Below are 57052 nucleotides of genomic sequence, written 5' to 3'. Positions count from 1 at the left end.
GCACGTAGATCATCGGGCCACCTCGGCGTAGGCCGCGCGCAGCAACTCCTCGCTCGGCCCGGCCAGGATGCCGGGCTTCGCCAGGCCGTCCAGAACCACGAACCGCAAGGTCGCGGCCCGCGCCTTCTTGTCGACGCGCATCGCGCTCAGGAGATCGGTCCAGGCCCCCTCGCCGTACGCGGTGGGCAGCCCGACCAGCTCGAGCACCGCCCGATGCCGCTCGCGCGTGCCGGAGTCGAGCCGGCCGGAGAGCTCGGACAGCGCCGCCGCGAAGATCAGCCCCACCGAGACCGCGTGGCCGTGCTTCCACGTGTATTTCTCACGCTTCTCGATCGCGTGACCGAGCGTGTGCCCGTAGTTGAGGATCTCGCGCGGGCCCGACTCCTTGAGGTCGATCCCGACCACGTCGGCCTTGACCTGGATGGCCCGCTCGACCAGCTCCCGCAGCACCGCGCTCGACGGGTCGGCGGCCGCCCGCGGGTCGTCCTCGACCAGGTCGAGGATGCGCGGGTCGGCGATGAACCCGCACTTGATCACTTCGGCCAGGCCGGCGGTGAGGTCGTCGGCCGGCAGCGTCGTCAGCGCGTCGAGGTCGCAGAGCACCCCGGCGGGCGGATGGAACGCGCCCACCAGATTCTTGCCGGCCTCGATGTTGACCCCGGTCTTGCCCCCCACCGACGCGTCGACCATGCCGAGCAGCGAGGTGGACACCGGCACCCAGCGCACCCCGCGCAACCAGCCGGCGGCCACGAACCCGGCCAGGTCGGTGACCGCTCCGCCGCCGACGCCGACCACCACGTCGGTGCGGGTGAAGCCGGCCCGGCCGAGCTCGTCCCAGCACCGGGCGGCCACCGCCACCGACTTGCCGCGCTCGGCGTCGGGCACCTCGATCGGGGTCACCTGCGGCAGGGCCGCCGCGATCCGCTCGGCACGCTCCCGAAGCGGCGCCGAGTAGAGCACCGCCACCCGGGCCGCGCCGTCGATCAGCCCCGGCAGCTCACCACCGAGATCATTGCCGACCAGTACGTCGTACGGCCGGTTGCCGCCCACCTGAATGCGTGTAACCACGGCCGTCAGCCTAGTTCCGCGTTGTGGGGTTATATCTTTATGCCCCCACAGGGGTTACAACTAGTGCATGCCCAAAGTCAACGTATACCTGCCCGACGACCTCGCCGACGCCGTCCGAGACTCGGGTGTGCCGGTTTCGGCCATCTGCCAGCGGGCCCTGGAGCAGGCCATCCGCCGCATGCAGGCGATCCGCGAGGTGAGCCTGAGCAACCTCGAGCCGGCGTCCTTCTCGGACCGTCTCCCGTCCTTCACCGGCCGCCTGACGATGGCGCTGAGCCTAGCCGCCGAGCGCGCCAAGGCGGCCGGCGCCACCGTGGTCACCACCAGCGACCTGCTGGCCGGCATGCTCACCGAGGGCGGCAACCTGGCCCTGCAGATCCTCACCGCGATGGACGTGGCCCCCGCCTCGCTGGCCATCCCGTCCACCCCGGAACCCGGTCCGGCCGAGCCGGGCCTGCGGTTCAGCACCCCGGCCGCGGTGGCCCTGGAGCTGGCGGTCGGCGAGGCGGTCGGTTTCGGTCACAACTACGTCGGCTGTGAACACCTGATCGTCGCCCTGTCCGGCGAACCCGAAGGCGCCGCCGGCGAACTGCTGCGCTCCCGCGGAGCCGACGCCCGCTCCACCCGCCGGGCGGTCGCCGCCGCCCTGGCCGGCTATGTCCACTTGCGCGCCAACGCGACCCAGGCCCCGCCCTCGGCCGCCCTGCTGGCCGCCTTCCACGCCGAACTGGTGCCGCTCATCGAGCGCATCGAACAGCTGGAGGCCCGCGTCAACTGATCGACAAGTCTATGGTGTCCGCGTGTCGCTCGCGATCATCATCAAACGACTTGCTGTCGCGCTCACCATCGGTGGCCTGTTCGCGGCCGCCGGGTCGTGGGGCCTGGCATTCGGCGAGCCGGCCGCCCACCGACGCCGAGATGCGAGCGATTGTCGCGGTCATCTATCCGAACCTGACGGCCGGCGACCCGGGCCTGGTGGACGACGAGCGGGGCCTCGCCGAAGTCGGGACGAACGTGATCGACGGCGTCGTCATCACTCGGGCCGACGTGTTGGCCGGGCCGCGATTTCCGCAGGCCACCGGGACCGACAACGCCATTTTCGGCACTGTCGACGGAGTTGTTCCAGGCTTTGTGCAGGCTGAGGTCGGCGAGCAGGACACCGACCTCGCCGCGGCGGGCCGGGCGCTGGCGGCGGACGGCTGGCGCACCGGAGCGGCGGACAGCCGGTCGGTGACGGCGGCCCGCGACGGCTGGCGGCTCCGCCTGGACAACGGCGGCGACTTCAGCTACGGCGACCACGACAAGCCGGTCTCCACTTTGCGCGTGGAGCGCCGCCCGACGGACGCGGCCGTGGCCGTGGCGGCGCTCGGGTGGCTGCTGGGCTGCGTCGCCGGTTGGTTCAAGCCGGACCGCGTCTCGATCGGCCACACCGGGCCGGCCCTCCTCACGATCAATACCGTCATCGCCGCCGTCGGCGTGCTCCGCGGCGTGGTGGCGATCTTCGGAACCGGCTCGTTCCCGGTGCCCTGGGCGGCGTTCGAGCTCTTCCTGGTGCGTCCGCTGACCCTGATCGGCCTCCTCATGACGGCCGCCTACCTGGTCACCACGCGCCGGTTCCACGAAGCCATGAACCGGCGGGCGAAGGCGCTGCGCGGCCGGTGAGGGTCAGCCCTTGAGGAGAGCCGCGACCTCGGCGGCGATCTCCGCGGGGTCCCGGTGGTCGGTGACGACGGTGTGGGTGGCGACCGAGAGGTAGAGCGGGCGGCGCTGGTCCAGCAGGTATTTCAGCGTGGCCCGGGGGTTGATCGCCAGCAGCGGCCGGCCCCCGCCGAGGCCGACCCGCTTCACCGCGTCGGACAACTCGACCGACAGGTAGACGACCGTCTGAGCGCCGAGCAGCTCCCGGGTGCCCTCGTGGAGGATGGCGCCGCCACCCAGGGCCAGGACGCCGTCGAAATCCGCCAGCGCGGACGCGATCGTCGTACGCTCCAGGGCCCGGAACGCGTCCTCGCCGTCGTCGAAGAAGATCTCGGGAATCGGCTTGCCGGCCGTCGCCTCGATCAGGTTGTCGGTGTCCGAGAACGGGACGCCGAGCAGCTCCGCCACCATCTCGCCGATGGTGGTCTTGCCGGCGCCCGGGGCGCCGACGAGGACGGCGACCGGGGCCATCAGCGGATCACCAGGTTTTCCAGGTAGCTCGCCAGGTTGCGGCGGATCTCGGCGACCGAGTCGCCGCCGAACTTCTCCACCGCGGCCTCGGCCAGCACCAGCGCGACCATCGCTTCGGCCACCACGGCGCCGGCCGGGACCGCGCAGACGTCGGAACGCTGGTTGATGGCCGTGGCGGGCTCGCCGGTCACGATGTCGATCGTCTGCAGCGCCCGGTTGAGCGACGAGATCGGCTTCAGGGCCGCGCGGACCCGCAGCGGCTCGCCGTTGGTGATGCCGCCCTCGAGGCCACCGGCGCGATCGGTGATCCGCTTGACGCCGTCGGCGGTGGGCACGATCTCGTCGTGGGCCACCGACCCGCGCGACCGGGCCTGGGTGAACCCGTCGCCGATCTCCACACCCTTCACCGACTGGATGGACATCAGGGCGGCGGCGAGCTTGGCGTCCAATTTGCGGTCCCACTGCACATGAGATCCAAGGCCGGGGGGTACGCCGTAAGCCAGCACCTCGACGATGCCACCGAGCGTGTCGGCGTCCTTCTTGGCCGCGTCGACCTCGGCCACCATGCGCGCGCTGGCCTCGGGGTCGAGGCAACGCAACGGGTCGGCGTCGATCCGGTCGAAGTCGTCGGGGGTCGGCACGAGGCCCGTCTTGGCGGCCACCGAACCGAGCTCGATCACGTGCGAGACGATGTCGATGCCCAGCGCCTGCTTGATCAGCTCCTTCGCGACCACGCCCACCGCGACCCGGGCAGCGGTCTCGCGAGCACTGGCGCGCTCCAGGATCGGGCGCGCGTCGGTGTGCCCGTACTTCTGCATGCCGGCCAGGTCGGCGTGACCGGGACGGGGCCGGGTCAGCGGCTCGTTCCGGGCCTGGGCGGCGAGCTCGGCCGGGTCGACCGGGTCGGCCGCCATGACCGTCTGCCACTTGGGCCACTCCGTGTTGCCCACCCGGATCGCCACCGGGCTGCCCTGCGTCACCCCGTGCCGGATGCCCCCGATGATCTCGATCTCGTCCTGCTCGAACTTCATCCGCGCCCCCCGGCCGTAGCCGAGCCGACGGCGCGCGAGATCGCGCCCGATCAGTGCACTCGTCACTTCCACCCCGGCGGGAACGCCTTCGAGGAGCGCAACGAGCGCCGGGCCATGGGATTCACCTGCGGTCAGCCAGCGCAACACGGGTCACAGTCTGGCACGCCGCCGCCCCGGGTCGCCGCAGCCCCGGCCCCATCCCGCTCAGCGGAATGAAAACACCGGTCCCCCAAGCTCAGCGCCCCGCCCGGCCCGGCATCACCCAGACCGGGCTCACCGACAACGCAGCGACCCGAAGTCACGCACTTCCCTTGAAGAAGGGGCCTCCCCGGCACTCCGACACCCCACCTTCCCGGAAATAGGGTCTCACCGCGCCCGATCCCGCAGCCGCCGTCCGATATGCCCGGCCACCGCGGCGCACGCAGCGACCCGGAGCCGCGCCCAAGCGCCAGGAAGGGGGCGGGAAGAACCGGGAGCGGCTCTACCGGCGGCTGGCGGCCTCGAACAGGGCCGCGCGCATGGCGGCTCGGGGGGCGGGAGTTACGCCGGTGAACTGTTCGAACTGGCTCAAGGCCTGGGCCAGGAGCAGGTCCAGACCGGACACGACGGAGATCTCGGCGGCGGTGGCGGCGGCGGCCAGCGGGGTGGGCCAGGGGTCGTAGATGGCGTCGAAGAGCACCGTTCCGGGCCGCCAACGGACCGCGGGGGCGAGGTGGTCGGCGGCGCCCTTGGGGACGGTGGAGATGACGGCGTCGGCGGCGAAGAAGTCCGCGGCGGCGGCCCACTCGGCGCCCTGGATCTCGAGGCCGAGCGCCGCGGCGGCGGGCCGCAGGTCGTCGCGGGCGGCGGGGCGGCGGGTCACCACGGTCACGGTGGCGGCGCCTAGTTCGGCTGCCGCGCCGAGGGCGGCCCGGGCGGTGCCGCCGCCGCCGAGCACGGTCACCGACGGGGACGGCCGCAGGCCCGCTTCGCGGAGCACGTGGACCATTCCGTACACGTCGGTGTTGTCCGCGTGCCAGGTGCCGTCGGCACGCCGTACCAAAGTGTTGGCCGCACCGGTCGCTCGGGCGACCGCCGAAGCGCTCGCCGCCAGGCGGAGCGCCTCCTCCTTGAGCGGCATGGTCAGCGAAAGCCCGGCCCATTCGGGGCCGAGCCCGCTGATCAGCGCGGCCAGTTCCGCCTCGGCGCACTCGATCGCCACGTAGCTCCAGCCGTCGAGGCCGGCGGCGGTGAACCCGGAATTGTGAATCACCGGGGAGAGCGAGTGGTTTATCGGTTTGCCGAGGACGGCGGCTTTGGTGGGCATCAGCAGAGCGGGATCCCGTTGCGGCAGGCGATCTGGATGTTCTTGTCGTGCTGCGCGAGGCTGTCGGTGAATGCCGAGTTGCCCTTTTTGTCGATGGCCACGAAGTACAACCAGTTGCCGGCGGCCGGGGTCATCGCGCCTTCGAGCGCGGACTGGCCGGGGCTGTCGATCGGGCCGAGCGGCAGGCCCAGCTTGCTCTTGGTGTTGTACGGGTTCTTCGGGTCGTCGAGCTCCTGCGGGGTGAGCTTGCCGGAATGCTTGGCGTCCTTGCCGTTGAGCTCGAGCCAGTAGTTGGCGGTCACGTCGAACTGCAGCGGCATCTTCGCCTTGTAGGCCCGGTTGTAGGCGACCCGCGACACCTTCGGCAGGTCGGCTTTCGTGCCCGACTCGGCCTGCGCCAGCGACGCCACGATCAGGGCTTCGTAGGGCGAGACGGCGAGGTTGTTCTGCACGTTGTCGGCGAACGTCAGGTCACCGGTGACGGTGAGGAACCGTTTCACCATCACGCTGAGGATCTGCTTGGCGTCGAGCTTGGGGTCGAACTCGTACGTGTCGGGGAACAGGAACCCCTCGATGCTGGTCTTCGCCGCCGGTTTGCCGTCGCGGCGGTTGAACCAGTAATCGGGTACGCCCAGGGCGATCGGGTCCTTGGCGGCGGCCTTGAAGTCGTTTACCGGGATCTTCGTGGCCTTCGACAGGATCGCGTACGCCTGCAGGGACGTGCTGCCCTCGGGAATCGTCACCCCGGCGGTGATGCGCGCTTTCGGGTCGAGCAGCAGGGTCACGGCATTGGCCGCCGACATCTGCTTCTTCATGTTGTACGTGCCCGATTGGATGTTCTTGCCACGCGGATTCTCGCCGGCCGCGTTGGTGAACGCCTTTGTGCTCTTCACCACATCGGAGTCGACCAGGGTGTTGCCGATGTCGGTGAGGGTCGCGTCCTTGGCGATGGTCACCTGAATCGGATCGGTGCCGGGCCCGTCGTAGTCGGCCGCGGTGAAGTAACCCTTCACCTTGGTGTATCCGAAAAAGACACCGCCGCCCAAAAGCGCCAACAGAATAAAAGCCATCAAAAAGGCGATGCCGGACTTACCCGAGCCCTTTTTGCCCGCGCGGGCGCCCCGCCGGTGGCGAGGTCTCCCATGTTCGGCGTGCTCGTCGAACGCCAAATCCAGCTCGTCGATCATTTCTGCCTCCGCTGCGCGTCCAGCCAGCTCTGCAGGATCTCCACCGCGGCCGCCTGATCGACGACCGCCCGCTGCCGCTTCCCCCGGACGCCACGTTCGGCGAGCCGTCGGGTCGCGACCACGGTCGACATCCGCTCGTCAGCGAGGCTGATCGGCACCTCGCCGACCGCCTCCGCCAGTCGCCCGGCGTACGAACGAATGTCGATGGCGGCAGGGCCTTCGGCACCGTTGAGGCGCACCGGCAGCCCTACCACGATCCCGACCGCCTCATGTTCCCCCACGAGTCGGACGAGCTCGGCAATGTCGCCAGGCACGGCATCTGGTGCCGCACCCATGTCACGGGGCACCGTGACCAGGGGGGTGGCCAGGATCCCGTCAGGGTCGCTTATGGCAACCCCGACGCGCACCTTACCGACATCCACGCCCAGTCGCCTACCCCGCGACAGTGCGCTCATTCGGCCACCCTCCCCACAAAAACCGCCCTTAAGACGGACCAAAGGTAGCCTTCATCCGCCGTCAGCCCGCCGCTTCCCCGACCGCCTTCTCGACCGCGGCGAGAAGCGTCGGGACCTGATCAGCCGGGACACCGCCGCCCTGGGCGAGGTCGGCGTTGCCGCCACCCCGGCCGGACAGGGCACCCTTTACCAGATCCGCCGCCGACAGTCCGCGGCTCCGGGCCGCGCCGTTCACCGCGACGATCAGCGAGGCCTTGCCGTTCGACCGGGCCGCGACCGCGACCACCGCCGGACGGGCCTGATCGATCTTCCCGCGGATCTCCTGAGCCAGCGTACGCACATCGTTGCCGGCCGCACCCTCCGGTGCCTCGGCTCCGACGTAGGCGACGCCCCCCAGGTCACGGGCCTGCTCAGCGAGCGCACCGGCACCACCGAGCACCATCTGGGCGCGCAGCTTCTCCAGTTCCTTCTCGGCGTCGCGCAGCGCCGTGACGGTCTGCTCGACCCGGTCCGCGACCTGCTCGCCGGGCACCCGGAAGAGGTCGGCGAGGCGGGCCACCAGCAGGTGCTCCTTGGCCAGGAAGCCGAACGCGTCGATGCCCACGAGCGCCTCGACCCGGCGCACACCGGAGCCGATCGACGACTCGTTGAGGATCTTCACGAGGCCCAGCTGACCGGACCGGGCGACATGGGTGCCACCACAAAGTTCACGTGCGTAGTCGCCGACTTCAACCACCCGGACCTCATCGCCGTACTTCTCACCGAAGAGGGCCATCGCGCCGAGCCGCCGCGCTTCCGCCTGGGAGGTGATGAACGCGTGCACTTCGAGGTCACGCAGCAACACCTCGTTGACCTGCTGCTCGACGTCGTTCAGCACCGCGGGCGAGACGGCCCCGGGCGTGTTGAAGTCGAAGCGCAGCCGGCCCGGCGCGTTGAGCGAACCCGCCTGGGTCGCCGACTCGCCGAGGAAGTGCCGCATTGTCTGGTGGATCAAGTGGGTCGCGGTGTGCGACCGCGAGATCGCCTTGCGCCGGGTGATGTCGATCTCGGCCTCGGCCGACTCGCCCGCGCGCACCTCGCCCCGGATGACCCGCGCCTTGTGCACGATCAGGCCGGGGAGCGGCTGCTGGACGTCGACGACCTCCAGGTGCCCGCCGCCGACCTTGATCACGCCGGTGTCGGCCTGCTGGCCACCGCCCTCGGCGTAGAACGGGGTGGTGTCGAGCACCAGCTCGACGTAGTCACCCTCGCCCGCCACCTCGAGCCGGCCGCCGTCGCCGATCAGCGCGCGGACCCGCGACTCCCGGGAGATCTCCTGGTAGCCGGTGAACTCCACCGGGCCGCCGTTGTCGAGCGCACCGCGATAGGCGGACAGGTCGGCGTGGCCGGTCTTGCGCGCGGCCGCGTCCGCCTTCGCGCGGGCCCGCTGGTCGGCCATCAACCGGCGGAAGCCCTCCTGGTCGACCTCCAGGCCCTGCTCCTGTGCGATCTCCAGGGTCAGGTCGATCGGGAAGCCGTACGTGTCGTGCAGCTGGAACGCCTTGTCACCCGACAGAGCGGATTTCCCGGCCTTCTTCGAGTCGTCGATCGCGGTGTCGAGGATCGTCGTGCCCGCCCGCAGCGTGGACAGGAACGAGTCCTCCTCCGCGTACGCGTAATCGGAGATCCGCTGGAATTCCTCGGCCAACTCCGGGTAGGACGGCGCCATGCAGTCCCGCGCCACCGGCAACAGCTCCGGCAGCGCCCGCTCCTGCCAGCCGAGCAACCGGATCGACCGGATCGCCCGGCGCATGATCCGGCGCAGCACGTAGCCACGGCCCTCGTTGGACGGGGTGACCCCATCACCGATCAACATCAACGAGGTACGTACGTGGTCGGCGATCACCCGCAGGCGTACGTCGTCCGGGTGACTCTGGTTGGCCGCGTGACCGGAACGTACGCCGTACTGCTTGCCGGTCATCTCGGCCGCCCGCGCGAGGATCGGCCGGACCTCGTCGATCTCGTAGAGGTTGTCGACGCCCTGCAGGATCGACGCGATGCGCTCCAGCCCCATGCCGGTGTCGATGTTCTGCTTGGGCAGGTCACCGACGATCCTGAAGTCCTCCTTCGACTTCACGTCGGTGATCTCGTGCTGCATGAAGACCAGGTTCCAGAACTCCAGGTAACGGTCCTCGTCGACCTCCGGGCCGCCCTCGGGGCCGTAGGAGGGACCACGGTCGTAGTAGAGCTCCGAGCACGGGCCGGCCGGGCCGGGGATGCCCATCGACCAGAAGTTGTCCTTCTTGCCCCGGCGCACGATCCGCTCGGCCGGCATGCCGGTCTTCTTCCAGATCTCGATGGCCTCGTCGTCGTCGAGGTAGACGGTCGCCCAGATGCGTTCCGGGTCGAGCCCGAAACCACCCTCCGAGACCGGCTTGGTGGACAGCTCCCAGGCCAGCGGGATCGCCCCGGCCTTGAAGTAGTCGCCGAACGAGAAGTTGCCGTTCATCTGGAAGAACGTGCCGTGCCGCGAGGTCTTGCCGACCTCGTCGATGTCCGGCGTCCGGATGCACTTCTGCACGCTCGCCGCCCGCGCGTAGGGCGGGGTGCGCTGGCCCAGGAAGAACGGCACGAACTGCACCATGCCGGCATTGATGAACAGCAGGTTGGGGTCGTCGATAGCCGGCAGCGGGGCACTCGGCACGACCGTGTGCCCGTTGGCCTCGAAATGCGCCAGAAAGCGCCGCTTGACTTCCGCCGTCTTCATCGTCGGTTGCCCTCCTGAGCATCCTGCTCATCGTCTTCGTACAGCTCACCCTCGGCGAACGCCTGCTGGATCTGCTGTTCCCGCTCCGTCATGCCGTCGCGGACGTCATCCACGAAGCTACGCATCGACTCGACCAGGCCGCCAGCGGATTGTGAGAGAGAGGTGGCGATGCCGGTCGGGGTGAACTCGTTCGCCTTACGGGTGAGCTTGCGAACGACGAGTGCGCCGACGGCCAAGCCGACGCCCAGCCAAAGCAGGCGCTTCATGAGATGCCTTCCTTAAGATCAGCGGGCCGACTTGCGGCGCTGCTTGATGGTGGAGCGAACCTCGCGGTCCTCGTCGGCGCGGCGCCGGTTGTGCACGGCCTTACGCAGGCCGTAGCCCAGCGAAGCGACCTTGACCAGCGGGTTCGCCGCCGCGGCGGCCACGACGGTGGACAGGTTGGCCACGTTCGCGGACACGTGCGCCGCGTGCTCGGTGATCGTGTCGACCTTGGCCAGCTGAATGTTCACACCGTCCAAAGAGACCTGCACCTGGCCGAGCGCGGTGTTCACATTCTCCACCGTCTCGTTGACGTTGCCGAGCAGCGGCCCCGTCCGGTCGGTGATGTCATTGATCGCCCGGGTGGCGGCATCCACGGTGCGGCCCAGCTTGAGCAGCGGTACGGCCAGCACGATGACGAGCATCAGGAAGGCGCCCGCCGCGATCAGACCTGCGATTTCTCCGGCGTCCATGTGGCGCTTCTCCTCTACGGGTGGCGGGTCAACGTGCAGACCCTACCGTCCGTGACCTTCGCCCGCTTCACGACGCCGCGGGTGTCGGCTCCAAGAGGGGGTCGTTGGACAGAACCGGATCCGGCGTCTCGCCGACCAGTCCCGGACTCTGCGCCGGTTCGCCCTTGCCACGGGTGTCGGCGACCGCGCTCTGCACCTGGATCTTGACCGTCGACCCCACACACTTCTTGGTTGGCCCGGTCGTCGCCGGCGCCGACTGCACGGTGTTCGGATCCTGCGCCGCCACCTGGTCGATGGCGCAGTCCGGCAGCCGCACGAACAGGTCCAGAGTGAACTCGTCCCGCGTCCAGCACGTGTAGGTGCCCTGGTCCGCGGCGATCGGCGACTCCGGGCAGTCGGCCACCCTCCAGGGCTTCCACCCGGCCCGTTCCAGCGCCGCCGTGTAGACCTTGGTGGTCTGCTTGAACTCCCGGTCCGAGTCGATCCGCCGCTCCCGGAACCGGCAGTCCAGGAAGCACCACCGGCTCCCACTGCCGTTGTCCTCGACATGGGTGGCCGCCCACGACGGCACCGCCAGCGCGTCCAGCGAACTGAACACCGGGTCCTTGCTTGCCGACCGCAGCCCGAAGACCGCCGGCAGAACCACGAGCGCCACCACCGCGAGCGACAACAAAATCACCAAGCGCAACCGGCGCTGCGTGCGTACCCGGCTGCGAAGCTCGCTGCCGGCACCCCGAAGCCCGGTCATGGTCTCCGGGTTGGCGTCGGATCCGGCTTCACCCCTTGGAGGTACGGGCTGAGCACCCGTTCGCGGCTTCGCGCCGGCCGGGTCCCGCACCGGCGCAACCTTCACAGCCGCCGACGCCGCCCGTCCCGAGGCCCCCACCGAGGCCGCCCCGACGGACGCCGCACCTACCGCCGCCGCACCCACCGCCGCCGCGCCCGTGGCGACTGTGCCCACCGACGCGGCACCTACGGATGCGGCCCCCACCGAGGCCGCGCCTACTGAAGCAGTGCCTGCCTGAGGACCGCCTGCCTGAGGACCGCCGGTTTGAGGACTGCCTGCCTGAGGACCGCCTGCCTGAGGACCGCCTGCCTGAGGACCACCTGCTTGTGGAGCGCCTGTCTGAGGACCGCCCGCTTGCGGAGCACCCGCCGATGCGGCGCCCACCGAGGCGGCCCCCACCGAGGCAGCGCCCACGGAAGCGGCACCCCGGGAAGCCGCACCCGCCGCGGGGAGGCCTCTCGGCGGTGCACCGGCCGAGGCGGCGCCTCTCGGGGCCGCACTCGCTGCGGCGGCCCCGGAAGCTCCACCTGGCCCGGCGGGACCCCGGGAAGCCGCACCTGCCGCGGCAGCTCTTGAGGCCGCACCCGTCGCGGCACCCCTTGAGGCCGCACCCGTCGCGGCACCCCGCGAAGCCGCGTCCGCTGCAGCGGCACCCCTTGGAGCTGCACCCGTCGCCGCCGCATCCCTTGGAGCCGCACCCGTCGCGGCGCCTCGTGCGGTCGCACCCGTCGCGGCGGCGCCCCTTGGGGCTCCATCTGCCGCGACGGCGCCTGCGGAGGCCGCGCCCTTGGAAGCTGCTGAGGCGGCGCCCCTTGCGGCTGCCCCTGCCACGGCTGCCCCTGCCGCGGCGGCACCTGATGACGCGGCGCCGGCTGCGGGTCCGCCGGCCGGAGCCGGGCCCACCGAGGCCGAGCCGACCGGAGGAGCACCGACCGAGGCGGAGCCTACCGGGGTGGCGCCGGCCGCGGCCGAACCGAACGAGGGGCTGCCGGGGGCGGCGGCGGCCGAGCCCGTACCGCCTGAAGGCGCCCCGGCCGTGGCTGCTCCCGCCGGAGCTGCACCGGCCGTACCCTTGGCCATCGCGGCGCCCATCGCGCCGGCACCCATGGCCGCCGCACCGAGCGCGCCTGCGCCACCCGGTCCGCCCTTGCGCCCGGCCGCCGGTCCGCGATCGCCGGTCGCCCGTCCGTTGGCGCCGGCCGGTCCACGCCGGCCGCCCTGGGGGGCTTGCGGCGCCGAGTCGGGGCGGGCTCGTTTGCCGGTACCGGTCGGCCCGTCCGGCGTGCCGAAAGCTTGACTTTGATCTCCGGACCCGGTCTGTCCCGCGAAGCGCGGCCCCGCATCCGGCCGGCCGCGTGCCGGCGACACCGGCTGACTGCCGAAACCGCCACGCGCCTCGAAGCCCTGACTCTGTTCCGGACCGGCGGAGCGCGGCTCTTCCGGTCGAGCATGCGCGGGCGAAACCGGCTGGCTGCCGAAGCGCTCGCCGATTTCCGGACGATCACCCTGAGCCGGGAAACCCGGCCCCGGCAGCGACGGCCGGCCCGGCGAAACCGGACCAGCCGGAACCATGCCGGCCGCCGCGGCCATCGCGCCGGCCGGGCCGGTACGAGGACCGGTCCGGGGTCCACGGCCACCACGCTGACCCGGCTGCGACCCAGGTCCGCCACGCTGGTCGCCGCGCGGACCGTCGCCGGGCTGCCCAGCACGGACGCCGGCACCGGTCGGTTGGCTGCCGCGCGGGCCTATTGGGCCGGGAAGCTCCCGCGGGTGCACCGGACCGGAAAGCTCACCACGCAGGTTGACCGGCCCGGTGCCGTCACCGGGCTGCTGAGATCCCGGGACGTCGCCGGGCTGCCGCGGTCCGCCGCGCCCGGTGACCGGGCCGGTGGCCTCGCCGGGCTGCCGTTGGCCGCGACCGGTGATCGGACCGGAGATCGCGCCCGTGTTGCCGGCCATCGCACCGGCCCGACCGGGTACGGCCGGGGCGCGTGCACCCTGCCGCCCGGGAACCACCGGCGGCATGACCTTGGCCGACGCCCGTGCCTGACCCGGCGCGCCGGGAACGACTACCGGTCCCGTGCCAGGCCCCTGACCCGTCGGCCCCATACCGGGACCTTGCGCGGCTGAGCCCACCCCGGGACCCTGGCCGCCCCCACCGGGACCTGGGCTGCCGACAGCGCCTTGCGGGCCACCCGCGACCGGGCCACCGATCGCGCCGTGACCGCCGGCTCCTTCCGGACCGCCGGCCGCCGGTGCACCGGCGGCACGGCGCCCGCCTGCTCGGGTGGGACCCCCGGTGCCGCCGGGATCGTTCATGCCATCGGGGCCGAGCGGCCGCCCGCCGGCTGCCGGGCTGGCGGGACCCACTGGTCGGCCGCCGGCTGCCGGGCTGGCGGTGCCTACCGGTCGGCCGCCGGCTGCGGGGCCGGCGGGGTCGGGTACAGCGCGGCCGCGGGAACTGTTCCCCGGGCCGCCGGCGACTGGGAAGTCCTGCTGTTCATCGCGGCCACGCGCGCCGGTGCCGCGGCCGCCACCCGGAAAATTTGGCTGTCCATGCCGTCCGGCGCTCTCGTCGTCGTCCGGGGCGCCGTGCCGGCCGGTGCTTTCGCCCGGGTAGCCCGCGCTTTCGCCCGGGTAACCGGTGCGCTCACCCGGGTAGCCCGCGCTCTCAGCCGGGTAGCCGGGACTTTCCGCCGGGTAGCCGTGGCTCCCGGTTGGATAGCCAGGGCTGCCGGTCGGATAGTCGGGGCTGCCGGGTGGATAGTCGGGGCTGCCGGGTGGATAGTCGGGGCTGCCGGGTGGATAGGAGTCGCCGCTGAATCGGCCGCCGGGCGGTGGTCCCGCCGGTGAGGCCGGCATGGCGGCACCGCGCCCGCCTGGACCGGGTGGTGGTCCGTCGGTTCGGAAACGGTCGCGTGGGCCGGCCGACGAAACCGGCCGGGAAGCCGGCGAGACCGGACGGGCGGACGGGGAGACCGGACGGGACATCGGGACATCGGGGGCGTTTCCCGACAACGGAACCACCGCGTCGGCGACGCCGTGCCGGCCGGACTGGGTGAAGGCGCCTGGCTCGGTCGCCCGGGCGCGACCCTGCCCGGGAACCGGCGCGGCGCCACGTCGCGGACCGTCGACCGACGGCGGCCCGGCGGCCGGGCCCATCGGCGCGGGCGGCGGAGTCTGCCGCGGGCGCCCGGTGGGTCCGCTCATCTGACCGGGTACGGGCGGCGAGTCGTCCCGCCGGCCACCGGCCTGATGTGCACCGCTGGCCCGCTGCCACGGCGGCTGAGCCCCGGTGCCGGTCTGCCACGAGGGCCCGGTCGCGGGATGCGAACCACTGCCGTCCTGCCATGCCGGCGCCACCCGCCCACCGGCCGGACTGACCGGACCGGAAGCCGGTCGACCAGTCACTCCACCGGACGTATGCCCCGGAGCCACCCGTCCGGTCGCGCCGGCCTGCTGACCACGCGCACCGGACTGCTGGCCGGGCCTACCGAACTGCTGGCCGGGCTCGTCGGCCCGCGGGTCACGCCCGCCGAATTGATGGCCGGGCCCGCCGGACTGCTGACCAGGTCCACGGAACTGCTGGCCGGGCCCACCGGACTGCGGGTCACGCCCGCCGAACTGCTGACCAGGCCCGCCGGACTGCTGACCAGGTCCACGGAACTGCTGAGCAGGGCCGCCGGACTGCGGGTCAGACCCGCCGAACTGCTGGCCGGGCCCACCGAACTGCTGGCCGGGAGCCACACGGCCGGGAGCCGCGCCCGGTGCCACACGTCCGGAAGCACCGCCGGGCGCCACCCGCCCGGAAGCATCAGGCCCGCCGCGACCGGAAGCATCAGGCGCACCGCGACCGGCGGGACCACCAGGCGCGACTCGACCGGACACACCACCAGGCGCGATGCGACCGGAAACGCCGCCGGGGGCGACACGGCCGGAGGGACCGCCGGGTACGCCGCCGGACTGGCGGCCCAGGTCCAGGTCGGCGCCGGGAGTCGGGCGGCCGGGAGTGGGCCGGCCCGGGGCGGCCCCGGGGGGTGGGCCGGTGACGGGGCGTGCCGAAGGGGGGCCGGCGGGGTCGGCCATGGCCTGGTGGGCGCCGCTGGCGCTGGTCCAGCCGGGGGCGCCGCCACCGAAGGGCAGGTCGTCGGCGGGGGGCTGGTCGTCGGGGCCGGGAGCCATCCGGCCGGACTTGCTGGGACGGGTCTCGCCGGCGAGGGTGCCGGGGCCGATGGCGCCGCGCTGCTGCTTGGCGGAGCGCAGGTCGTCGAGCCAGCCGGTCTCCTCCTGCGGGATCTCCTCGGGCGGCAAGGGCTCCGCCGGACGGCCTCGACCGAACCGGCCGCGGCCCTTGCGGGCTCCGGTCTCGTTGCGCAGGTCGGCCTCGTCGTCGGGCCCTCCGGCACCGCGGGGTGTCACGGCTGTTCCTCTCCGGCGGCTGTGCCGCTGTCGACTTCCGTTGTCCCGTCGTCCGCCGGTGGCGTGGCCGGCGGTTCGCTGTTCGCCGGAGGCGTTACCGGCGGTTCGCTGTTCGCGGACGAGCGTGACGCATCTCCGGCCGATCCACCACCCGCCGCGCGGTCGGGCGTGGGCGCCGAAGCGCTCGTGGCGACCCCCACGCGCGAAACCGGGCCGAGTCCGCGGACGATGCGTCGCAGGCGCGGGACCCGCTCGTTTACTGCGCGTTCGGCCCCGTGATCAGTGGGGCGGTAGTAGTCGGAGCCGACAAGGTCGTCCGGAATGTACTGCTGCGTGACGACTCCCTTAGGGTCATCGTGCGGATACTTGTAGCCACGACCGTGACCTAGGCCACGTGCGCCGGGATAGTGCGCGTCGCGCAGGGCGGACGGGACCGCTCCGCCCCGGCCGGCGCGCACGTCGGCGATGGCGGCGCCGATCGCCGTCGTGACGCTGTTGGACTTGGGCGCGGTGGCCAGGTGCACGACGGCCTGGGCGAGGTTGAGCTGGCATTCGGGCAGGCCGATGAGCTGCACGGCCTGCGCGGCGGCGGTGGCCACGAGCAGAGCCTGCGGATCGGCCATGCCGACGTCCTCGCTGGCGAAGATGACGATGCGGCGGGCGATGAAGCGCGGGTCCTCGCCGGCCACGAGCATGCGGGCCAGCCAGTGCAGCGCGGCGTCGGGGTCACTGCCGCGCATGCTCTTGATGAACGCGCTGGTCACGTCGTAGTGCGCGTCGCCGTCCCGGTCGTAGCGCACGGCCGCGACGTCGACCGCCTTCTCGGCGGTCGCGAGGTCGATCTCGGCGGCGCCCTGGGCGGCGGCCGACGAGGCCGCCGCTTCCAGAGCGGTCAGAGCTTTGCGTACGTCACCGGCCGCGAGCCGGACCAGATGATCCTCAGCGTCGGTGGACAGCGTGACCGCCCCGCCGAGCCCGCGCTCGTCGGCGACCGCGCGGCGCACGAGGCCGCGGACGTCGTCGTCGCCGAGCGCCTGCAGGGTGAGAAGCACACAACGCGAGAGCAAGGGCGAGATGACCGAGAAGTACGGATTTTCGGTGGTCGCCGCCAGCAGCGTGACCGTGCGGTCCTCCACCGCCGCCAGCAGCGAATCCTGCTGGGTCTTGGAGAACCGGTGCACCTCGTCGATGAACAGCACCGTCGGCGGCCCGCCGGACCGGCGCTCCCGGCGCGCGGTGTCGATCACCGCCCGGACGTCCTTGACGCCCGCGGTCAGCGCGGACAGCGCCACGAACTTGCGGTCGGTGGCCCCCGCGACGAGGTGGGCGATGGTGGTCTTGCCGGTGCCGGGCGGACCCCAGAGGATCACCGACATCGGGCTCACCCCCGTGACGAGCTGCCGCAACGGGCTGCCCGGGGCGAGCAGGTGCTCCTGGCCGACCAGCTCTTCGATGCGGGCCGGCCGCATGCGCACCGGCAGCGGCGAGTCAGCCGACACCGGGTTGAAAGCCGGCGCGGAAACCTGCACGCCCGCTGCGAAGAGTCCATCCATTTCCATCGGGACCGACAGTACCGGCCCGCCGCACGATGCCCGAAATGCACCGTGCGAGCGGGCCGGACCGCGAACGCGGAGATCAGCCCCGGCCCGGACGACGGCCGTAGAAGCGGCGGCCGCTGCTGCCACTGGAGTTGCGCGGGCCGCTGCCGACGCCGGCCAGGTAGAGGGCCAGCAGGAAGAACCCGAGCATGGCCAGGGTCTGGAAGTTGAACAGGTCGGGGGCACCGAAGTTGGTGTTGAGGAAGTCGAGAAGAAGCGCGAAACCGAAAACAACCGCCGCAGCGATGGCGAGCATCAGATCCTCCGAGGGGTGAGAGCCTTGTGGCGGGCGAATACCCACGCCTCGATGTCCGTCAAACTCCACCCTGGATCTCCTCGTCGGCGGAGACCGGCCGAAGCCGGGACCGGCGGAGAATTCCCAGCGCACGGGTGATGTCGAGTTTGACGTCGGAGGCCCGCGGCCCCAGCTTCGCGTCGGCGGTCAGCCCGGTCGGCACCCGCCGCGGATCGATGCCGGCCCGGCGCGCCACCAGCCGGCCCAGCTCGGCGCGCGAGATCGCTTCCGGTCCGGCCACGTTGAGCACGCCCGCGTGCTCGCCCTCGGCCAGCTCGACGAGCGCGTCGGCCAGGTCGTCGACGTGCACCGGGCAGCGGATCTCGTCCTCGAACAGGAACCCGCTGCGCCGCCCGGCCAGCAGGTCGTGCACGAGGCGGATGTGCTGGCTGTCGTCGGTCCCGACGATCAGCGAGGTGCGCACGATCGCGGCCCGCGGCGCGATGGCCGCCACGGCGGTCTCGGCGGCGGCTTTGGCCGCGCCGTACCGACTCTTCGGGTCCGGCGGATCATCCTCGGTGTACGGCGTGGACCGGCCCCCGTGCACCACGTCGGACGAGACGTGTACGAGCCGGGTGTCGCCCGCCCCGACAGCCACGTGGGCGGCACCGTCCGCGGTCACCGCCCAGTCGTCCATCTTCGCCGCCAGGTTGAGCACGGCTTCCGCCCGTACGTCAGCAAGCAGCGCGAGCACCGCCTCGCGGGACCGGACGTCGAGCACCCGGTGACCGGAAGCCGCCGTCGTCGCCGTGCCCACCACCTCGTGGCCGCGGGCCGTGGCCCGGCGGACCACCTGGCGACCCAGGTAGCCGCCGGCGCCGACGACGAGAATTCTCAGTTGGAGTGTTCCACGGGGGCGGCCTGACCACCGGTGCCGGCCGCGGCGGCCGGCGCCTTGGGCTTGGCGTCGATGCCGGCCTCGAGCCGCTGCTGCGCGGTGATCGGGGTCGGCGCGGTGGTCAGCGGGTCGTAACCGCCGCGGGTCTTGGGGAACGCGATGACCTCGCGGATCGACTCGTTGCCGGAGAGCAGCATGCAGGTTCGGTCCCAGCCGAGGGCGATGCCGGCGTGCGGCGGAGGGCCGTACTTGAACGCCTCGAGCAGGAAGCCGAACTTGTCCTGCGCCTCTTCCGGGGTGATGCCGAGCAGGTCGAAGACCCGGCTCTGCACGTCGGCCCGGTGGATACGAACGCTGCCGCCGCCGATCTCGTTGCCGTTCACCACGATGTCGTAGGCATAGGCGAGAGCGCGGTCGGGCGCCTCCTCGAAGTTGCCGATCCACTCGTCGTTCGGCGAGGTGAAGGGGTGGTGGACGGCGGTCCAGCCGCCGTCGTCGGTCTTCTCGAACATGGGGGCGTCGACGACCCAGCAGAACGCCCAGGCGCTCTCGTCGATCAGCTTGGCGCGCTTGGCGATCTCGATGCGGGCCGCGCCGAGCAGTTCCTGGGCCTCGCGGCGCTCGTTGGCCGCGGCGAAGAAGATCGCGTCGCCCGGCTTCGCGCCGACCTCGTCGGCCAGCCCGCTCAGGTGCTCGGCCGACAGGTTCTTGGCGACCGGGCCACGCGGCTCGCCGGTCTCCGCGTCGAGCACCACGTAGGCCAGGCCGCGGGCGCCGCGGGCCTTGGCCCAGTCCTGCCAGCCGTCCAGCTCCTTGCGGGTCTGCGACGCGCCGCCCGGCATCACCACGGCGCCGACGTAACCACCGGCCGCGATCGCCCCGGCGAAGACGCGGAACTCGGTGCCCTGCAGGTAGGACGTGAGCTCGCGGAGCTCCACGCCGTAGCGCAGGTCGGGCTTGTCGGAGCCGTAGCGGTTCATCGCGTCGGTCCAGGTGATCCGCGGGATCGGCAGCTGCACCTGGTAGCCGGCGAGCTCGCTCCACAGCTTGCTGACGATCTGTTCGCCGAGCTCGATGATGTCGTCCTGGGTCACGAACGACATCTCGATGTCGAGCTGGGTGAACTCGGGCTGCCGGTCGGCCCGGAAGTCCTCGTCGCGGTAGCAGCGGGCGATCTGGTAGTACCGCTCCAGGCCGGCCACCATCAGCAGCTGCTTGAACAGCTGCGGGGACTGGGGCAGGGCATACCACGTGCCGGGCTGCAGGCGGACCGGGACCAGGAAGTCGCGGGCGCCCTCGGGGGTGGACCGGGTCAGCGTCGGGGTCTCGATCTCGTTGAAGTCGCGGGCGTGCAGCACCTCGCGGGCGATCTGGTTGGCCCGGCTGCGCAGGCGCAGGGCGGCCGACGGGCCGGAGCGGCGCAGGTCGAGGTAACGGTATTTGAGGCGGAGGTCGTCGGCCGAGGAGGTCGCGTCGTCGACCGGCAGCGGCAGCGGCGCGGCCTCGGACAGCACGGTCAGCTCGCTGGCGACGACCTCGATGGCGCCGGTGGCCAGGTCGGGGTTCTCGTTGCCGCCGGGCCGGGCGTTGACCTCGCCGACGACCTTCACGCAGTACTCGTTGCGCAGGGCGTGGGCGTCTTCCTCGCGGAAGACCACCTGCACGACGCCGGAGGCGTCCCGGAGGTCGACGAAGATGACCCCGCCGTGGTCGCGCCGGCGGGCCACCCACCCGGCGAGCGTCACCGTCTGACCGGCGTCGCTCGCGCGCAGGCTGCCGGCGTTATGGGTACGGATCACGGGAACTCGTCTCCTTCAGATCAACACGGGGCGCTCCCACATTCTGTCAGGAGCGCCCCGCGCGACCGCCGCCAACCCTTCCTCAGCCCGCGACCTTCCAGGAGGTGGCCCGCATGCCGGCGGTGCCGGTCCGCCCCACGTCGGTCACCTCCACCAGGGCCATCGCGGCTGGATCGGCGGCAGTCAGCACACACAGCACGGCACCCTTGCGAACCTGGACGCTGCCACCCGGCCCGATCGGGCTGGTGCGGATGGCCCGCTCGCAGCCGGCCGCGTCCAGGTCGAGGTCCTTCACCTCGGCCCCGGCGGCGGCGCCGGGGCCGAGGCTCAGGCGCGGCGCGTCGGTGCCGCACCGGCTGTCGTAACGCATGTCGCTCACCCGCTCATCGGCATTCGAGCGGGGTTCGTCAAGATCCATGAACAGTACGGCGGAGCAGCCCACCTGCACTTTCAACGGCTCCTGGGCGTACGTGACGTGGTAGCCGGTGCCCGCGTCCGCGTGCCCGCCGGCCGCGGCCGGCACCCGGGTCATCGCCACCAGCCGGGAGACTTTCATCGCCTGCCACGCCGCCAGTCCCGAGATCGACGATGTGACGAGAGCGAACAGCGCGACGAGCAGGCCGAGCCAGACCAGCCGGTCGCGGCGGCGGGGACGGTCCACGATCCGCACGGCGGGTCCTTCCGTCGCTCTGATCGACCGGTTGATCGGGTAGGGGCCCTCGTTCGTACCGGAGGGCTTGTTGACGTTGTTCGCGGCGCGGAACAAGGACATGCGGCGACTCCGGTTTTGGCGCTTTTTATCCGGTTTATCGGACACTAGACGTGTCAATCGTTCGATCCCATCCCCCGCCACGGCGACTCACCTCTCCGGGGGATGCCGCCGTACGCTGATCCCATGCCGACCGAATCCAGCACGCTCGACGCTCTGGATCGACAGATCCTCCACACACTTCAGCTCGCCCCGCGTGCGCCGTTCGCCCGCATCGCCACCGTGCTCGAGGTGTCCGAGCAGACGGTCGCCCGCCGATTTCAGCGCATGCGCACCGCCCGCTACGTCCGGATCGTCGCCCGGCCCGAGGCCACCCACCGCACCGGCGGGAGCTACTGGACGCTGCGCATCGGCTGCCGGCCCGGCACCGCCCCGACCCTCGCCCACGCCCTCGCCCAGCGCGGCGACACGTCCTGGGTGAGCATCGGCGCCGGCGGGGCCGAGGTCACCTGCCAGGCCGAGGTCGGCGATCCGCAGTCCGGCCTGCTGCACCACCTGCCCCGGGCGTCGAGTGTGCTGGCCTTCAGCGCGCACCAGATGCTGCACCGCTTCGCCGGGCGGGGGGAGGCCGACTGGGTGGCCCCCGACCACGACCTGTCCCCGGCCCAGCAGGCCTTCCTCCGGGACGGCACGCCGGAACAGGCCCCGCATCCGACCGGCGCGACCCAGGTCGAGGACGCGGACCGCCCACTGCTGGCCGCCCTGAGCCGCGACGGCCGGTCCAGCTGGGCCGCGATCGCCGCCGCCACCGGCTGGAGCCAGCGCCAGGCGGCCCACCGGGTCAACGAACTGACCGCCGCCGGGGCGATCTATTTCCACGTGGACGTGGCGACCGTGGCGGTCGGCATGCACGCGGTGGCCAACCTGTGGTTCACCGTGGCACCGGCCCACCTGGCCGCCACCGGCGCCCGGCTGGCCGACCACCCGCAGCTGGCCTTCGTGGGCGCGGTGACCGGCACCGCCAACCTGATGGCGTCGGCGATCGCGACCGACGCCGAGGCGCTCTACCACTACCTGACGACGAAGGTCGCCGAGATCGACAGCATCCAGCGGGTCGAGATAGTGCCGCAGATGGTGCGGCTCAAACACTCGCACTCGCTCGTCGACAACGGCCTGATCCGCGAGCCGCCCCCTCAGTGACGCCGCGCGTACACCTCGATCTCGATCCGCATCCGCGGGTCGGCCAGCCCGCACACCATCATCGTGGCCGCCGGCCGCGTCGCGCCGAAGGCCCGGCGCAGGGCCGGCCAGCAGGGCTCGAAATCGGCCCGCTCCGGCAGCAGATAGCGCACCCGCAGGACGTCGGCGAACGTACAGCCGGCCTCGGTCAGGGCCGCCTCGATGTTGCGCAGGCACTGCTCGACCTGCTCGACGACGTCGGCCGAGATCGTCATGGTGCGGTAGTCGAACCCGGTGGTCCCGGAGACGTGCACGTCGTCCCCGTCGACGACAGCCCGCGCATAACCGATCTGCTCCTCGAAGGTCGACCCACTCAGAATCACCCGTCGCTCGCTCACCACCGGACGCTAACCCGGACGCAGCCCACGGCGCCTCACCACCCCGCGCGCGCCTCGGCCACCCCGCCGCCCTGCGGCCCCAGGGCGGCGGCGCGCTCCGGGCCCGCCACATTGCCCGCGATGCCGCGTTCCCCCGCACGTTCCGGGAAAGTGGGGCCTCGGCGTGCTTGAGAGGCCCCACTTTCTCTGGGAAAAAGGGGTCACGAGCAGCTTCCGCAGCCCGAAATCGCCGGTCGACGCGGCGGCCCGACAGGGGTGGTCAGCGGAGGACTCGGGGGTCGGCGTCGAGGGAGCGGGGCAGCTCGATGGTGATCCATTCGTTGTTGTCGGCCGCGGTGGCGGAGCGGCCGGTGGAGAACGGGAAGTTGTTGTCGTTGAGGACAGCGATCTTGTGGTTGTCGAGGATCACGATGTCCTCGATGGTCTGGAACGGGAAGGTGAACTTGTCGCCGAAGCCGCCGAGGTGACGGGGGTTGGCGATGTTCATCAGGTCGACCAGGAGGGTCTTGTCCAGCACGCCGTCGCGGTTCCGGTCGCGTTTGTCGGCCAGGTAGACGCGCTTGACCACGGCAGTGGCGCCCTGGCCGCCGTCGCGTTCGATCACCAGGAAGCGGTTGTTGTCGACGGCGATCGCGTCGCCGATGGCCAGCGACGGGTCGCCCAGCTGGTAGAGGTAGCGCTTGCCGGTGTAGGTCCGGGTGCGCAGATCGAACTCGTTGAAGCGCAGCCGGCCGGGGGTGTCGCCGTTGACCGTGCCTTCGAGCAGCCCGTAGAGGTGCCGCCCGTCGGGGGTGGCGGCCAGGCCCTCGTAACCCTTGCTGCTGATCGTGGTGGCCGGCACCCCGGTACGGGCCGCGGTCTCCGGGGCGACGACGCCGGCGACCGGGACGGGTGCGGCGAGGAGCCGGCCGGCGCGGTCGAAGTGCAGGAGGTACGGGCCGAACTCGTCGCCGATCCAGTAGGTGCCGTCGGCCGTCCGCTGGATCGACTCGACGTCGAAGTCGGCGCCGGTGAGGACCCGGTCGGGCCGGGTCAGCGGCCACGGAACGAGCTTCGCCGGGTCGCTGAGCGTGATGCCGCCGACCACGTCGACCGTGCCGGTGGCGAAGGACGGCGCCAGGCGCTGGATGCGCAGCAGGAAGTCGGCGGAGTTGGCCTGGTTGCCGTAGCCGTTGTCGGAGAGCACGTCGAAGGAGCCGTCCCGGTTCTTGACGATGCCGGAGAACCCCTGAACGGGCTGGTCGGCGAAGGGCACCGGCCAGCCGTTGGTGGTGCCGGTGATCTTGCTGCCGGACGGCTCGCTGCCGAGCACGAAGGTGCCGGCCGGCAGCGCGGCCCAGCCGGTCAGGGTGGGGGTGGCGACGGGGCCGTGGCCGCCGGCCACCGAAGCGGTGCCGCCCAGGGTCAGGGAGAGCACGAGGGCCCCGGCGACGGCGGGTGCCAGTGGATTGATCTTCATCATGGGGGCCGACGTTAGGGATAGCGGGTGAAGCCCGGTTGATCTGCACACGAACAGCCCGGGTCCGCAGTGGACCCGGGCTGTGAAGGATCAGGCGGCCATGGCCGGGGCCCTTTCCGGGCCGGGTGCGGGCGTCGGCCGGACGAGAAGGAAGACCACAAGCGCGCCGACCAGACCGACCGCCCCGGCGGTGTAGAAGCCGGCGTCGAGGCCGGCCGCCGCGGCGCCCCGGATCGCCTGCTCGCCGAACGTCCCGATGAGCCGGCCGGACTGGCCGGCCGCCACCGCGTGGGCGGCGTCCGAGTCGCCCAGGTGGTCGGTGGCGCGGGAGGCGAACAGGGTGCCCAGGATCGCGATGCCGATCGCGTGGCCGAGCTGGCGGGCCGTGGTGAGCGAGCCGGCCGCCATGCCGCCGCGCGAGTGCGGCACCGCGGTCATCGCCGACGACGACAGGACCGGCAGCATCAGTCCGACGCCCAGACCGATCACCGCGTACCCGGGCAGCAGCGCGGGCCAGCTCGAGTCGGCGCCGAGGAGCAGGCCGCAGAGCCCGCTGCCGGCGGCGATCAGCAGCATGCCGCCGCCGATGAGCAGGCGCGGCGAGGTGCCCTGCAGGCGGGCCCCGGCGAATCCGGAGGCCAGGATCGAGAACAGCGACATCGGCAGGCCGATCAGGCCGGCCCGCAGCGGGGACAGGCCCACCACCGACTGCAGCCAGATCGAGGTGAAGGTCAGCGCGGCGAACGCGGCGAAGTTGACCAGCAGGCCGGCGGTCAGGATGCCGGCGAACGACCGGTTGCGCAGCAGGGCCAGATCGAACATCGGGTGCTCGCGGTACTTCTCGACCAGGACGAACGCGCCGAGCGCAAGGCCGGCGACGATCAGCAGACCCCAGGTTCTGGGCGACGACCAGCCCTCGTCATTGGCGCGGATCACCGCGTACGTCGAGGTGCCGGCGGCGATCGTGAAGGTGACCGTGCCCCACAGGTCGAACGTGCCGGGCCGGCGGGCACCGTCGGGGCGCAGCGCGGTGAAGCACATGACCACGGCGGCGACGCAGATCGGCAGGTTCACCAGGAAGATCCAGCGCCAGCTGAAGCCCTCGGTGAGCAGGCCACCGAGGACCGGGCCGACGGCGGTGGCGGCGCCCGAGACACCACCCCAGACGCCGTACGCGACCCCGCGCTCACGTCCGTGATAGGAGCTGTTGAGCAGGGCGAACGTGGTGGTGAACATGGCCGCGGCGCCGATGCCCTGGACCACCCGGGCGGCGATCAGCAGGGCCGAGTCGGCGGCCAGGCCACAGGCCAGCGAGGCGGCGGCGAACAGGATGAGGCCACCGACGTAGAAGCGGCGATGCCCGTACATGTCGCTGAGGGCGCCGGCACCGAGCAGCAGCACCCCGAGGGACAGGGCGTAGCCGTCGATCACCCACTGGAGGGAGCTGAACGACGTGTTCAGGTCGGTGGACATCGGCGGCAGGGCGACGTTCACGATGGTCACGTCGATGAGCAGCATGAAGGTGCCGAGACAAACAGTCACCAGCGGTAACCACTTACGCATGGGGGTTGTCCTTTCTTGGTCGCCCCCAACGATCGGCCCCGGGCTCTCAGATCACCCACCCATGCCGTCGAAGTCGCCCCTTTCCGCCGCCACCGTCCCCCCTGAGGCAGGATCCGTCGCCCGATGGGAGGACTACGTCAAGATCCGCCATCGACGAACCAGCCGTCCGTCAGCACCGGCACGACCTCGCTCACGCCCACCGCGGACGCCACCGCCACATCGCCGCCGAACCCGAGGGCCCGCAGCTCACGGCCGCTGACCGACGCACTCAGGGCGTCGGTCAGGGTGGGCGAGACGCCGCGGTACGCCCACAGCGCCGCGCCCGCCTCCGGCGAGAAGTCCTTCACGTCCGCACCCCCGGCCAGCCCGTCGAGGAAAGCACCGGCACCCCACAGGTCCTCCACCGCCGGCCGCAGCGAGCCGTCCGGCCAGCGCTCCCCCGACGCCACCACCCCGACCGGGCGGTCGCCGGCCCGCTCGCGCACCCATTCGGCGGCGGCCGCCGCGTTGCGCAGCGACACCCCGACCACGGTCACGCCCAGGTCGGCGAGGCGCACCGAGATGGCCGAGCCGTTCGGGGACGGCAGCACCAGCCGGTCGATGCCGTTGTCGCGCAGGTCGGCGTTCATGATGCTCGCCGGCGACAGGGTGATCTGGCCGGGACCGGTCTGGTTACGCAGCACCGCCAGCATCGCGCCGTGCCGCCGGGCCACGTCGACTGCCGAGTCGTCGCGCCAGCGGTACGGCAGGACGCTCAGCCCCTGCTCCACCGCCACGGTCAAGGTCGTGGTGAACGACAGCACGTCGACCACCGCGACGAACGCGGCCCCGGGCGCCACCACGTCGGCGCCGACCGGACCCCAGTCGAAGCGAACCCGGTAGCCACCCTGACCGTCCGCCAGGTTCACCGGGCGCAGCCCCGCAGATAGACCGTCACAGATGCAGTCTGCCAGCTCACCCTCCGTCAGGAGGTCGAGGCCGGATCGAACACGCTCAGAAGTAGGTCTGGAGCACGTCCACCACCCGATGGTCGTCGTCGACCACCGGGATGCAACGCCACTTGTCGAACGCCGTACACGGATGCGAGATCCCGAATCGGACCAGGTCACCCGGCCGCAGGTCATCCGCCCGCAGATAGGTGTGGTGGTCGTTCAACTTGGTCACCTCGCCGGCCGTCCGGTCGCTCCCCCGGACCTCCAACGGCACCGGCAGACCCTCGTCGAACGGGGCGTCACGCTTGCCCATGCCGACGATCGCGAGGCCCGGTTCCGGCACCGACAGGACCTGCGCCCACAGTTCCAGGGCCGCGGTCAGGGGTCCCTCCTCGGCGACGCGCCGGAACGGCGTACGCAAGGCATAGAAACCATCGTCGTGGGTGACCGACGCACCGCTGCGCAGAATCAGGCGCAGGTCGCGCGGCAGCGCGGCGAGCCGCGCCACCACCCGGTCGAACCAGGCGCTCCCACCAGCGGAAACACGTGCGCCCGGGGGCATCAGGGCGGCGGCTTTCAGCCGCTGCACCCCGGCCACGAGCAGGTCCAGGAAGTCGTCGACCGCACGCTCCGTGAGCAACTGACCCTCGTACGCGGTGACGCCGGCGAACTCGAGCCGCTCCGCCCCGTCCACCGCGCGGGCGACTTCCTCCAGTTCGTCGAGGGTGCGCACACCGGTGCGTCCACCCGGGTGCCCGAGCTCGACGAAGACCTTCAGCGGCCCGCCCGCCCGCCGGGCCGCCGCCACTGCCTCGATCGAGTCGACCTGGAAGTAGATGTCGTCCTGCCCGGTGAGCCAGCGCAGGGCCGTGGGGTCGAGGACCTGGTTGGCGATCTGGATGCGTCGCACCCCGAGGCGCCGCAACACCAGCGCCTGGTTCGGGGTCGCCACCGTCATCCCCCAGGCCCCCGCCGCGAACTGGGCGGCAAGCAGGCCCGGCGCCATCGTGGTCTTGGCGTGCGGCGCAAAATCAAGGTCGTGCCGAGCGGCGTACGCGGCCATCGTGGCGATGTTCGCCTCCGCCTTGCGCCCGTTCAACGTCAGCACCGGCCACGTGAACCCGCCGCCGAACAGGCTCGGCTTCTCCCGCGCGTAATCGCCGGCCGACTTCTCCCCGTCCGGCAGGAAGAACCCTTTGCTGCGCCAGTCGACCCTCGGCTCCGGCACGTCCATGCCGCTACCCCCTGATCTCGTTCAGCACCTCGACCAGGCGTTTCTCCTCACCCCGGAAATGCGTCTCCATCACCGCCGCGAGCGCGCTCAACGCCTCCGGATCATCCTGCCGCACCCCCCGCACCAGCCCCGCGATGACCGCGTGGTCCTGCCGAAGCCGCCCCAGAAACTCCCGAAGCTCCGGATGGCGCGCCTCCAGCATCGGAAACACGTTCACGTCCTCATCCGTGTGATGCTCAGTAAGCGCCGTACAGAACGCGAGACAGTGAATCCCCAGGTCGACACCCCCTTCCACGCCACCCTCAAGCAGATCCTCGAGCATGTCCCGAAGCCGAGCATGAGTCATGACCATCTGAGTGCCGTACGCCGCAAACCGCTCATATTCATCCATGCGACCTCACATCGTAGTAGCCACCCCCCACCCACGCCGCCCTCCTCCCCAGCCGCCCTGCCCTCACCCCTCCCCACCCTCAGCCGCCGCGCGCCGCCCTCGCCGCCCTCGCCCCCTCCTCAGCCGCCCCGCCCTGCCCTCACCTCTCCCAGCCCTCAGCCGCCGCGCGCCGCCCTCGCCGCCCCGCCTTCAGCCGCCCCCCTCCTCAGCCGCCCGCCCCTCAGCCCTCAGCCGCCCCGCCTTTGACTTGCCCAGCGCCGCCCTTGGACGCGGCACCCCGCTCGCGGGCACTCAGCACCGCGATCCCTTCGGCTCCGCGCTGCCCCAGATGGCGACATTGCCCGGCATTCAGCACGGGGTGAGCCGCAACCCACGTTGATGGGCCGTCTCGCGCCTACCCGAGGCCGACCTAGGCCCACGCCTTCAGGCCAGCGACAACGCCAACACTCACTCGCCCGCTACCCGCTGACCCAGGACGGCAACCTGTGGCTGGTCCGCGCCTGCTGATGCCTAGAAAACATCCCGCTATTGCCCCTCCCCCTCAGATAGCACAATGCCCCGATTTTCTCCCTTCCGACCCCGAGCCGCTATTCCCATGCAGCACCCACATGATTCGCAACCCATTCTCATAATCGAGTGATACGCAGCCTCAGAACGCCCAGCTCGAACGGGCTTCGACTACTAGTTCAGAACGCTTATCACCGTCCACCTCCACGATGACGGCGACTGTTTCTTGAAACCGCGCGCCAGACTCAGGTAAGGAGGCGATCGAGCGCGACCTGAATGCCGGCATCGCTCGTTCGGTGATGCTCGTCCTCCACACTCAGCCGATGCCACCCGGCAGCCCCGGTCTCGCCCCGCCAACTGAACCCGCCGCGCACCGAGAGCCGCAGACCCAGACCGGGTCACGTACCCAGCCCAAGTCACGTACCCAGCCCAGGTCACGTACCCAGCCCAGGTCACGCACCCAGCCCGCGTCATGCACCCAGCCCAGGTCACGCACCCAGCCCGCGTCATGCACCCAGCCCGCGTCATGCACTCAGCCCAGGTCACGCACTCAGACCGCGTCACGCACTCAGACCGCGTCACGCACACAGACCGAGTCACGCACACAGGTCCGGAAGTGGACCTGGCCGCGAGCACGGGCCAGAACACAGGCCCGAGCCGTGCCATGGGCGCGGACTCTGATGTGGACTCAAAGCGGATTGCGGGCTGGTGCCAGACCTGGTCTCCGGACCCAGCTGAGAACTTTGACCGGCCCGCGGACTCAGACAGGGAAGCAGGCTCAGACCGAGAGGTCGGCGCGGACCGAGGAGCCGGCTCAATCGAGAGCGCGGGCTCCCCTGAAGGTGCAGGCGGCGCCAGGTCAGCAACAACATCAGGCCCGCCATCCCCGCCCAGCGGCGTGGAGGGCAGATCGCGCACAGGTGGGACATCACCGCTCGGGGTCGGCGCCGGCGAAGGTGGCCGGCTCGTCAAGGTCGCGTCGGCCGGCCAGATCAGCGGCGGGACCGCCTCGGCCTGATCATGCAGGCCCAGCTCGCCGCACTCCCTCGAGCAGCCGTGCGACCGGCACAGCTTCCCCGCATGGCGGCGGGCGAGCCCCCACTGTCGACAACGCGCATGCTCACGACGGAATTCGTCCATCTCCGGGGACCAATTACGTGCTTTGGTGCGATCGCGCATAGCAGTAGTCGCTGCCCGGGTGAATAGCGAAAGCTGCTGGTGCTGCATACAAAAATTATCTCGCACCCAGAATGCGCCGCGCCAACAATGGATCATGCCAATTCGAGAAATACACCTGGAGCCGAAAAGAAGATATCGGGACATTACTCAAAACGGCCGAGATCGAGCTGTGGGGTTGCGGCGCCGGGTCCATAATGGCTTCAGGACGGGTGGGGCGGAAAGCCGTTCAGGAGTAAGGGGGTGGCGTTTTGGAACGCTTTGATACAGGCAGCCGTGTACGGCACCGTGTCGGGTGGAAGGTCGGTGGGGGCAAACCAGGCGATACCGCCACATTTGTGCGGTTCGGCGTTGACGGGGGTGCCGTGGCGGGGCGGGTCGAGCGGGGTGGCGAAGACCAGCCCGATTCGGGTGGTGCCGGTCGGGTTGCGGTGATGCACGGTTGCTGCCAGGCGTAGATCGGCGGGGAGCAGGTGTAGGCCGATCTCCTCGCGAGTCTCGCGGATCATGCCGGTCAGGGCGTCCTCGCCGGGTTCGAGTTTTCCGGACGGCAGATTCCACTGCCCATCGGCATAGCCGGTGTTCTCTCGCAGGGCCAACAGGATCTGGTTGCCGGAGGTGAGCACCAGCAGCAGGTCAACGGGATGCATGGGGGCCACGGCGATTGAGGCTAACTCGTGCGCGGGGCAGAGACAGCGCCGCTCGAGGCGACGCGCCGCGCGGGGGTGAAGCGGGGCACGGGCGAGGCAGCGCAAGGACGAGGCAGCGCAAGGACGAGACAGCGCAAGGACGAGACAGCGCAAGGACGAGACAGCGCAGGGGGTGAAGCGGGACGCGTGCAAGGCGAGGCAGAGCGAGGCAGGGCGAGGCAGGGCGAGGCAAAGCATCGCGAAGTTGGACAAAGCCCTGCTAGGCGAAGCAGAAGGGTGCGGTGCCGAGCGACAGAAACCGCGCGAGGCGCAGAAAACTGGGACGGACCAGGTGCAAGGCCAGAGGAACGCCGCGGAGTCGGCGGCTCCCACGGTGACGTCAGCGCTACGCAAGACAGGCCGGCAATGCGCAGGGGCCGGCGGTTCGAAACAGCGCAGAGTATGACGAAAGCGACGCGGCGAGAAAGCAAAGACGCGGCGAGTAGACAAAGCGGTGCGAAAAAGGCGCAGCACGAGGACAGACCGGAAGCGGCGCGACACAAGACAGGCCGGAAAGCGGCGCGGCGCAAGAGGGACGGAAGCGGCGCGACACAAGAGGGACGGAAGCGGCGCGACACAAGAGGGACGAAAGCGGCGGGTCGGATGCGGCAGCGTGGTGGAAGCGGCGCGGGCAGGACAGGACGGACGGGGCGCCGGTGGGCGGTGGAACGGAACGGCTGGGCGGCGGACCGGGGAGGGGGTCAGCGGAGGAAGGCGGTTACCGTTTCGCGGAACCACGTTGGCTGGTCGACGAAGGCTGAGTGGGCGGTGTCCGGGGCTACCGCGAGGGTGGCGTCGGGGAACAGGGCTGCGTAGTCGGCGGCTCGGTGTGGCGGGATCTGTGGGTCGTAGTCGCCGGTGATCAGCAGGACCGGGGCTTTGACCGCCGAGGGTGCGGCCGGGGCGCCGGCGTAGTAGTGGGGCAGCGCCTCCTCGTTTCGTCCGAGGGCCGCGTCGGCCTGGGCTTCGGCGTCCCAGCGGCCGTAGTTCAGCGGGGCGATCCGGGTGAAGTCTTCGTCGGTGGCGTCGCCGGCCCACAGGCGTTGCAGGGCGGCGTAGGCCGCTGGGAACCACGGTTCGCCGCGGCGTTTTTCGACGGCCTGCAGGCGGTCGTCGTCGGAGATCTCCAGGTCGACCACGCGGGGGCTGGGGTTGATCAGGACCAGGTGGGAGACGCGGTCGGGGTCGGCGGCGGCATGGTGTACGGCGATCGCCGCCCCGGCCGAGTGGGCCGCCACGGCGACCCGGTCGAGGCCGAGGTGGGTGCGCAGGGCCTCGACGTCGGCGAGTTGCCGGTCGGCGCGGTAGGTCTGCGGGTCGACGGGCGGCTGCGAGTCACCGGTGCCGCGCAAGTCCAGCAGCAGCAGTTCGTGGTGGTCGGCGAGACCACCGAGCGTGCCCAGGTAGGCGGAGGCACGCATGGGTCCGCCCGGAACGCAGATCAGCGGTGACCCTTCGCCCACTCGGTGGAACGCCAGCCGGGTGCCGTCGAAGCTCTCGAAGTTCTCCACCGGGGAGATTTTAGCGGCGCCCGGGGGAACCGTGCGACCCGAAACGAACCAGGTTCGCATATAGTTCGTTGAACGGCGGCGACACTCGACGGAGCTGGGCATGCGGATCGGACTGGTGGTGCACGGCGTGCATCGGCAACGCTTCGCCGATGCCGCGCGCACCGTCGACGGGGTCGAGCTCGCCTGGGCGGTCTACGACCGCGACGAAGAGATCCGCGAGCTGGTCGGTGGGTTGCTGCGGGACGGGCGGCTCGACGGACTGCTGCTGGGTCTCCTGCCGTACGCCCACAGCCGTGATCTCCTCCCCCCGTCCCTGCCGGTCGCCGTCACCCGCCAGGTCGCCCTCGACCTGGCGCTCGCCTGGGCGAAAGCCCGCGGCAACGGCTGGCCGGCCACGCCCGTCGCGATCGACACGTTCGACCAGGAGATCGTCGACGAGGTGGCCCGTGCCCTCGAGCTCGACCCGGCGCTGATCGCGACATTGCCGTTCGACGCCGAGCAGCCGATCGACGAGATCGTCGCCTTCCACCGGCGCCGGCTCGCGCAGACCGGGGCGGGCTACCTGATCACCGGGCGCACGGCAGTTGCCGCCACCTTGGGCGCCGAGACCTCCGTGCTGCACGCCGCGCCCACGGCGGAGACCATCCGGGCCGGGCTCCATGAGCTCGTGCTACGGGCGCGGGAGCGGCAACGGTTCGCCACCGCGCTGTTCCTGCTCGCCGCGCCGGCCGGCGACCGCGCGCGGGTCGGACTTCAGCATCTGCTGCTGCACACGCCCGAGTTCGCCGACGCCTGGATCGACCAGCGAGGGCATCGGGCGCTGCTCGCGTTCGCCCCGGCGGCCCTGTTCGAGGCGGCCACCCGGCAGTGGGTCGGGCTCCCGGTGCTTGCCGAGGCCCGCGCCCAACTGGGCGTACGAGTAGTGGCGGGTTTCGGCATCGGCGCGTCGGCGCGGCTCAGTGTCGAACTGGCCGAGCAGGCGGCGGCCCGCGCCGAGCGGGACCCGGGTCCGGTGGCCTACCTGTTCACCGACGACGGCGTGACGATCGGCCCGATGGGCGCGAGCGACGCGGCGCCGCCGCTGATCTGGAAGCATCGCGAGTACGGGGAGCTGACGAAACTGGCCACCCGCGCGGGCCTGAGCCCGGAGACCCTGTCCCGGCTGGCCGCGGTCGAGCGCGGTCTCGGCGGGCGCCTGGTCTCGCCGAGCGAGCTGGCCAAGGCCCTGGGGATCACCGATCCGAGTGGCCGCCGGCTGATCCGCAAACTCACCGAGGCCGGTCTGGTGATCGAGGGCGGGAGCACGCAGACAACCCGCAAAGGCCGGCCCGCCCGGCTCTACCGGCTCGCCGTCACGAGCGCCCTGGCGGCCGCCGAATGAGCTGGGACCTGCTGCTCGCCGGGGGTGAGCCGGTCGACGTGGCGGTCCGGGACGGCCGGATCGCGGCCACCGGCAAGAACCTCGCACGCGAGCGGGCGGCGGTCGTCGAGGACGTCGCCGGGCTGCTGGTCACCCCCGGGCTGATCGACCTGCACACCCACGTCGGCCCCGGCTACTGGGGGATCGAGCCCGATCCGATCGCCTGGCATACCGGGGTGACGACCTGGGTCGACGCCGGCACCGCGGGCGCTTTCACGGCGGACGGGCTGCTGCGCAGAGACTTCGACGTACGGGTTGCCGGGCTGCTCAACATCTCCGGGATCGGCCTGACCGGACGCACCGGGGAAAGCCGGGACCTGGTCAACTGCGACGTCGCGCTGGCTGTCGACACGGTTCAGCGGCACCGTGACCGGTTCTTCGGGATCAAGGTGCGGATCGACCGGGAAACCGTCGGCGACAACGGGGTCGAGCCGCTGCGGCGGGCCCTGCGGGTGGGCGAGACGTGCGGGGTGCCGGTCATGGTGCACGTCGGAGCCGCTCCCCCGGCCGTCGACGAGGTGCTCGACCTGTTGCGCCCGGGGGACATCGTCACGCACTGCGCCAGCGGCCTCGCGGCGCCGATCGGCCCGCGGGCGGTGGCGGCCGGCGAGCGGGGCGTGCTGTTCGACCTCGGGCACGGGTCCGGCGGGTTCGCGTTCGACGTTCTGGAACGACAACTCGAGCTCGGGCTCCGGCCGTACACGATCTCGACCGATCTGCACGCCCGTTCGGTCCACGGTCCCGCTTTCGACCTGCCCACCACGATGGCCAAGATGCTGGCGGTCGGCCTGCCGATGAGCGAGGTGCTCGACGCGGTCACCGTTGCGCCGGCGCGGGCGCTGGGGCTCGACGGGGGCACGTTCGACGTCGGGGCGACGGCCGACATAGCGGTCTTTGCCCTCGAGTACGGCGCATTCGAGGTCACCGACGCCCATCTGCAGACGCGTACCGCCCCGGTGCGTCTGGTGAACACCGCGACGTACCGCAAAGGGCAGAGACTGACGCCGCGCCTGCCGGCGAATCCGGCGCCGTGGATTCCGCTGACCGACGCGCAACGCGCGGCGCTCGCGCGGCGTGAGCGTGACCTCCGACGCCTGCTCAACCAGCCGCTGGTGGGCCGGGACGGACTTGCCGACCAGTTCCCACGAACCGAGAAACAGGAGTGATCAACATGCCGAAGCGCGCCATCATCACCGACCAGGCGGCCCCGGCCGGCGGCCCCTATTCGCACGCCGTCGTCGCCGGCGACACGATCTACCTGGCCGGGGCAGTCCCGGCCCGGCCCGACGGCACCCGGGTGACCGGCAGTTTCGCCGACCAGGCGCACGCCGCTTTCGGCAACCTGGCCGCTGTCGCACAGGCCGCCGGCGCGAGCCTCGACGACGCCGTGCGGGTGGGCGTCTACCTGCGCGATTTCGGTGACTTCGCCGAGTTCAACGAGATCTACAAGCAATACATCAAGGGCGACAACCTTCCGGTACGCACGACTCTGCCCGTACCTCTGGTCGGTTTCGACATCGAGATCGACGCCGTTCTCTACAAAGGCTGACCCGCCCGGATCGCCGGCCGGTGCCAGAATCCGACACTCAGCAAGTAGTCATGAGACAACTAGGCATATAGCATCATCGGCATCCGGTGTCGGAAGGAGCCGAAATGCCGATCGATGTGCGGCCCGCCAGCGAGTACGAGACGCTGCTCAAATCTGTGATCGAGAAGCAGCCCGAGGACGCGCTGCGGGTCCTGTTCGACGTGGACCTGGTCGGGCGCCGGCTCACCCAGGAACTGCCGTCCGCGGGGCAGAGCCGGCTCAGCCGCGGACGGGACGTCATCTTCGCGCTCCGGCTCGAGGACAAGGAACCGGAGGACGCCTACCCGGCCCCGAAGCACGACGTCTACCACATCGAAGTGCAGGCCGAGCCCGAGGACGGGTTCAAGGAATGGCTCTTCGCCTACTGGCTGGAACTGGCCGAGCAGTACGACGTAGCGCACCACCGCATCATCCAGCTGGTCGCCTGGCCCCTCGGCGGCGGCGACGACGGCGTCTTCCGCCGCGACGGCCTCACCCTGCACTACCGCTCGATCAACGTGCCCGCGGTGAGCCCGGCACGCGTGCTGTCGAGCCCTCTCGCCGCGCTCGCCCTCTGGCCGAAGACCACCCGCTGACATGACAGTTGACGAGGCACCCGGCGGCAGCGCACCAGCGCGGGACTACGATGGCCTGTTCAAGTCACTGATGGAGGCCCACCCGGAGGACACGCTGCGCGTTCTCTTCGGGGTGGAACTCGACGGCCGACATCCGGTCATCGAAGGGCCGACCGAACAACAACGGCATCTCACCCGGAACCGGGACAAGGTCTTCGTCGTCTACCGCGAAGCCGAGGAGGGCCTGCCGGCCCCACTGCACGACCTCTACCACGTCGAGGTGCAGGTCGAACGAACGCGGGACTTCCCCACCCGGATGGCGGCCTACTTCTGCTCCCTCGCACTCAAGTACGATGAGTCGAGGTACCGGATTCACCAGCTGGCGCTGTGGCCGCTGGGCGGCGGTTGCTCCGGATATTTCCGACGAGGGCGCATGCATCACGCGTACGACTCGGTGAGTTTGCCGGATGACCTCGACGCCGACCGCCTTCTGGCGAGCTCACTTGCGCCGCTGGCGCTCTGGTCCAAAAACCCCCCACCGGACGCGGTGGAGCAGGTAGCCGACCGGATCGCCGCCGTACCGGATCGCGATGACCAACTGGTACTGGTTGAGCTGGGTAAACTAGGCGCCAGACCGCTCGCGGATCAGCTGATCAAGGCTCTGGTAAGGAGAGGCATGAGTGACATACTCGAACAGACGGAGTTCGGCCGTGACCTCGCCCGGCGCTCTCGCGAAGCAGGCCGTGAAGAAGGGCGCGAAGAGGGCCGCGAGGTAGGGCGTGAAGAGGGCCGCGAGGTAGGGCGTGAAGAAGGCCGGGTCGGCACGATGGCGCTTCTGTTGAAGCACAGCTACGGGCCACTGGACGACCTAGCGGACCTGGCACGCAAGCTGGTGGCCAGCGACTACGAACAGCACATCGAATGGGTCGTGAACCGCGTTCCGCTGGACCGGCTGCGCTCCGCCTGAGCCCGGCGCTCCGCATTGCTGGCGCTGGTCGAAAAATCCCCCGCCGGACGCGGGGAAGCAGGCAGCGGAGCGGATCGCGATGACTCCGGCAGGGAGAGGCATGAGGGACGTACTCGAACAGACGGAGTTCGGCCGTGACCTCGCCCGGCGCTCTCGTGAAGAGGGCCGTGAAGAGGGCCGTGAAGAGGGCCGCGAAGAAGGCCGGGTCTACACGATGGCGCTTCTGTTGAAGCACAGCTACGGGCCACTGGACGACCTCGCGGACCTGGCACGCAAGCTGGTGGCCAGCGACTACGAACAGCACGTCGAGTGGGTCGTGAACCGTGTCCCGCTGGACCAGCTGCGTTGTGGGCGGTGGCCGACGTCTTCGGGTGGGTGCTGAGGACGCCGGCCGGGGCGGGTGGGAGACGGCACGAGAGAGTGGCTAGCCGTCGGTGATCGTCAGGGCGGACATTCCGGCTACGGCCTCGATGTCGAAGCCTGCCGCCCCGTCGTTCTGCCAGCCGTTCGCGGTGAAGGACTGGCCCGGGGCGATGCCGCGGTGGGTGGCGCCGGCCAGGGTGACGGCGCCGGCGCCCGACTGCACCCGCACGCGCACCGGGGTGGCCTCGGCCAGCCGCATCGACCACTGGTCGACACCGCCGGTCATCCGCACCGGCACCGGGCCGGCCGGGGCGGGCAGGGTCAGGTCGATGCGGTTCGCGCCGCCGTGCAGGTCCACACCCTCTACCGTCGCGCCGGTCATGTCCACTGTGGTCCGGGTCGAGCCGCCGTCCAGTTTCAGGGTCCAGCGCACCGCCCGGTTCAGGACGATCGCGACCTCCTTCGGCTCGCCTTTGGAACCCGCGGGCAGCAGCAGCCGGAGCGCGTCGCCGGAATCCTCGACCTTCGGGGTCACGTCGCTGTCCGCCGGGGTGGTCACCCGGTACAGGTCGTCGCCTAGATCGTCGGCCCGCAGCCGGACGGTGCCGGCGCCGTCCACGAGTTCGAACAGTGCCGCCTCGCGGCCGTTGACCGCCCCGCTGACCTCGTCGCGACTCACGCCTTTCGGACCGACCGCTTCGGTGCGGTCCGTGTTGCCCCAGTTCGGGGCGACCAGGATCGCCGCGACCAGGCCGACCAGGAACAGGGCCACGCCGGCGAGCACCAGCGGACGACGGAGTCGACGCACCCGGCCGCTCCGCGCGACCTCCTCGTCGCTCGGCTCGCTGAACCCGGGCAGGCTCAAGCCGGGCACGCTCAAGCCGGGCATGCTCAAGCCGGGCGGAGCGAACTCGTCGTAGACGGAGCCGCGGTAATCGTTGTCGTAGTCCACACCGTCGAAGTCCGGCTGCGGGTCGCCGGCGAAGGGCGTCTCGGCGGGATAGTTCTGCGCCTGCGGTCCGGCCACCGGGAAGTGCTCCGCCGGGTACTCGCCTTTCGCGTACTGCTCGGCGCCCGGCCGGTCACCCTGGAAGTGCGGCGCACCGACCGCATCCCGGCTGTAGTCGTCGTGCACGTACTCGGCGTAGTCGAACACGTCGGACGAGTCGGTTTCCAGGTGGGCCGGGTCGGGTTCCGGGGCCGTGGACGGATCGTCGTCGCCGGGCGGGTTGGGGGCCATCGTTCCTCCTGGGTCGGACACGCCGCCACCCGCGATATCGGAGCCCTCGGCGCGTCTCTCGGACATCACTACGGACGAAGGGGGCCCGGGGGTTGATCTCAACCGAGGTTCACGTTGTCGGATGGGACTCATGGAGATCACTGGATTGGGTTGGCTGGGCACCAGGACGGACCGGCCGGAGGCCCTCGCCGACTTCTACCGGCGGGTGCTGGGACTGCGCGAAATCCGTACCGAACCCGGCTTCTGGCTGTTCAGACTGCCTGACGGCCGGGACGTCGAGATATTCGGTGCCGGGCAGGGCAAGGACCATTTCGACACCGGACCGGTCGCCGGTTTCGCGGTGCGGGACCTCGCCGCCGCGGTGGCCGAACTGCGGGCGGCCGGGGTGGAGTTGCTCGGTGAGCCCGGCGAGAGCTGGCAGCATTTCCGGGGGCCGGACCGAAATGTGTACGAGTTGACGGCGCACTGAGCTCGACCCGCGGGACCGGGCCGGTGGCCGGGGACGGCGGTAACCACCGACCGGCCGGTCCGGTCCGCACGGGACACGTCCTGATCCCGTACTGAAAAAGGTATTGATCTTGCGGTTTCCGGTACACCGGGGGTAACACGTGTGAAACTTCCGGCTGCGAGCATCGGCCGGTAATCAGGGAGGTTCGTTTGTTCCTCAGCCAGCACGAGCAGGAACGTTTGCTCATCCATGTCGCGGCCGACGTGGCCCGGCGCCGGCAAGAGCGCGGCCTCAGGCTCAACCATCCGGAAGCGACCGCGATCATCACGGCGTTCCTGCTGGAGGGGGCGCGGGACGGACGCACCGTCGCCGACCTGATGGACGCCGGGCGGCGCGTGCTGACCCGTGACGACGTCATGGAGGGTGTGCCCGAGATGCTGGCCGAGGTGCAGGTCGAGGCGACCTTCCCGGACGGGACCAAGCTCGTCACCGTGCACGGGCCGATCGCATGATCCCCGGCGAGGTCATCCTGGGTGACGGGCCGATCGAGATCAACCCGGGGCGTGCCGTGCTGGCGCTGACCGTGCGTAACACCGGGGACCGGCCGGTGCAGGTCGGCTCGCACTTCCACTTCGCCGAGTCGAACGCCGCCCTCGACTTCGACCGGAAGGCGGCCTGGGGTTACCGGCTCGCGGTGCCGGCCGGGACGTCGGTGCGCTTCGAGCCGGGCCTGCCGCGCGACGTCGAACTGGTCATGCTGCGCGGCGCCCGCATCGTGCCGGGGTTGCGCGGCCTGGCCGGCGGATCGCTTGACGGCCTGCCCGACGAGGCGCCGCCGGCGGCGCCCGAGGAGACACCCGAGAACGGCAGCCCGCGATGACCACACTCGACCGGGGGCGGTACGCCGCCCTCTACGGACCCACCGTGGGCGACCGGATCCGGTTGGCCGACACCAACCTGCTGATCGAGGTCGAGGAGGACCGCAGCGCCGGTCTGTCCGGACCCGGCGGACAAGCGGGTCCAGGGCCTGGTGACGAGGTCGTGTTCGGCGGCGGCAAGGTCATCCGCGAGTCGATGGGGCAGTCCCGCGCCACCCGCGCCGAGGGCACCCCCGACACCGTGATCACCGGTGCCGTGATCCTCGACCACTGGGGCGTCGTCAAGGCCGACATCGGCATCCGCGACGGGCGGATCGTCGGGATCGGCAAGGCCGGCAACCCGGACACGATGGACGGCGTGCACCCGGACCTGGTCATCGGGCCGGGCACCGAGATCATCGCCGGCAACGGCAAGATCCTCACGGCCGGGGCGATCGACAGCCACGTGCACCTGATCAGCCCGACCATCCTGGACACCGCCCTCGCGACCGGCATCACCACGATCGTCGGCGGCGGCACCGGACCGGCCGAGGGCACCAAGGCCACCACCGTCACCCCCAATGCCTGGCATCTCGCGCGGATGCTCGAGGCGATCGACGTCTTCCCGGTGAACGTGCTGCTGCTCGGCAAGGGCAACACCATGTCGGCGGAATCGATGTGGGAGCAGCTGCGCGGCGGGGCCGGCGGGTTCAAGCTGCACGAGGACTGGGGCACCACGCCCGCGGTCATCGACGCCTGCCTGCGGGTCGCCGACGAGTCGGGTGTGCAGGTGAACATCCACACCGACACCCTCAACGAGGCCGGCTTCGTCGAGGAGACGCTGCGGGCGATCGCCGGGCGGTCCATCCACGCCTATCACACCGAGGGCGCCGGCGGCGGTCACGCGCCGGACATCATCACCGTCGCCTCGCACCCGAACGTGCTGCCGTCGTCGACCAACCCGACCCGGCCCTACACCCGAAACACGCTGTCCGAACATCTCGACATGCTGATGGTCTGCCACCACCTCAACTCGGCGGTGCCGGAGGATCTGGCGTTCGCGGAGAGCCGGATCCGGCCGTCGACGATGGCGGCCGAGGACGTCCTGCACGACCTCGGGGCGATCTCGATGATCGGCTCGGATTCGCAGGCGATGGGGCGGGTCGGCGAGGTCGTGATGCGCACGTGGCAGACCGCGCACGTGATGAAGGCCAGGCGGGGTGCGCTGGCGGGCGACGGCTCGGCCGACAACAACCGGGCCCGACGTTACGTCGCGAAATATACGATCTGTCCGGCGGTGGCGCATGGCATCGACGCGCACGTCGGATCCGTCGAGGTCGGCAAGCTCGCGGATGTCGTGCTCTGGGACCCGGCCTTCTTCGGCGTGCGGCCCGCCCTGGTCATCAAGGGCGGCATGATCGCGTACGCGCAGATGGGTGACGCCAACGCGTCCATCCCGACGCCGCAGCCGATGCTGCCGCGCCCGATGTTCGGAGCCTACGGAGCGGTGCCGGCCCAGACGTCGCTCGCCTTCGTCGCGCCGGCCGCGATCGACGCCCTGGTCGGCGACCGCATCGGGGTCAAGCGCGGGTTCGCCCCGGTCGGCGACACCAGGCAGATCGGCAAGGCGGACATGCCGCTCAACGACGCCCTGCCCCGCATCGAGGTCGAGCCCGACACGTTCACGGTGCGGATCGACGGTGAAGTCGTCGAGCCCGCGCCGGTCGAGTCCCTGCCGATGGCGCAGCGGTACTTCCTGTTCTGATGAGTCTCGCGACGCTGCTCGTGCTCGCCGACGGGCGACTGCCCGCCGGCGGGCACGCCCATTCCGGCGGCCTCGAGGCCCAGGTGGCGGCGGGCCGGGTCAAAGACCTGGCGGACGTGTACGCGTTCCTCCGCGGCAAACTGGCCACGGGTGGACTGGTCGCCGCCGCCTTCGCCGCGGCCGCCTGTGCCCGGCCGGCCGAGTGGGCCGAGCTGGACGCGGGCCTCGACGCCCGGACACCGGCACCGGCCCTGCGCAAGGCCTCCCGCGCCCAGGGCCGGGCCCTGCTGCGAGCCGGCCGGTCGATGTGGTCGCTACCGGCCGCTGTGGTGCCGGCCTCGGGTACGGCTCCGCGGGAGATGCACCAGCCGGTGGCGTTCGGGCTGCTCGCGGCCGGCGCCGGGCTGCGGCCGCACGAGGCCGCCGTGGCCGCCGCGCACGGCAGCACCACCGGCTCGGCCAGCGCCGCGGTGCGCCTGCTCGGGCTCGACCCCTTCGCGGTGCACGGGCTGCTCGCCCGGCTCGCCCCCGAATGTGACCGGATCGCGGCCGACGCCGCGAACCGGTCCGCCGACCCGGTCGACGACCTGCCGGCCGCGGGTTCTCCCCTGCTCGACATCGGCGCCGAGCACCACGCCACCTGGGAGGTGCGTCTCTTTGCTTCCTGACCACACACACGGCGGTGCTTGGCCCCGGCCGAGCGACAACTACGAACACCACGACGAGGTGCCGCACACCCACCCCGACCCGGGTGTGGACCCGCACACCCCGCTCGGCACCGGCCCGCGGGCGCTGCGCGTCGGCATCGGCGGTCCGGTCGGCTCCGGCAAGACCGCGCTGGTCGCGGCGTTGTGCCGGGCGCTCGGCGAGGAGCTGCGGCTGGCCGTGGTCACCAACGACATCTACACCACCGAGGACGCCGACTTCCTGCTCCGCAACGGCGTACTGCCGGCCGAGCGGATCCGCGCCGTGGAGACGGGTTGCTGCCCGCACACCGCGATCCGCGACGACATCTCAGCCAATCTGGACGCGGTCGAGGAGCTCGAGGAGACCCTCGGCCCGCTGGACCTGGTGCTGGTGGAGAGCGGTGGCGACAACCTGACCGCGACGTTCAGCAAGGGCCTGATCGACAAGCAGATCTTCGTGGTCGACGTGGCCGGCGGCGACAAGGTGCCCCGCAAGGGTGGCCCGGGGGTGACCACCGCCGACCTTCTGGTGATCAACAAGACCGACCTGGCGCCGATGGTGGGGGCCGATCTGTCGGTGATGGAGCACGACGCCAAGCACCGCCGGGGTGACCTGCCCACGGTTTTCCTGTCGCTTGTCGAGGACCGCAACGCCACCGCCGTCGCCACCTGGATCCGGGCCCTCGCGTGCGAGCCCTCGCCCAGGTCGTAGCGGAGGCGGACGACCGCGGCGGCACCCGGCTGACGGTGCTGCGCGGCGAGTCGCCGCTGCTGGTGCGACGCACCGGCGGGCGGTCCGGCCCGGGCGCGACGGTGCACCTGGTGGGTGGGGCGGCCGGGCCGCTGCGCGGCGACGACCTGCGGATGGAGATCACCGTGGGGGCGGGCGCGGCCTTGACGGTACGCAGTGTGGCCGCCCAACTGGCGCTGCCGGGACGACCGGCCCCGCCGTCGCGGCTGACGATCCACGCGGAGGTGGCCGGGACCCTGCGGTGGCTGCCGGAGCCGCTGATCGCCGCGGCCGGATGTGACCACTGCACGGAGACGCGGGTGGAGGTGGCCGAGGGCGGCGAGCTGTTGTGGCGGGACGACCTCGTCTGCGGCCGGCACGCCGAGCCGTCCGGCGACGCGCGCCTGGAGACCACGATCCGCTATGCCGGTAGGACGCTCTACCGGCACGCACTCGGCGTGGGCCGGCACGCCGACGGCTGGGACGGCCCCGCCGTGCTGGGCGGCGGCCGCGCCGTGGGAACGGTGGTGGCGGTGCCCGGTTTCGCGGGGTCGTTACCGGCCTCGGCGGGGGCGGCGCTGATGCCGTTGGCCGGTCCGGGCGTTCTCGCTACCGCCGTCGGCCCGGACATCCGGCAGGTGCGGGCGGCTCTCGATCCGCTCTGCGAGCCGGTCGAGGAGGCGCGCGGGGGCAACGAGTCGACGTTGCCCCCGTGGCGAGCGGAACCTCAGGCCGCGACCGCGATCGGTACGCCGTGAGCGTCCGTCAGCGCTAGCCGGGTGCGCAGGTTGCCCTGCTGGGCGACCCGGGCGAAATACTCCGAGCGACGGCGTTGCAGGCACCCCTTGCGGGTTCGCGGACCGCCGGCCGCCACCGTCAGCAGCTCGGGTGCGAGGGAGCTGTTCAGTCCCTCGCGGAGCAGCTGCAGCGCCTCCGTGCGCAGCTGCGAGATGCGCGACTCGGTCACCCCCAGCCGGGCCGCCACGTCGCTGAGCGGCTGCTCCTGCAGGAACGACTCGGTGACCACCATCCGCAGGCGTTCCGGCAGGGCCTGGATGGCCTGATGCAGGTAGCCGAGGCGTTCCCGCTTCAGCAGCAGGTCCTCCGGGCCTTCGGACAGCTCGGGCACCATCTCCTCGGCGGCCCCCGTCGGGAACCCCTGCAGACTCAGCAGAGCCGCCTTCTGGACGTCGTCCTCCACCGTCGCCAGCTCCGCCACCCCGATGCCCAGGTATTCCGCCACCTCGGCATCGGTGGGCGTTCGACCCAGCGCGGCGGTCAGCTCCTGCCGGGCCGCGGCGGTCCGCCGGGCCCGAGCCCGCACCGATCGACTCGCCCAGTCCTGGCCGCGCAGCTCGTCAAGCAGCGCCCCCCGGATCCGCACCGCGGCGAAGCGGTGGAAGGGGATGCCCCGGGTCACGTCGAACGAACGGGCCGCGCCCAGCAGAGCGGCGAACCCGGCCGAACTCAAGTCGTCCGCATGGACGTGGCCAGGAACGCGGTTGAGAAGTTCCCGGACCAAGTGGCCAACCATCGGCATGTGTTCGCGGACGAGGTCCTCGATGTCACGCCCGGACGGCGCGTCATGGGTAGTGCCGATGGTGGCGGGGAGTTGGGTCGTGGATGTCACGTGGTCCTCCTCGCTCATACGACCGGTTGCTGAAACCGGCTGACGAGGAGAACATTGGCCGCCGAAAGGTGCAGCGGTGGCCGAACTCGGTTGCTTTTATGGTGCTTTTTGCGAGAAAAGCTCAGGTAAGAACGGACGTGGGCGCGACCACTCCGGTGAGCTCCTCGTGCACCCAGTTCATCCGGCGGACGGCGCAGTCCGGGTGGTCCCCGAACTCGGTGGCGACCTCGGCGGCACACCCGTCACTGCCGTGCAGCAGGATCATCGCCGTGACCGCCTGCTCCACCGTCGTGGTGTTAGGGCAGTCGGACGGCTGAATGGTGGAGACGAACAACGCCTCGGCCGCCAGGTCCTTCACGATGCTGATCATGTCGAAACTCCCCGATGTACGACCTCGAAAGGGCCCGCTGGAGCGATTCTGTCCCGTGCCGGCGGCAGCATGCAGCAGCCACGCCGGTCACGTGTCGCATCGGTGGAAAGGCACGCGGATCGCGGCGGATCGCTCCAGAAAAGTGCCTGCTCACATCGTCTTCACAGTAACGCGACGATCGGCCGCCCGGCACATGGTTTCTGCCCCGGGCGACCGATCGGAAACACCTCAGATGTCGCCCGGACAGTTGAGATCGGGCACGCAGTCCAGCGCAGGCGTGGAAGTCGGCGGAGCGGACGACGGTGCCGTGGTCGGCGCCGTGGTCGGGGCGGACGACGGAGCTGTGGTCTTGATCTGCCCGGGGTCGGGTTCCTTGCCCGTGGGTGCGGTGGTCGGCGCGGTGGTCGGCGCGGGCTTGGTGACACCGGTTGTCGGAACAGTCGGCGTGGTCGGCGTCGTCTTCGTGGGCGAGACGACTATGACACCGGTCGTCGGGTTGATCGACACACCCGGAAGCGGGTTGTTCCCCGACGCTTTCGGGGCCAGCCGCGCACCGCCGTCGGACAGGTGCTCCACCTGGCGAGCCGGTTCACCCGGCGCCTGCGACACGAACGTCTCGCAGGTCCGGTTGTTGAGCATGAAGGCGAGCGGCGCGGTGTTGTTCTGCGTGTAGGCGCCCTTGATCGTCACCGTCGTCGCCTTGAACGGTGGAAGTGCCGTGGGTGAACTCATCGTCACCGTCCGGTCCGCCTGCTGCAGCGTCTTGGTGGCGGTCACGACCTGGTCGCCGGGCATGATGAACCACAGCTTCCACGGTTCGATCGCCACTTCGTTGTCCCGGTTGGCAACCGTCACCCGGGCCTCGAACTGGTGGTTCGAGACCTTCCAGACGGCATAGCTGACCACGCACTTGCCGGTGGCCGCCACGACGCTGGGCTGGGGGGTGCCGGTGGCGCCGGGCGCGTGTCCGGTGCCGCTGGTCAGACTCCAGCCGTAGGTGCCGGTGCCGAGCAGCAGCACGGCGCCGGCCGCGAACATGACGCGCCGCGTGTGGTTCTGCGGCGGGTCGTTGCGGCTCTTACCCTTGCCCGAGCCCACCGGGGGCTCTCCGGGCGGCTGGGTGCCGTCGAACGCGGGCCGCAGTCCGCTCGCACCGGCTGCGGCCGCGCTCATCATGACCGGTCCGGAGCGCAGCGCGCCGAACCGGCTGTTGCGCACCGGTGCCTGCTCCTCGGCGTGCGGAGCGGACGGCTCCGGCGAGCCGCCGGAACCGTAGAGGACCGGCGCTCCGGCAGCCCCGTGCGGGGCCGGTGATGCCGGAGTGCTCTGCGGGCCGGGCATGCCGTTGCCGCGGATCACGTCCGGATAGGACCGCTGGCTCGGCAGGATCGTGGTGTCCTCGCCGCTCTCGGACCAGTCCGGAACGTAGCCGCGGGCCGCGCCGGGCGCACCGGCCGCGATGCCGGCCAGCACGTGCGCCAGTTCGGCGCTCGACGGGCGGTCCGCCGGACGCTTCTCGAGGCAGCGGCCGACGAGCGCGGAGACCGCGTGCGGCAGGCCCTCGACCGACGGAAGCGGGTCGGGCTCGATGTACTGGTGGGCGCGCAGGAGTGCGGTGGTGGTGCCGACGTCCCACGGCAGCTGCCCGATAAGCGTGCGGTAGATCAGCAGGCCGACCGCGTAGACGTCGGTGGCCGGGCTGACCTGGCCACCCTCGAGCCGCTCGGGCGCGAGGTAGGCCGGCGTGCCGAGCAGGCTGCCGTCGGGGTCGATGTCGTTCTCCCCGATCAGGGCGGAGATGCCGAAGTCGACGACCTTGGCCCCGGTCGCGGTGAGCATGACGTTGGCCGGGGTGACGTCGCGGTGCACGATGCCGCGCGAGTGCGCGGCGGCCAGTGCGGCGGCCACCTCGGCGGTGATCCGGACCGCGTGCTGCCATGGCAGCCGGCGGGCCCGGGCGAGAACGGCGGCGAGCGACTCGCCGTCGATGAGTTCCATGACGACGTACGGCACGGGCTCACCGTCGACGGTGACCGCCTCGCCGTAGTCGTAGACATTGGTGATGTTGGGGTGGGACAGACGAGCGGCAGCCTGGGCCTCAGCCCGCAGCCGACGCCGGAAGGCCGGGTCCGCGCTTGTCGACGGCGGCAGAACTTTCACCGCGACCAGGCGCCCGAGCACCTCGTCGAACCCTCGCCACACCACTGACATCCCGCCGGCACCGAGCCGCTCCACCAACCGATATCTATCGGCCAGCAGGCTCGCTCCGGGCAGGTCCGTCGTGCTCATGTGCCCCCACATGTGCGCTCCGAAGTAACGCCGAGCCGCACCGCCATGCTTCTCGACGTTGGGGCCGCACCCTCACAGGTGTTCCCCATCAACGGCGAGATGTTAGCCCACTATCGGCATCTACCACGAGCGCTCGACAGCGGCATCTACCTGCGAACCGTTACCGTCCGTTTCCCGTCATATCCCACTCGTCGAAGCGGGCGGGACCACGCCAAAAGTCGGATCTTGGACGCAGCGCCGGGCCTTTTTCCCTGAGAAAAACCTATTTAGCGGGAAAATTCGGAACGGTCGCAAGTTCAGCGTTCTGAAGGTCCACACCGGAGGAATCCACACCCTGTCGTCATCCGATCACTGATCGGAACAACGACAGTAACAAACAGATGATCTTTAAATACTCGCCGTATGACAAAAGTTGAAGGGTCTAGCTGTGCAACCCCATCTGATCGGGTGATCCCCTCGGCTGTTCAGTCAGATCCCTGTGCCATTGTCCCCCGACGAGGCAAACCGCCGGGAAGTGGGGACTTTCGCCGCTCAACCCTGCAGTACGCCCCGGACCAGCTCGCGCGCCGGTGACCGCAGCGCCCCCGGCGCGGGAGTCGTCGGCAGCGGCGCACTCCCGGCACGCGCCGCCCCCAGCTCCGACAGCAGGCGGAGCACCGGCGCCAGCCTCTCGTACAGCACCAGGACGACCTCCCCCGGCCGCGCCAGAGACAGCGCCGACGTGATCGCCTCCCGGTAGCTGTCCGCCCGCATCGACAGCAGCTTCGGCCGGCGGGCCCGCATCTCCCGCTCGACGAGCGCGGACACCTCCCCCGGCTCCCGGCCCCGCGGATCCTCGTCGTCGTAGAGCACGGCCCGGCCCACCCCGTCCGCGACGATCTGCGCGCACGCCGCCAGCAGGTCGTCCCGCCGGTCGCCGGGCAGGGTCACCGCGGCCACGCACCGTTCGGCCCCCCACAGCTCGTGCAGGGTCCGCAGAGTGGCGGCGAGAGCGGCCGGGTTGTGCGCGTAGTCGACGAACACGGCCACGTCACCGAGCCGCAGCAGGGTGGCGCGGCCGGGGTTCGCCACGGCCGGGTCGAAATCGGCGAGGCGGCGGGTCACCGACTCCTGGCCGGCCCCGAGGGCGCGGGCGGCGGCCGCGGCGGCCAGTGCGTTCGCGGCGGCGTGCAGGGCCGCTCCGCCGTACGCCCCGGGCAGGTCGGCCAGCCGCACCAGCGGGGTGCGCCGCGCCCCGGTCGCCTGCACCAGCCAGCCGTCCTGCAGGAGGAAGGCGGTGGCGCCCTTGGCGAGGTGCTCCACCACGACCGGCTGCCGGGGATCGAGACCGAACCAGACGATCCGTTTCCGGTCGGCGCGCACCCGCGGCCGGTCGACGAGCGAGCGCACCCACGGGTCGTCGGCGTTGAGCACGAGTGTGCCGCCGTCCCGGACCCGCTCCGCGACCAGGGCCTTGACGTGCGCGAGGTCCTCGATCGTGGCGAGCCCGTCCTGTCCCAGGTGATCGGCCGTGATGTTGGTGAGCACACCGACGTCCGACCAGTCGTACCCGAGACCGCGTTTGAGCAGCCCGCCGCGCGCCGTCTCCAGCACCGCGACCTGCACCCCCGGATCGCCGAGGACCATCTGCGCGGACAGCGGCCCGGTCGCGTCCGCCCGGAAGATCTCCCGCCCGTCGATGCTCACCCCGTCGGTGGTGGTGAGCCCGATCCGCTTGCCCGAGTCCCCGAGCAGGTGCGCGGTCATCCGGGCCACCGTCGTCTTGCCGTTGGTGCCGGTCACCGCGACGGCCGGGATGCGCCCGTCCGACCCGGCCGGGAACATCGCCCGCACGATCGCGTCGCCCACGTCGTGCGCGCGGCCCCGCACCGGCGCCAGGTGCATGCGCAGGCCGGGCACCGCGTTGACCTCGATCACGCCGCCGCTCACCTCGTCGCCGGCACGCACCGGGGCGAGCGGGTCGGCGATGTCGGCCAGCCGCAGGTCGATGCCGCAGATGTCCAGCCCCACCAGGGCCGCCACCCGCAGGCACAGCCGGGTCACGTCGGGGTGCACCCGGTCGGTGACGTCGTGGCTGGTCCCGCCGGTGGACAGGTTGGTGGTCTCGCGCAGCCAGACCTTCTGACCCGCGGACGGTACGTAGGCCAGCGTGTGCCCCTGCCGCTCGAGCACGCGCAGCACCGCGTCGTCCACCGTGATCCGGGTCAGGACGCGGGAGTGGCCGGCCCCCCGGCGCGGATCGGTGTTGGTGCGGTCGACCAGTTCGGTGACCGTGCTGCGGCCGTCGCCGACGACGTGCGCGGCGATCCGCTCGGCGGCGGCCACCACCTCGCCCGCCACCACCAGCACCCGGTAGTCACGACCGGCCAGCTGCCGCTCGATGATCACGTCCTCGCCGGCGGCGCTGAACGCGTACGTCGTCTCCGCTCCCGTCATGACGTTCAGCGTGACCCGATCGCCCTGCCGGCCCTGCCGGGGTTTGACCACGACCGGCCCGCCCAGCTCGGCGAAGAGCCGGGCCGCCGCGGCCGCCGTGCATGCCTGCCCGCCGGCCGGGATCGGCACACCGGCGTCGGCGAGCAGCCGCCGGGTGATCTCCTTGTCGCCGGCGATGTCGATGCCGACGCCGCTGGTGCGGTCGCTCATCGCCGCCCACGCCAGCCGCCGCCGGTTGCCCCAGCCCAGCCGAATGAGGCTGAGGTCGCCGCACCGTTCGACCGGGATGCCACGGCGCCGGGCGGCCGCGATGATCGCCCGGGTGCTCGGCCCGGTCGCCTCGCGTTCGGCGAGCGAGGCGATCGCGGCGAGTTCGGCGAGCCGGTCGGCCGCCGATCCATGCTGCATCTGCGGGATGCCGGAAGCGGCGGAGGCCAGCGCGACGCCGGAGAAGGATCGCCCCGCCACGATCTCGGTGACCAGCTCCACCGCCATGGTCAGCAGGTCCCGGGGCACCGACGAGTCGCTGGGCTCGTCCACCGGACACTCCAGGATCAGCTGGTAGACGCTCGGCTCGTCGGTCGAGACGGTCCGGCCGAAGCTGACGTCCCGGCCGATCAGCTGGGACAGCTCCAGGCAGACGTGCTCGGTGACGTGCCCGAAATAGGTGCCGCCCCGCAACCGGCTGACGAACCCGCCGGGCGCGCCGGCCGCGCAGTGGTGCTCGGTGAGGCCGGGCAGCGCGCGCAGGAGCCGTTCCGGGAAACCGGTGATGTCGCAGGTCTCCACCCCGGCCAGGGCACCCAGGTCGAGCCGGGCGACCACGGCCGGGCGGGACAGGTAGACGTTGGGTCCGCGCAGACGGCGCAGGCTTTCGATCTTCATGTGACTCCCCGTTCGGCTGCGGGTGCGTCGACGACCGGCCGGCGTCCCGTGAGGTGGAAGGCGTGACCCGCGGGCAGCACGTGGATGCGTGCCCCGGCCAGCGTGATCGGGCCCCGGGCCGGAACCCGGATGTCGGTGGCGGCGCCCGCGTCGACGACGGTGACCGCGCCGCTGCCCAGCACCTCGAACCGGTCGCCGTCGGTGAGGATCGCGGTGTTCTCGTCGATGCCCAGGCCCAGCTCGTGCGGATAGAGGGCGACGGCGCTGAGCAGCCGGTTGACCCGGCCCCGCTCGGCGAAGTGCTGGTCGATCAGCACCCCGGGGAGGAACTCGAGGCCCGGCCCGGTGCGTACGCTCGCGCGGCTCACGCCGGGTCCGTCGCCTTCGACGATCATGGTGCCGGACATGACGGCCGCGCCCGCGCTCGTCCCGCCGAGGACCGTCGCGCCCGCCGCCACCAGGGTCTGCAGCAGCGAGTCGGTGGCCGTCCCGCCGATCACCGCAGTGATCCGCTCCTGGTCACCGCCGGTGAAGAACACACCGGAGGCGCGCCGCAGGACGGGTTCGGTCACCGGGGAACAGGCGTCGGCCCGCGTGTCGATCCGCAGTGGCACGACCTCACCCGCGCCGAGGGCGGTGAACGCCTCGCAGTGCGTCTCCTCCGCGGCGGCCGGCGCCGACGACGCGGTGGCGATCACCACGATGCGGGCCGCCGGGCCGCCGGCCAGCTCGACGAACCGGGCGAGCAGATCGGGTCCGGCCGCACCACCGATGATCAGCAGACGCCCGTGACTCGACACAGTCCCTCCTCAGCGGGCCCTCCCCAGCGAGCCCTCCCCAGCGAGCACGAAGCGGCCTTCGTCGAGATTAACTGGAACAAATACGAAACATCCGCCTAACGCGGGTAGTCAGCGGGCAGCAGATGGGTCACCTCGGCCGGTCCCCGGGCCAGCGCCACCGCACTTTCCTCCACCCCCTCGTCCCGCTTCGTCAACCGCCCCTCGTGCTGCCGCAGATGCTCGGCCCACGTCGGCACCTGATAGACCTCGACGAACTTCGCCGGATCGGCGCCGTCGCGGAACAGCCCCCACCGGGTCGCGCCGGTGCGCTGCCGCGACCCCCGCACCTTGTGCATGGCCGCGCGGAACTCGTCGGCGTTCGTCTCGTCCACCCGGTAGACCGCCGTGACCAGCACCGGCCCCTCGTCCAGGTGCGGCTGCAACATCAGGTGCGGCTCGGCCCAGTAGATCGCCGGCGACCGGTCGGTGCCGTCGACCTCCCGCACCGGCCACCACGCCACGGTCACCGTGCCCGCCGCCATCAGCACGGCGGCCGCGAGGAAGGCCGTCGCGAGCCCGAACGCCTCGGTGACCTGGCCCCAGGTGAGCGCGCCGATCGCCTGGCCGCCCGCGAACACCACCTGGTAGATGCCGAAGCCGCGGGCCCGGACCCAGTTCGGCAGGAACAGCTGCAGAGTCGCGTTCATCCGGGACACCAGCGCCATCCACGCGAGCCCGGCCGCCACCAGCACCGCGACGACCGCGATCCGGTCGGGCACCAGCGCGACCACCACGAGCGCCAGCGCATAGACGAGGCCGGCGGCGACGATGAGCTGGCCCGGGGACGAGGCCTCGCGGATTCGCGGCATCAGCAGGGCACCCGCGATCGCCCCGACCCCGAGCGCGGCCAGCAGGATGCCGTAACCGCTCGCGCCCATCCCCAGCTCCTGGCGCGCGACGACGGGCAACAGGCCCCACACCACGCTGCCCGGCAGAACGAACAGCGCGACCCGTAGAAGAAGCAGACGTACCGACGGGGCGTACCGGACATAACGGCCGCCCGCCCGCAGCGCCGACCCCAGATGCTCCGGGTGCGAGTCGGGCGCCTGCGCCGGCCGCCGCCACCCGGCCAGCGCGACCGCGAACACGGCGAACGACAGGGCGTTGAGCCCGAACACGGCGGCCGAGCCGAGGTGCGCCACCAGCAGACCCGCCACCGCCGGTCCGGCCGAGCGGGCCAGGTTGGTGTTGACCGCCCCGAGCGCCGACGCCGACGGCAGCTCGTCGCGCGACACCACCTCGGGGATCACCGCCTGCCACGTCGGCAGGGTCACCGCCTGGCCGACGCCCAGCAGGAACGTGAAGACCAGCAGCAACGCCGGCGGCATCAGATCGAGCCAGGTCAGCGCGGTCAGCACGGCGGCGACCGCGAACAGCGCGACCTGCACCGCCAGCAGCAGCCGGCGCCGGTCGAACCGATCGGCCAGCGCGCCCGACGGCAGCGCCAGCAGCAGGACCGGCACCATGGTCACGGTCTGCACCAGGCTCACCCAGGTGGCCGCGTCGGCTTCGTCGACGACAAGCCACTGCGCACCGACCGTCTGCATCCAGGTGCCGACGTTGCCGGCCAGAACCGCCACCCACAGGACACGGAACACGGGTTGGCGCAGCGGCGCCCAGGGCGAGATCTCGGCGGTGGTCACGCGCTGATTTTCACCGCCGAGCGGCTCCGCGGCCCGGGCGGGGTTGTCCCGCGCGGGCCGCGCCCCGGGTCAGCGGTTCAGACGCTGCCGCCGGGCCTCGCGCTTCTCCTCGAACCGCGACGCCTGCAGCTCCAGCTCGTCCATGTGGCCGGCCAGCTCCTCGCGCGCCTTCTCGCCCTCGGCACTCAGGCCGGTGCGGCCGAACACATCCCACTGGCGCAGTACCGGCTGCAGTACCTCGTCGCGGTGCTGACGCAGGTCGTAGATGCCGGCCAGGGCGATCGAGACCGCCTTGCGCTGGAAGCCCTCGATGTTGGCGCCGGGCATCTGGAAGTCGGCCACCACGTCGGTCACCGCCCGCATCGCGTGATCGGGGTCCAGGTCGAACGCGGCCGCCAGCAGGTTGCGGTAGAAGACCATGTGCAGGTTCTCGTCGGCCGCCACCCGCGCCAGCAGCTGCTCGGCGACCGGGTCGCCGGTGGCCTTGCCGGTGTTGCGGTGCGAGATGCGCGTCGCGAGTTCCTGGAACGCCACGTACGCGATGGAGTGCATCATCTCGTCGGGGTGGTAGGTGGCGTAGCCGGCCTGCATGTGGACCATCCGGGCCCGCTCCAGTGCCACCGGGTCGACCGCGCGCGTCACCGTGAGGTAGTCGCGCAGGGCGATGCCGTGCCGGCCCTCCTCGGCCGTCCAGCGGTGCACCCAAGTCCCCCACGCACCGTCCCGGCCGAACAGCGACGCGATCTCGTGGTGGTACGACGGGAGGTTGTCCTCCGTCAGCAGGTTCACGATGAGCGCGGTCCGGGCCACGTCGGGCAGTTTGGCGTCGGTCTCCAGCCACGGCTCGCCGTTCAGGAGGCCGTCGAAGGTGCGGCCCTCGCTCCACGGCACGTACTCGTGCGGAAACCACTCCTTGGCCAGCGACAGATGCCGGTCAAGGTTGGCGGCCACCACGGGCTCCAGCTCGATGAGCAGGGCGGTCTGGTCCACGGTCTCTCCCTACGGTTGCGTAACCTACGCCACCGTAGCCTCCTACCCGCCGGTATCCGTCATCGCCTCCGGATTCACAGCCGACTCCCGGGCGGCGGCAACGGGCGGCGGCGGATCATCGAGGCTCGCCGGCACCGACCGCCGGGTGCAGGTCGGCGACCGGTGGCGCCCATCCGGCGGCGTCGGCCTCGACCTGCTCACCCGAGCGGATGTCCTTGACCGTGTCGGGCTCGCCCGGGAACCAGACGTACGGAATGCCACGGCGATCGGCGTACTGAATCTGCTTGCCGAATTTCGCCGCGGCCGGCGCCACCTCGGTCGGGATGCCGCGGCGGCGCAGCGCGCCGGCGATCCGGTCGCACGCCACCCGCTGGTCCTCGTGGGGCAGGGCGACGAGCACGGCTGTCGGCACCGACCGGGACACGGTCAGCGCCTGGCGGCCGAAGAGCAGGCCGAGCATGCGCGACACCCCGATCGAGATGCCCACGCCGGGGAACCGCTCCTTGCCGGACGAGGCGAGGTTGTCGTAACGGCCGCCGGAGCAGATCGACCCGAACCGCTCGTAGCCGAGCAGCTGGGTCTCGTAGACCGTGCCGGTGTAGTAGTCGAGGCCGCGAGCGATCTTCAGGTCGGCGACGACCAGGCCCGGTGCGTGCTCCCGGGCCGCCTGCACCACCCGTACCAGCTCGCCGAGGCCCTCGTCGAGCAGCGGGTCGGTGACTCCCAGCTTGCGCACCGCCTCGACGAACGAGCCGTCGTCGGCCGAGATCGCGGCCAGCTCCAGGCAGGCCGCGGCCTGGGCCTCGGTCGCCCCGGCGGTCTCGACGAGCAGGCCGGCCACCTTGGCCGGGCCGATCTTGTCGAGCTTGTCGACCGTGCGCAGCACCTGGTCGGTGTCGGCGAGGCCGAGGCCGCGGTAGAAGCCCTCGCACACCTTGCGGTTGTTGACCAGGATGCGGACCGGCGGAATCGGCAGGCCGCTCAGCGCGTCGCCGATCACCAGCGGCATCTCGGTGTCGTAGTGGAACGGCAGCGAGTCGCGGTTGACCACGTCGATGTCGGCCTGCAGGAACTCGCGGTAACGGCCCTCCTGCGGGCGCTCGCCCCGCCACACCTTCTGGATCTGGTAGCGGCGGAACGGGAACTGCAGTTTGCCCGCGTTCTCCACGACGAAGCGGGCGAACGGCACCGTCAGATCGAAGTGCAGGCCGAGCTGATCCTCGCCGGTGGCGTCCGCCGAACCCTGCAGGCGGTGCAGCAGGTAGACCTCCTTCGAGGTCTCCCCCTTGCTGAGCAGGGTGTCGAGCGGCTCGACCGAGCGCGTCTCGAGCGGAGCGAAGCCGTACAGCTCGAAGGTCGAACGAAGGCGATCGACGACCCGCTGCTCGATCATGCGCTGCGCGGGAAGCCATTCCGGAAAGCCAGAGATAGGCACTACTAACCCCTAAAGTCCGCGGCCGGGCGCGGCGCTCAACTCCCGCAGGTACGGGTTGGTCGCGCGCTCACGGCCGATGGTGGTGGCCGGTCCGTGGCCGGGCAGGACGACGGTCTCGTCGGCGAGCGGCAGGATCTTGTCCCGCAGGCTGGCCATCATCGTGTCGGTGCTGCCGCCCGGCAGGTCGGTGCGCCCGATGGATCCCGCGAAGAGAACGTCACCCGAAAGGCACAGCGGGGCGTCGTCTCCGGGCAGGCGGAAAAGCACCGACCCGCCGGTATGGCCGGGCGCGTGGTCGACGGCGATCTCGATGCCGGCGATGTTCAGGACCGCGCCGTCGGTGAGTTCCGCGACGTCCTCGGGCTCGGAGTATTCCAGCCGGCCGCCGAAGAGCTGGACGAGATCCGTGCTCAGGCCCTTGGCCGGGTCGGCGAGCATCTCCAGGTCGGCGGGGTGCACATAGGCCGTGATGCCGCGCGCGCCGCACACCGGCGCGACCGAGAACGTGTGGTCCACGTGGCCGTGGGTGAGCAGCACCGCGGCCGGGTGCAGCCGGTGCTCGGCGAGCAGCGAGTCGAGCCGCTCGAGCACGCCGATGCCGGGGTCGACGATCAGGCACTGCTCGCCCGGCCCGGCGGCGACCACATAGCAGTTGGTGCCGAAGGCCTGCGCCTCAACGCCGGTGACGAGCACGACCACAACCTCTCAGCTAGTCCGGAGCAAATCGTAACGAGTGCCGCCCGCACGGATGTCCACCGGGCGGCCGGAGCCGGGCCGGGCCCGGTCGGACCTAGGCACGTGCACATTGCACCTCGACAACTAGCCGGCCGACAACCCATATATTCGCCCGGCTGGATGCATCGAATGATCGAACCGGTGAACATCCCTGGACACGGCATCCTCCCGGCGGGGGCACACCACTTTCCCAGGAGCTACCCGTACACTCTTGCGGGCGTGTGACGAAGAGCATGTGAAGAAGGGCAACGTTCGGTGGCTTCCAGTAAGGACCGGCAGCGCAAGCTCGCGCGGGCGAAGCACGATCGGCGGATGGCGAAGCGTGCCTCCAAGGAGCGGGGCAAGCGACGCCTCTACGCCGGACTCGGCGTGAGTCTCGCGGTCCTGCTGATCGTCGGCGGCATCGCCTGGGTCGGCGGCGCGTTCGACTCCGCCGACAAAAAGGAGGACACGGCCGCTCAGGACGTGTGTGCCTGGACGCCGCAGAGCGCGACCACCAACACCAACCTCAAGGACGTCGGCACGCCCGGAACCAAGGGCATTCCGACGCTCGGCTCCGACACCATGACCATCAGCACCGACCAGGGTGCGCCCATCAAGGTCGAGATGGATCAGGAGAAGGCGCCGTGCGGCACCGAGGATCTTCGGTACCTCGCGACCAAGAAGTTCTTCGACAACACCACGTGCCACGAGATCACGACCTACGGCGCGCTCCGCTGCGGCGACCCGAGCGGCACCGGACTCGGCGGCCCGACGTACAGCGTCTACAGCGAGAACACCCCGGCCGCGCCGGACCCCTCGCCGAGCGCCGGCCCGGGTGGCAAGCCGGTGCTCTACCCCGCCGGCACGGTCGCCCTGATCGGTAACCCGCCCGGCACCAACGGCAGCCAGTTCCTGATCTTCTTCAAGGACTACTCGCCGGCCAGCCCTGAGTTCTCGATCCTCGGCACGGTGTCCGCCGGCATGGACACCGTCACCAAGATCGGCAAGATCCCCACCGTT

Annotated in this window: 53 protein-coding genes (2 of these 53 cut by a window edge); 17 read left to right on the top strand and 36 right to left on the bottom strand. The window is 71.2% G+C overall.

The genetic code is table 11. The features are described 5' to 3' along the window. Together aroQ and aroB are read right to left on the bottom strand one after the other, a co-directional pair. On the bottom strand, nt 1-13 hold the 5' end (the start) of the coding sequence (gene aroQ / locus Afe05nite_RS20910) for a type II 3-dehydroquinate dehydratase (RefSeq protein WP_203818834.1). It extends 416 nt beyond the left edge of the window; only the first 13 of its 429 coding nucleotides appear in the window; it begins with the start codon at nt 11-13; its stop codon lies off the left edge, out of view. Next, nucleotides 10-1077: a 3-dehydroquinate synthase gene (gene aroB, locus Afe05nite_RS20905; protein WP_203818913.1), complete on the bottom strand. Its 1068-nt coding sequence runs from the start codon at nt 1075-1077 to the stop codon at nt 10-12. Before aroB ends, aroQ begins: the two co-directional genes overlap by 4 nt. Nucleotides 1078-1135: 58 nt before the next feature. On the opposite strand from aroB, the gene Afe05nite_RS20900 reads away from it, so the two are divergent. Then, nucleotides 1136-1846, top strand: coding sequence for a Clp protease N-terminal domain-containing protein (locus Afe05nite_RS20900; protein ID WP_203818833.1), 711 nt, complete (start codon nt 1136-1138; stop codon nt 1844-1846). A 140-nt stretch (nt 1847-1986) separates the two neighbouring features. Further along, complete coding sequence (locus Afe05nite_RS20895; RefSeq protein WP_203818832.1) at nt 1987-2730, top strand: hypothetical protein; 744 nt, start codon at nt 1987-1989, stop codon at nt 2728-2730. A 3-nt stretch (nt 2731-2733) separates the two neighbouring features. On the opposite strand, the gene Afe05nite_RS20890 is transcribed toward Afe05nite_RS20895, so the two are convergent. From Afe05nite_RS20890 to Afe05nite_RS20815, 16 genes are all read right to left on the bottom strand, one after another. Further along, nucleotides 2734-3237, bottom strand: a complete 504-nt coding sequence (locus Afe05nite_RS20890) for a shikimate kinase (protein WP_203818831.1) — start codon at nt 3235-3237, stop codon at nt 2734-2736. Then, nucleotides 3237-4415: a chorismate synthase gene (gene aroC, locus Afe05nite_RS20885; RefSeq protein WP_203818830.1), complete on the bottom strand. Its 1179-nt coding sequence runs from the start codon at nt 4413-4415 to the stop codon at nt 3237-3239. Before aroC ends, Afe05nite_RS20890 begins: the two co-directional genes overlap by 1 nt. A gap of 334 nt (nt 4416-4749) precedes the next feature. Then, nucleotides 4750-5574 carry a shikimate dehydrogenase gene (locus Afe05nite_RS20880; RefSeq protein ID WP_203818829.1) on the bottom strand — a complete coding sequence of 275 codons (825 nt, stop codon included), beginning with the start codon at nt 5572-5574 and terminating at the stop codon, nt 4750-4752. After that, complete coding sequence (mltG, locus tag Afe05nite_RS20875) at nt 5574-6761, bottom strand: endolytic transglycosylase MltG (protein ID WP_203818828.1); 1188 nt, start codon at nt 6759-6761, stop codon at nt 5574-5576. Before mltG ends, Afe05nite_RS20880 begins: the two co-directional genes overlap by 1 nt. Continuing rightward, complete coding sequence (gene ruvX, locus Afe05nite_RS20870; RefSeq protein WP_203818827.1) at nt 6758-7216, bottom strand: Holliday junction resolvase RuvX; 459 nt, start codon at nt 7214-7216, stop codon at nt 6758-6760. Before ruvX ends, mltG begins: the two co-directional genes overlap by 4 nt. Nucleotides 7217-7277: 61 nt before the next feature. Continuing rightward, nucleotides 7278-9962 (bottom strand): alanine--tRNA ligase, encoded by a 2685-nt coding sequence (gene alaS / locus Afe05nite_RS20865; RefSeq protein WP_203818826.1) that lies wholly within the window; start codon nt 9960-9962, stop codon nt 7278-7280. Continuing rightward, complete coding sequence (locus Afe05nite_RS20860; RefSeq protein WP_203818825.1) at nt 9959-10228, bottom strand: hypothetical protein; 270 nt, start codon at nt 10226-10228, stop codon at nt 9959-9961. The genes alaS and Afe05nite_RS20860 overlap by 4 nt, the downstream gene beginning before the upstream one ends. 18 nt (nt 10229-10246) lie before the next feature. Further along, nucleotides 10247-10696 (bottom strand): DUF948 domain-containing protein, encoded by a 450-nt coding sequence (locus Afe05nite_RS20855; protein WP_203818824.1) that lies wholly within the window; start codon nt 10694-10696, stop codon nt 10247-10249. A gap of 67 nt (nt 10697-10763) precedes the next feature. Further along, nucleotides 10764-11444 carry a hypothetical protein gene (locus tag Afe05nite_RS20850; RefSeq protein ID WP_203818823.1) on the bottom strand — a complete coding sequence of 227 codons (681 nt, stop codon included), beginning with the start codon at nt 11442-11444 and terminating at the stop codon, nt 10764-10766. Between the two features lie 254 nt (nt 11445-11698). Then, nucleotides 11699-12166 (bottom strand): pentapeptide repeat-containing protein, encoded by a 468-nt coding sequence (locus Afe05nite_RS44945; protein WP_369077025.1) that lies wholly within the window; start codon nt 12164-12166, stop codon nt 11699-11701. A 2724-nt stretch (nt 12167-14890) separates the two neighbouring features. Then, entirely contained in the window at nt 14891-15376 is a 486-nt protein-coding gene (locus Afe05nite_RS45120) for a hypothetical protein (protein ID WP_203818821.1), read from the bottom strand. 522 nt (nt 15377-15898) lie between these two features. Beyond that, nucleotides 15899-17461: a replication-associated recombination protein A gene (locus tag Afe05nite_RS20835; protein WP_203818820.1), complete on the bottom strand. Its 1563-nt coding sequence runs from the start codon at nt 17459-17461 to the stop codon at nt 15899-15901. A 76-nt stretch (nt 17462-17537) separates the two neighbouring features. Next, nucleotides 17538-17756 carry a hypothetical protein gene (locus Afe05nite_RS20830; RefSeq protein WP_203818819.1) on the bottom strand — a complete coding sequence of 73 codons (219 nt, stop codon included), beginning with the start codon at nt 17754-17756 and terminating at the stop codon, nt 17538-17540. 58 nt (nt 17757-17814) lie between these two features. After that, on the bottom strand, nt 17815-18627 hold the full coding sequence (locus tag Afe05nite_RS20825; RefSeq protein ID WP_307835644.1) for an SDR family oxidoreductase: 813 nt from the start codon (nt 18625-18627) through the stop codon (nt 17815-17817). 2 nt (nt 18628-18629) lie between these two features. After that, on the bottom strand, nt 18630-20432 hold the full coding sequence (gene aspS / locus Afe05nite_RS20820; protein WP_203818818.1) for an aspartate--tRNA ligase: 1803 nt from the start codon (nt 20430-20432) through the stop codon (nt 18630-18632). Between the two features lie 82 nt (nt 20433-20514). Beyond that, entirely contained in the window at nt 20515-21204 is a 690-nt protein-coding gene (locus Afe05nite_RS20815) for a hypothetical protein (RefSeq protein ID WP_203818817.1), read from the bottom strand. A 123-nt stretch (nt 21205-21327) separates the two neighbouring features. Between Afe05nite_RS20815 and Afe05nite_RS20810 the strand changes: the two genes are divergently transcribed. After that, complete coding sequence (locus tag Afe05nite_RS20810; RefSeq protein ID WP_203818816.1) at nt 21328-22341, top strand: Lrp/AsnC family transcriptional regulator; 1014 nt, start codon at nt 21328-21330, stop codon at nt 22339-22341. Here Afe05nite_RS20810 and Afe05nite_RS20805 read toward each other — a convergent pair. The 8 genes from Afe05nite_RS20805 to Afe05nite_RS20770 all read right to left on the bottom strand — a co-directional run bounded on the left by Afe05nite_RS20805 (nt 22335) and on the right by Afe05nite_RS20770 (nt 32180). Continuing rightward, the gene (locus Afe05nite_RS20805; RefSeq protein WP_239118030.1) at nt 22335-22718 is read right to left on the bottom strand and encodes a RidA family protein; all 384 of its coding nucleotides are present in this window, start codon (nt 22716-22718) and stop codon (nt 22335-22337) included. The genes Afe05nite_RS20810 and Afe05nite_RS20805 overlap by 7 nt on opposite strands. A gap of 259 nt (nt 22719-22977) precedes the next feature. Further along, entirely contained in the window at nt 22978-24180 is a 1203-nt protein-coding gene (locus Afe05nite_RS20800) for an esterase-like activity of phytase family protein (RefSeq protein ID WP_203818814.1), read from the bottom strand. Nucleotides 24181-24267: 87 nt separating this feature from the next. Continuing rightward, nucleotides 24268-25740 (bottom strand): MFS transporter, encoded by a 1473-nt coding sequence (locus tag Afe05nite_RS20795; protein WP_203818813.1) that lies wholly within the window; start codon nt 25738-25740, stop codon nt 24268-24270. A gap of 137 nt (nt 25741-25877) precedes the next feature. Beyond that, nucleotides 25878-26648, bottom strand: coding sequence for a 2-phosphosulfolactate phosphatase (locus tag Afe05nite_RS20790; protein WP_239118029.1), 771 nt, complete (start codon nt 26646-26648; stop codon nt 25878-25880). A gap of 85 nt (nt 26649-26733) precedes the next feature. Continuing rightward, a complete protein-coding gene (locus Afe05nite_RS20785) occupies nt 26734-27906 on the bottom strand; it encodes an alanine racemase (protein ID WP_203818812.1) in 1173 nt (390 codons plus the stop codon). Nucleotides 27907-27910: 4 nt separating this feature from the next. Next, nucleotides 27911-28297: a hemerythrin domain-containing protein gene (locus Afe05nite_RS20780; protein WP_203818811.1), complete on the bottom strand. Its 387-nt coding sequence runs from the start codon at nt 28295-28297 to the stop codon at nt 27911-27913. A 1886-nt stretch (nt 28298-30183) separates the two neighbouring features. Next, nucleotides 30184-30630, bottom strand: coding sequence for an NUDIX hydrolase (locus Afe05nite_RS20775; RefSeq protein ID WP_203818810.1), 447 nt, complete (start codon nt 30628-30630; stop codon nt 30184-30186). A 740-nt stretch (nt 30631-31370) separates the two neighbouring features. Beyond that, nucleotides 31371-32180, bottom strand: a complete 810-nt coding sequence (locus Afe05nite_RS20770) for an alpha/beta fold hydrolase (protein WP_239118028.1) — start codon at nt 32178-32180, stop codon at nt 31371-31373. Between the two features lie 100 nt (nt 32181-32280). Here Afe05nite_RS20770 and Afe05nite_RS20765 point away from each other — a divergent pair, with 100 nt between their 5' ends. The 6 genes from Afe05nite_RS20765 (at nt 32281) to Afe05nite_RS20740 (ending at nt 37091) form a co-directional block, all read left to right on the top strand. Beyond that, on the top strand, nt 32281-33561 hold the full coding sequence (locus Afe05nite_RS20765; RefSeq protein ID WP_203818808.1) for a winged helix-turn-helix domain-containing protein: 1281 nt from the start codon (nt 32281-32283) through the stop codon (nt 33559-33561). Continuing rightward, nucleotides 33558-34766 carry an amidohydrolase family protein gene (locus Afe05nite_RS20760; protein ID WP_203818807.1) on the top strand — a complete coding sequence of 403 codons (1209 nt, stop codon included), beginning with the start codon at nt 33558-33560 and terminating at the stop codon, nt 34764-34766. Before Afe05nite_RS20765 ends, Afe05nite_RS20760 begins: the two co-directional genes overlap by 4 nt. A gap of 5 nt (nt 34767-34771) precedes the next feature. Continuing rightward, nucleotides 34772-35149, top strand: coding sequence for a RidA family protein (locus tag Afe05nite_RS20755; protein WP_203818806.1), 378 nt, complete (start codon nt 34772-34774; stop codon nt 35147-35149). Between the two features lie 104 nt (nt 35150-35253). After that, nucleotides 35254-35763 carry an RpnC/YadD family protein gene (locus Afe05nite_RS20750; RefSeq protein WP_203818805.1) on the top strand — a complete coding sequence of 170 codons (510 nt, stop codon included), beginning with the start codon at nt 35254-35256 and terminating at the stop codon, nt 35761-35763. A 1-nt stretch (nt 35764) separates the two neighbouring features. Further along, complete coding sequence (locus tag Afe05nite_RS20745; RefSeq protein WP_203818804.1) at nt 35765-36709, top strand: hypothetical protein; 945 nt, start codon at nt 35765-35767, stop codon at nt 36707-36709. Nucleotides 36710-36809: 100 nt separating this feature from the next. Beyond that, nucleotides 36810-37091, top strand: coding sequence for a hypothetical protein (locus Afe05nite_RS20740; RefSeq protein WP_203818803.1), 282 nt, complete (start codon nt 36810-36812; stop codon nt 37089-37091). A 42-nt stretch (nt 37092-37133) separates the two neighbouring features. Here Afe05nite_RS20740 and Afe05nite_RS20735 read toward each other — a convergent pair whose 3' ends face one another. After that, a complete protein-coding gene (locus Afe05nite_RS20735; RefSeq protein WP_203818802.1) occupies nt 37134-38312 on the bottom strand; it encodes a hypothetical protein in 1179 nt (392 codons plus the stop codon). Nucleotides 38313-38442: 130 nt separating this feature from the next. Here Afe05nite_RS20735 and Afe05nite_RS20730 point away from each other — a divergent pair, with 130 nt between their 5' ends. The 7 genes from Afe05nite_RS20730 (at nt 38443) to Afe05nite_RS20700 (ending at nt 43556) form a co-directional block, all read left to right on the top strand. Continuing rightward, a complete protein-coding gene (locus Afe05nite_RS20730; RefSeq protein ID WP_203818801.1) occupies nt 38443-38781 on the top strand; it encodes a VOC family protein in 339 nt (112 codons plus the stop codon). Between the two features lie 188 nt (nt 38782-38969). Beyond that, nucleotides 38970-39272, top strand: a complete 303-nt coding sequence (locus tag Afe05nite_RS20725; RefSeq protein WP_203818800.1) for an urease subunit gamma — start codon at nt 38970-38972, stop codon at nt 39270-39272. Further along, entirely contained in the window at nt 39269-39640 is a 372-nt protein-coding gene (locus Afe05nite_RS20720; RefSeq protein WP_203818799.1) for an urease subunit beta, read from the top strand. The genes Afe05nite_RS20725 and Afe05nite_RS20720 overlap by 4 nt, the downstream gene beginning before the upstream one ends. Then, nucleotides 39637-41382, top strand: coding sequence for an urease subunit alpha (locus tag Afe05nite_RS20715; protein WP_203818798.1), 1746 nt, complete (start codon nt 39637-39639; stop codon nt 41380-41382). Before Afe05nite_RS20720 ends, Afe05nite_RS20715 begins: the two co-directional genes overlap by 4 nt. Beyond that, on the top strand, nt 41382-42050 hold the full coding sequence (locus Afe05nite_RS20710) for an urease accessory protein UreF (RefSeq protein ID WP_203818797.1): 669 nt from the start codon (nt 41382-41384) through the stop codon (nt 42048-42050). Before Afe05nite_RS20715 ends, Afe05nite_RS20710 begins: the two co-directional genes overlap by 1 nt. Continuing rightward, entirely contained in the window at nt 42040-42780 is a 741-nt protein-coding gene (gene ureG / locus Afe05nite_RS20705) for an urease accessory protein UreG (protein ID WP_438868531.1), read from the top strand. Before Afe05nite_RS20710 ends, ureG begins: the two co-directional genes overlap by 11 nt. Continuing rightward, nucleotides 42756-43556, top strand: a complete 801-nt coding sequence (locus tag Afe05nite_RS20700; protein ID WP_203818796.1) for an urease accessory protein UreD — start codon at nt 42756-42758, stop codon at nt 43554-43556. Before ureG ends, Afe05nite_RS20700 begins: the two co-directional genes overlap by 25 nt. Here the strand turns inward: Afe05nite_RS20700 and Afe05nite_RS20695 are convergent. The 9 genes from Afe05nite_RS20695 to Afe05nite_RS20655 form a co-directional block, all read right to left on the bottom strand. Beyond that, nucleotides 43526-44428: a sigma-70 family RNA polymerase sigma factor gene (locus Afe05nite_RS20695; protein ID WP_203818795.1), complete on the bottom strand. Its 903-nt coding sequence runs from the start codon at nt 44426-44428 to the stop codon at nt 43526-43528. The genes Afe05nite_RS20700 and Afe05nite_RS20695 overlap by 31 nt on opposite strands. A 121-nt stretch (nt 44429-44549) precedes the next feature. Further along, on the bottom strand, nt 44550-44798 hold the full coding sequence (locus Afe05nite_RS20690) for a hypothetical protein (RefSeq protein WP_203818794.1): 249 nt from the start codon (nt 44796-44798) through the stop codon (nt 44550-44552). 228 nt (nt 44799-45026) lie between these two features. Beyond that, complete coding sequence (locus tag Afe05nite_RS20685; protein WP_203818793.1) at nt 45027-47087, bottom strand: serine/threonine-protein kinase; 2061 nt, start codon at nt 47085-47087, stop codon at nt 45027-45029. A gap of 531 nt (nt 47088-47618) precedes the next feature. Then, entirely contained in the window at nt 47619-50408 is a 2790-nt protein-coding gene (gene cphA / locus Afe05nite_RS20680) for a cyanophycin synthetase (RefSeq protein WP_203818792.1), read from the bottom strand. Then, the gene (locus Afe05nite_RS20675; protein ID WP_203818791.1) at nt 50405-51208 is read right to left on the bottom strand and encodes a cyanophycinase; all 804 of its coding nucleotides are present in this window, start codon (nt 51206-51208) and stop codon (nt 50405-50407) included. Before Afe05nite_RS20675 ends, cphA begins: the two co-directional genes overlap by 4 nt. Nucleotides 51209-51303: 95 nt before the next feature. Beyond that, nucleotides 51304-52890, bottom strand: coding sequence for an MFS transporter (locus tag Afe05nite_RS20670; RefSeq protein WP_203818790.1), 1587 nt, complete (start codon nt 52888-52890; stop codon nt 51304-51306). Nucleotides 52891-52959: 69 nt separating this feature from the next. Further along, nucleotides 52960-53880 carry an acyl-ACP desaturase gene (locus tag Afe05nite_RS20665; protein WP_203818789.1) on the bottom strand — a complete coding sequence of 307 codons (921 nt, stop codon included), beginning with the start codon at nt 53878-53880 and terminating at the stop codon, nt 52960-52962. A gap of 115 nt (nt 53881-53995) precedes the next feature. Continuing rightward, nucleotides 53996-55315, bottom strand: coding sequence for a histidine--tRNA ligase (hisS, locus tag Afe05nite_RS20660; protein ID WP_203818788.1), 1320 nt, complete (start codon nt 55313-55315; stop codon nt 53996-53998). 9 nt (nt 55316-55324) lie between these two features. Continuing rightward, the gene (locus Afe05nite_RS20655) at nt 55325-56008 is read right to left on the bottom strand and encodes an MBL fold metallo-hydrolase (RefSeq protein WP_203818787.1); all 684 of its coding nucleotides are present in this window, start codon (nt 56006-56008) and stop codon (nt 55325-55327) included. A 297-nt stretch (nt 56009-56305) separates the two neighbouring features. Here Afe05nite_RS20655 and Afe05nite_RS20650 point away from each other — a divergent pair, with 297 nt between their 5' ends. Beyond that, nucleotides 56306-57052, top strand: partial view of a peptidylprolyl isomerase gene (locus tag Afe05nite_RS20650; protein WP_203818786.1) — the 5' portion only. The gene runs 111 nt beyond the window's last position; the window shows 747 of its 858 coding nt (coding positions 1-747); the start codon lies at nt 56306-56308; the stop codon falls past the right edge of the window.

Origin of the sequence: Paractinoplanes ferrugineus (genome assembly GCF_016862195.1) — a bacterium.
Lineage (GTDB): Bacteria > Actinomycetota > Actinomycetes > Mycobacteriales > Micromonosporaceae > Actinoplanes > Actinoplanes ferrugineus.
The sequence above is the reverse complement of the archived record's forward strand: the minus strand, read 5'-3'. Positions and strand labels throughout refer to the sequence as shown.

What these genes read in the sequence shown, in the direction of transcription:
- Afe05nite_RS20850 (WP_203818823.1), bottom strand. Translation starts at nt 11,444, where the DNA reads ATGACCGGGCTTCGGGGTGCCGGCAGCGAGCTTCGCAGCCGGGTACGC.
- Afe05nite_RS20740 (WP_203818803.1), top strand. Translation starts at nt 36,810, where the DNA reads ATGAGGGACGTACTCGAACAGACGGAGTTCGGCCGTGACCTCGCCCGG.
- Afe05nite_RS20715 (WP_203818798.1), top strand. Translation starts at nt 39,637, where the DNA reads ATGACCACACTCGACCGGGGGCGGTACGCCGCCCTCTACGGACCCACC.
- alaS (WP_203818826.1), bottom strand. Translation starts at nt 9,962, where the DNA reads ATGAAGACGGCGGAAGTCAAGCGGCGCTTTCTGGCGCATTTCGAGGCC.
- Afe05nite_RS20830 (WP_203818819.1), bottom strand. Translation starts at nt 17,756, where the DNA reads ATGCTCGCCATCGCTGCGGCGGTTGTTTTCGGTTTCGCGCTTCTTCTC.
- Afe05nite_RS20895 (WP_203818832.1), top strand. Translation starts at nt 1,987, where the DNA reads ATGCGAGCGATTGTCGCGGTCATCTATCCGAACCTGACGGCCGGCGAC.
- Afe05nite_RS20765 (WP_203818808.1), top strand. Translation starts at nt 32,281, where the DNA reads ATGCGGATCGGACTGGTGGTGCACGGCGTGCATCGGCAACGCTTCGCC.
- Afe05nite_RS20755 (WP_203818806.1), top strand. Translation starts at nt 34,772, where the DNA reads ATGCCGAAGCGCGCCATCATCACCGACCAGGCGGCCCCGGCCGGCGGC.
- Afe05nite_RS20710 (WP_203818797.1), top strand. Translation starts at nt 41,382, where the DNA reads ATGAGTCTCGCGACGCTGCTCGTGCTCGCCGACGGGCGACTGCCCGCC.
- Afe05nite_RS20750 (WP_203818805.1), top strand. Translation starts at nt 35,254, where the DNA reads ATGCCGATCGATGTGCGGCCCGCCAGCGAGTACGAGACGCTGCTCAAA.
- Afe05nite_RS20815 (WP_203818817.1), bottom strand. Translation starts at nt 21,204, where the DNA reads ATGTCCTTGTTCCGCGCCGCGAACAACGTCAACAAGCCCTCCGGTACG.
- Afe05nite_RS20800 (WP_203818814.1), bottom strand. Translation starts at nt 24,180, where the DNA reads ATGATGAAGATCAATCCACTGGCACCCGCCGTCGCCGGGGCCCTCGTG.
- Afe05nite_RS20780 (WP_203818811.1), bottom strand. Translation starts at nt 28,297, where the DNA reads ATGGATGAATATGAGCGGTTTGCGGCGTACGGCACTCAGATGGTCATG.
- Afe05nite_RS20880 (WP_203818829.1), bottom strand. Translation starts at nt 5,574, where the DNA reads ATGCCCACCAAAGCCGCCGTCCTCGGCAAACCGATAAACCACTCGCTC.
- Afe05nite_RS20835 (WP_203818820.1), bottom strand. Translation starts at nt 17,461, where the DNA reads ATGGAAATGGATGGACTCTTCGCAGCGGGCGTGCAGGTTTCCGCGCCG.
- Afe05nite_RS20775 (WP_203818810.1), bottom strand. Translation starts at nt 30,630, where the DNA reads ATGCATCCCGTTGACCTGCTGCTGGTGCTCACCTCCGGCAACCAGATC.
- ruvX (WP_203818827.1), bottom strand. Translation starts at nt 7,216, where the DNA reads ATGAGCGCACTGTCGCGGGGTAGGCGACTGGGCGTGGATGTCGGTAAG.
- Afe05nite_RS20735 (WP_203818802.1), bottom strand. Translation starts at nt 38,312, where the DNA reads ATGGCCCCCAACCCGCCCGGCGACGACGATCCGTCCACGGCCCCGGAA.
- Afe05nite_RS20900 (WP_203818833.1), top strand. Translation starts at nt 1,136, where the DNA reads ATGCCCAAAGTCAACGTATACCTGCCCGACGACCTCGCCGACGCCGTC.
- mltG (WP_203818828.1), bottom strand. Translation starts at nt 6,761, where the DNA reads ATGATCGACGAGCTGGATTTGGCGTTCGACGAGCACGCCGAACATGGG.
- Afe05nite_RS20720 (WP_203818799.1), top strand. Translation starts at nt 39,269, where the DNA reads ATGATCCCCGGCGAGGTCATCCTGGGTGACGGGCCGATCGAGATCAAC.
- Afe05nite_RS20785 (WP_203818812.1), bottom strand. Translation starts at nt 27,906, where the DNA reads ATGGACGTGCCGGAGCCGAGGGTCGACTGGCGCAGCAAAGGGTTCTTC.
- Afe05nite_RS20860 (WP_203818825.1), bottom strand. Translation starts at nt 10,228, where the DNA reads ATGAAGCGCCTGCTTTGGCTGGGCGTCGGCTTGGCCGTCGGCGCACTC.
- Afe05nite_RS20855 (WP_203818824.1), bottom strand. Translation starts at nt 10,696, where the DNA reads ATGGACGCCGGAGAAATCGCAGGTCTGATCGCGGCGGGCGCCTTCCTG.
- Afe05nite_RS20795 (WP_203818813.1), bottom strand. Translation starts at nt 25,740, where the DNA reads ATGCGTAAGTGGTTACCGCTGGTGACTGTTTGTCTCGGCACCTTCATG.
- Afe05nite_RS20690 (WP_203818794.1), bottom strand. Translation starts at nt 44,798, where the DNA reads ATGATCAGCATCGTGAAGGACCTGGCGGCCGAGGCGTTGTTCGTCTCC.
- cphA (WP_203818792.1), bottom strand. Translation starts at nt 50,408, where the DNA reads ATGAAGATCGAAAGCCTGCGCCGTCTGCGCGGACCCAACGTCTACCTG.
- Afe05nite_RS44945 (WP_369077025.1), bottom strand. Translation starts at nt 12,166, where the DNA reads ATGCGGCGGCGACGGGTGCAGCTCCAAGGGGTGCCGCTGCAGCGGACG.
- Afe05nite_RS20760 (WP_203818807.1), top strand. Translation starts at nt 33,558, where the DNA reads ATGAGCTGGGACCTGCTGCTCGCCGGGGGTGAGCCGGTCGACGTGGCG.
- Afe05nite_RS20685 (WP_203818793.1), bottom strand. Translation starts at nt 47,087, where the DNA reads ATGAGCACGACGGACCTGCCCGGAGCGAGCCTGCTGGCCGATAGATAT.
- Afe05nite_RS20745 (WP_203818804.1), top strand. Translation starts at nt 35,765, where the DNA reads ATGACAGTTGACGAGGCACCCGGCGGCAGCGCACCAGCGCGGGACTAC.
- Afe05nite_RS20810 (WP_203818816.1), top strand. Translation starts at nt 21,328, where the DNA reads ATGCCGACCGAATCCAGCACGCTCGACGCTCTGGATCGACAGATCCTC.
- Afe05nite_RS20730 (WP_203818801.1), top strand. Translation starts at nt 38,443, where the DNA reads ATGGAGATCACTGGATTGGGTTGGCTGGGCACCAGGACGGACCGGCCG.
- Afe05nite_RS20890 (WP_203818831.1), bottom strand. Translation starts at nt 3,237, where the DNA reads ATGGCCCCGGTCGCCGTCCTCGTCGGCGCCCCGGGCGCCGGCAAGACC.